Raw genomic sequence first — 57,671 nt, forward strand, 5'->3', positions numbered from 1 at the left:
ATGATTAAATCTGGGTCAACTGATTTTTGAGTACTTCGGCGTTGGGGGGTGCTTTGTTCACCAAATAATTGCGATTCGACAATGATGACAATTTGTCTGTCCGTTAATTCACAGCCATAAATCAATGGGCCAGTAGTTATGTTGATAGAGGACTCATCCTGAATGAAGTCTAACCAGGAGTTTTGTACTTTTGGAATAATATGACTTGATTTAAGGAGATCCAGTAATACTTCGCGACGCCCGGCGCTTTCAACGACAATAAGATAGCGGCGGGTTGGATCAGAACAGTATTCACTTAATTGATGCAATGGTTCAGTATTTTTTCTGTCAATGGGTAGTTGCGGAGCTTTGGAGATATTGAAATTTAAGGCGCCTTTTTTTTCTGAAGGTTTATGACACAGGCGTACTTGTTCATAATGGTTTGCTTTGGTTAATAACTCGGTCGGATTAATAAAGCAATGATCTGGAGGTAATATAGGACGGCTGACATCATAACGCCGTTGTTCATAGCGCTCATTTAATTCTCGCCAGAATTTCTCAGCATTCTCCTGGATTTCTTCAATTAAACAAATTTTGGCATTGGTTGGTAGATAATCAAAAAAGGTAACCGTTTTATCAAAAAATAAGGGCAGGTAATATTCTATGCCAGATGGAAATTGACTGTTACTAATTGCTTCGTATATTGGGCAATTACTCGGATTTCCAGGAAAAGACTCTCTGAAAGCTCGTCGGAAGTGTAATTGACTTTGTTCATTTAATGGGAATTCACGAGCGGGTAACAAATGGATTTGATTGATTTTTTCTATCGTGCGTTGTGTTTCCGGATCAAATTCTCTGAGGCTTTCAATTTCATCATCAAATAGCTCAATACGAAAGGGCAAGCCACTACCCATAGGATACACGTCAATAATGGAGCCGCGGAGAGCGTATTCACCATGTTCAAGTACTTTATTAACACAATGGTATCCAGCTTGTTGCAATTGATTCCTGAAAGAAATCAGATCGAGCTTTTGTCCTTCTTTAAGCATTAAAGCGTATTGATTTAAAAATTCTGGTGGAGAAAGCCTATGCATTAAAGTGCTGGCTGAAGAAATGATGACGCCATTGGTAATTTGTTGAACTCTGCTTAATGTATAGAGTCTTTCTGAAATAATATCCTGATGAGGAGAGAACTGATCGTAAGGCAAGGTTTCCCAGTCGGGGAAAAATAATAATTCCTGGGCACTTTGGTTTGGATTCAGAAAAAATTGTAACTCATCCTGCAACTGACTGGCACATAGATTGTCTTGCGTAATAAGTAATTTGATCCCGGGTGTATGTTGGCAATATTCGGCTAAAGCCAGTGCCAGACTGCTACCATAGAGTTGTCCCCAAATTTGTTTGTTTTTTGTGGGTTGGTAAAGTAGCGTTTTTGTGTTCATTGGAATTTTATAATTAAAACTGAAAACCGCTTAGTATATAGCTAAATCGGGGATTCTGCACCATAAAGATGTTATTTTAGATGGATTCAGACTCAACCAATTCCAATTGAGCAACTTCCGGTTCGTCCAATTCGATATCGACGGATTCAATCTTTTGAAATCTGGAAGTGATCTTTTTGGCTGAGGTATTGACCTCATTGACGTCCTGGTGTGCCAAGTCTATGTGTTTGGATAATTTATCCATTCTTTTTTCAAAGCGTTGAAAATCATTGGCCAAGGCTTGAAGATGCTTTTGAATGATATGAACTTGTTTGCGAGTGGCATCATCTTTAAGTACTGCCCTTGCTGTAGTCAGTACAGCCATTAATGTGCTTGGGGATACCAGCCAGACTTTTAGCTTTTGAGACATGGCAATTAAATCAGGATAGTTCGCATGAATTTCAGCAAATATGGATTCTGCAGGAATAAACATCATAGCGCCATCTGTTGTTTCATTGGGCACAATATATTTTTCAGCGATGTCCTTGATATGTTTTTGAATGTCTTGACGAAATTGTTGTTGTAATGACTTTCGATCAGTTGATAGGGCATCACTGTTGATTAATCGTTGATAAGTTTCCAGAGGGAACTTGGCATCTATAACAATATTTCCAGTGGGCTCGGGTAAGAACAAAATACAATCAGCCCGTTTTTGGTTACTGAGGGTATATTGCATTTGATAACTTGCGTTGGGAAGCATATTGCTAATGAGTGTGGATAATTGTACTTCCCCAAAGGCACCGCGAGCTTTTTTGTCCACCAATACGTCTTGAAGGCTGACCACATGACTGGAGAGTTCGGTGATTTTCTTTTGTGCCTCATCAATGATAGTTAATCGTTTGACCACGTCAATAAAAGTAGACGAAGTTTTCTCAAAACCTTCAGTCAATTTGTGGTTAACTTGCTGAGTTAGTGTGTTTAAATGATTACGAATTTCCTCAGTAAGTAACTGCAAGTGTGAAGTAAGGGAATTCGCATGGTGTTTGAAACTATGAGTCATTTGCTCTCTGACGTCAGTCATTTGTTTTTGTATGGCATCACTAATAAGTTGTTGAGTGGTCAGTTGTCCTTGAGCTATCTTTTCATTAATAAATTGCTGGCTTGTTTGATAAGATTGGTTTAAATCGATATGTAACTGGTGAAGCTGGGTGATGAGAGTTTGCTGTATTCTTTCACCAAATTGTTCGGTTAGTTTTTTTTGCTGCGATTGTTTCACTAAAACCCAGAGAAGCAATAAGAATTGAAGGGCGATAGCCAGCGCCATGCCCTCAAACAAAGTGACAGAAGAAAATACTGACATTCATTAATCCACTAATTGGCTAAGTTTGACAGGTTGGTTGTATTGATAAACAGTTTTTAATTGCCCATAGTCTATCAAGCGTAAATAACCCAAAAAGAGGTTATCCTCCGATAATTGATTATGATTGTCAAAGGTAAATTGCAAAACATGCTTACCTGGTTCAAGCCATTGTGCTCTTTGCGAGGTCTGAATAGGTCTGGTTTCTCCCTTGCCGTCTTTTTGGAACAATACACTTTGTAAAGCATAACGGCTTGCAGTTGCAACGTCTACTGTGACAACAAAAGTCAATGGTTTAGAAGACAGCTTTTTTACATTCATAAGACTGGCTGAGGGAATGGAATATGAAAAGGCTGTATGGCCAGAGCGTCTGATGATTTCTTGTCCGTATTCTGTTTGAACATCAGTTTCTAAATACCAGTTTTCTCCGCGATCATTTAACTCAGAATCCAATGTGGCGATTCCTTCAAAAACATTGGATTTTAACTTGGTCAGATTGAGCGGAATGATTTGACCTTTAGGGCCTACAAGACGAGCATCAACGTCATTGACATCATACTCGGTAATATCATTGTGAAGCGATATGGTCGCTTTTAACTTATCTCCATACTGATAATGGAGAGAATCAGTTTCAACCTCCAGGTAAGTAACAGAAAACTTATCAAGTATACTAATCATATAAGCATCAGCATTTTTGGTATTAATGTCTTTGCTTTTTAGTATGAATTTTCCATACCCCAGTTCAGGTTTTATTTGTAGCATAGCCTGGTGTTTGGTAATGGCTAAAGGATTATTGCCAACTTCGTCGTCTTGATTATAGAGAGAGGAGGCTTCTTTCAGGGGCAAGAGTTGGTTCTTTGGTGTTTTAATAAATAATTCTGGAATGGATTTATTTTGCAAAGGGGTAATGCGAACGACGGCGCCAGGAGCCAAGGTTGAAATAATAACTCCTCGCTGTAATTGCTCCAGAGAAATGCGTTCTTTGTAACCATAGCTTCTCCGAACGTTACTGATGTTGTTGTTTAATGATTCATTGGCAATATCCCATTTATCGTGAAGATTTTCATGTGATAATTGACTGCAATTCTCACATTCATAAGATTTGGTTGGTTGTCTTGGTAATGTATACGCATGAGCTTGGGCAATACAAAATGCGGATATCCATATAAGGTGAGCAGTTTTCATTTTACAACTCCTTCATTAACTAGGGCACTGATAAGTATTTGATCCAAACCAAAACAAGAATGTCGACTTTGATTATGGCTTAAAGGCAAATTGTAATCAGTTTTGTCTATATCATAGAACCATACTTCTCCTGCTTGAGCTTGTGACTCACAATCCAGAAAGCCATCAGCACACTGATTAAGATAGAGTTTGGCGATTTTTAGCCCGCTATTTAGCATGTATCCATTGCAATAGCTGGATGTTGAAAATGGTGAGGCATAGACATCAGTACCGACTATGACTTTAAACGGAATAGATAGAGAGGGTCGACCTTTGCTTCCCAATAGCAATTCTTCGTTATAGATAAGCATGTCGCCTACACGTTGTTGTTTGACTGCATCTGAAAGATAACCAAGTAACCAGGCCAAACTCGTTTCAAATATGCCTCCATTTAATACTTCATCAGCAAGAGGAGTTCCTCCGCTGGAAGGTGCAATGGCAATAACTTGAGTGATTTTGCGTTTGAGAGCCATATATCGACCATCATAAGTTGGATTTGAAAGAATCCAACGCATGATATTAGCGCCGTCAGAATGGGTGTAGACTGTAAGAGAACTCACATTTTTGTCATTGATAAATTCCAGAAGTTGATTGGCAACGCAATTGGCGGCATCTTCATGCCACATATATTGGCTAAAATCACAATGAACTACGTAGTGATTTTCAGGTTTTGTCAGGGTTTGGGAGATACTCTGAATAAAATCAATTTTCCAATACCCTCCATAGGCATCTTCTCTGTGATCTCGAGTACCATGTACAAAAGCAATGCCTTGATTAGAATTGGATTCGGAATGAGAATGGATAAGGGTTGAAAACAATAAAACAATAAGAGCGGATAAAATGCGTAGAAGTTCCATTTTCTAAATATCTCCTTCAATACAGAGACGTATCTATATCATGGTTCTGGCAAAAGATTCAAGAGATGGGATTGATATGCTTTGAGGTATCTAAAAAAGATTTTGTCTTGAATGATGAAACCACTCGTATTTTAAAGGGATAAAAAAATGATAAACTGTTGTTTTTATTTTGGGATTCTTCATTAATGAGTGATCAAGGGATTAAGGAAACGATAGAAGCGCTTAAAGAGCAAGTAAGAAAATACGATTATCACTATTATGTTTTAGATGAACCTTTGGTTCCTGACGCGGAATATGATCGATGTTTCAAGGCATTGCAACAGCTTGAAGCGCAATATCCCCAATTTTTATCACCAGATTCTCCGACACAGAGAGTCGGCGGTACTCCTTCAGATGCTTTTATGCCGGTAGCCCATAAGCAACCTATGTTGTCTTTGTCTAACGTATTTACTGCTGATGAATTAAAAGCATTCATTAAGCGAGCAATTGAGAAATTGGATGCACCAAACCAAAAATTGGTATTTGCTTGTGAGCCAAAGCTGGATGGGTTGGCAGTGAACATGACTTATCAAGATGGAGTCTTGACTCATGCCGCGACTCGTGGGGATGGTGCTGTAGGAGAAAACATCACGGCAAATATCAAGACTATTGCTTCAGTTCCATTACGATTAAGGGTGAATAATCCTCCAAAACTGATCGAAGTGCGGGGTGAAGTGTATATCCCTAAAGCCGATTTTGAGGCCTACAACGCAAGGGCTAGAGAGCTGGGTGAAAAAACTTTTGCCAATCCGAGAAATGCTGCTGCAGGCAGTTTAAGACAATTAAATCCTGAGATTTCAGCCAACCGCCCACTTGCTATTTATTGTTATGGTATAGGGGCTTGTCAGGGTTATAAGTTACCTAACAGCCATTTGGAACAATTGAATTTATTAAAGGAATTTGGATTCAGAGTATCTCTGGAAACGAGGAAAGAGATTGGAATAGAAGGTTGTTTAAATTATTACCATCATATGTTAGCGAAACGGAATCAGTTGCCTTTTGAAATTGATGGGGTTGTTTATAAGATTGATAGTATCCCCTTGCAACAGCAATTAGGCTATGTTTCTCGTGCACCAAGATTTGCGTGTGCCCATAAGTTTCCCGCCACAGAAGAAATGACTCGTCTAATAGCTGTGGATTTCCAGGTCGGCAGAACAGGTGCTGTGACGCCTGTTGCGCGTTTGGAGCCAGTCAGTGTTGGCGGCGTTACAGTGAGTAATGCGACTTTGCATAATTTTGATGAAATTACCCGAAAAGACATTCGTATTGGTGATACAGTTGTTATTCGTCGTGCCGGTGATGTGATCCCTGAAGTGGTTTCTGTAGTTTTGGAAAAACGTCCTGATAATGCCAGGAAAATTGAGCTTCCAAAAAATTGCCCTGTTTGTGGTTCTGAAGTCGTAAGGGAAGAAGATGAGGCAATTGCCCGTTGTGTTGGAGGTTTATATTGTAAAGCCCAATTAAAAAGGATGATGTGGCATTTTGCTTCTCGAAAAGCAATGTACATTGAGGGACTTGGCAGTGTTTTAATTGATCAGTTAGTTGATGAGGGTATTGTCCACCATTTGGCAGATCTTTATGAGCTCGATTTGCAAACCTTGGCTAACCTGCCCAGAATGGGAGAGAAATCAGCAAAAAATTTGTTATCCGCTTTGGAAAAAAGTAAAAAAACAACATTTAATCGCTTTCTTTATGCTTTGGGAATCAGAGAAATCGGTGAAGCAGGAGCAAGGGTTTTAGCAGAGCATTACCTTGATGTGGAGAGCTTGAAAGCGGCAACGATTGAGGAATTAATGACTCTGAATGACATAGGCCCAGTAGCGGCTTCTCATATAGTCCATTTCTTTGCCCAACCGCATAATCTTGAAGTGATTAACCGCCTTCTTGAGTTGGGTATTCATTGGCCTAAGCCTGAAAAGGCACAAGTTAATCCACAAAATCCATTTTATGGAAAAACAGTGGTATTAACTGGAACCCTGAGTAATATGGGGCGAGAAGAGGCAAAGGCAAAATTGTTGGCTTTAGGCGCAAAAGTAAGTGGAAGTGTGTCTTCCAAAACAGATTATGTGATAGCAGGGAGTGAAGCCGGTACAAAGCTAATTAAAGCGACAGAACTGGGAATAGCGATTATAGAGGAAGACGAGTTTTTAAAACGGGTCAATTCATGAGTAGCCAGATCTTCGTCATTTAGTTTATGATGGAACTAAATAAATCAGGTAAAGTGGTTATTTTGAACTTGTAACATTGGCTGGTTGGCACGAGGGAATTAAGTGCGGCGATATTTGTTAATTCAATTCATGTTATTTTTAATGCCCTGCTGTGTCAATTTGGCTTACAGTAGTTCTTGGGTATTCAATAATCCTTACCCTGAGAGCGAAGCCAATGAAAATATTTATTATTCTTCTTTTAATGAACAGCCAAAAACCCTGGATCCGGCACGCTCCTATTCTTCCAATGAATATCTTTTCATAGCCCAAATCTATGAGCCGCTGCTGGAGTATGATTACTATAAAAGACCCTATGAATTAATACCATTAACAGCTACCTGGTTACCCAGGATTCGATATTTGGATGCCCAGGGAAATCCTGTTCCGGCAGGGGATAATACGAAACCAGCTTACAGTGTCTATACTATTCAGATAAAAAAAGGGATTTTATATCAACCTCATCCTGCTTTGGCCCGGAAGAAAGATGGTTCTTATCGATATCATCACTTATCAGAAGATTATTTGGAAGAGCATGATATTAGCAAGTTGTCAGATTTTAAATACACTGGCACAAGGGAGCTGATCATTGATGATTACATTTATCAAATTAAAAGATTGGCTACCCCAGCTGTGAGCTCTCCTATATATGGATTGATGAGTCACTACATTCTTGGCTTCAAGGAGTATGGCGATAGTCTTCCTAAAGGAGCGACCAATAAAAATTCTTTTATAGATTTACGTAAGTATCCTTTGAAGGGGATTAAAAAATTAGATGATTACACCTTTGAAATTACATTGAAGGGGCAATATACACAATTTTTGTTTTGGTTAGCCATGCCTTTTTTTGCTCCAGTCCCTTGGGAAGCGGATTTATTTTATTCCCAAAAAGATATGGATGATAAAAACTTATCTTTTGGTTGGTATCCTTTAGGTACAGGGCCTTTTATGCTGACGGAAAATAATCCTAACAGAAGTATGGTCTTGGAGAAAAATCCCAATTTCAGAGAAGTATATTTCCCTGTCCATGGCTCAGATGCCGATAGACGGGCAGGTTATTTAACCAATCAGGGAAGGCGCTTACCATTAATTGATAAAGCTGTTTATACCCTTGAAAAGGAATCCATACCTCGATGGAATAAGTTTTTGCAAGGTTACTATGATATGTCAGGAATAAGTGCTGACAGTTTTGATCAGGCTATCCATATTAATCGCTTTGGAGAGCCTATTCTCAGTAAGGAAATGAAAGATAAAAAAATATATTTAAGACAAACCCTGGAACCATCTGTCTATTATCTTGGCTTTAATATGCTTGACACTGTCGTTGGAGGCAATAATAAAAGAGCACGAAAATTACGTCAGGCGATTTCTATCGCGGTGAATTTTGATGAAAATATTGCCATATTTTTTAATGGACGAGGTATACCGGCACAAGGTCCTATTCCACCCGGTATCTTTGGATATAAGGAAGGTAAAGAGGGTATTAACCCCTATGTTTATCAATGGGTAAACAATACCAGGAAACGAAGACCCTTAAGGGATGCGCAGAAATTAATGGTTGAGGCAGGGTACCCGGGAGGGATTGATCCGAAAACTGGTAAACATTTAATTCTTCATTATGATGTGATGACAACAGGAGGGCCTGATGATAAGGCAAGGCTTGACTGGATGCGAAAGCAATTTGCAAGTATAGGGATTGACCTGAATATTAGAGCAACCCTTTATAATCGTTTCCAGGAAAAGATGCGGATAGGGCATGCTCAAATATTTAGTTGGGGTTGGAATGCCGATTATCCTGATCCCGAAAATTTTTTATTTTTGCTTTATGGAAAAAATGGAAAAGTCAAATATGGTGGCGAAAATGCATCGAATTATGAAAATCCTGAATTTGATAGATTGTTTAATTTGATGAAGAATCGTCCAAATGACCAACAAAGACAAAAACTAATTGATAAGATGTTAGCAATTGTCCGGCATGATGCTCCATGGATATGGGGTATGCATTCTGAAGATTTTATTTTATCGCAAGATTGGGTATCTAATGTAAAATCCAATACGATTTCTCTCAATACTCTAAAATATGTTTCTGTTAATGTTCCTGAACGTAACCAGTTGCGACGAATCTGGAATAAACCAGTATTCTGGCCTTTAGGCGTGCTGTTTGGAGTATTACTTGCTTTGGTAATCCCCCTTTTCATCGCTTATTTAAAGAAAGAAAAACAACCGGCAGAAAGAGTTAAATTAAAATGATTAAATACATGCTGCGCAGAGTTTTATATGCGATTCCAATTTTGTTTGGTATTAATCTTATTACTTTTGCATTGTTTTTCATGGTGAATTCTCCAGATGATATGGCTCGTATGCATTTAGGTAATAAACATGTGGAGCAAAAAGCCATTGATGATTGGAAGGCTGTTCATGGCTACGATTTACCATTATTTTATAATGCAGATCAAACCGGATTGAATCAATTTAGACAGACTTTGTTTTATGAAAAATCGCTTACTTTGTTTACTTTTAATTTTGGTGTTTCAGATGCCGGAAGGGATATCAGTCATGATATATCCTACAGAATGTGGCCAAGTCTTGCCATTGCCTTACCCACGCTATTATTTGCGGTTTTGGTGAATATCATTTTTGCTATGGCTATGGCATTTTTTCGTTCGACTTATCTTGATTTATCGGGGGTGATTATTTGTATTATCCTGATGTCCATATCCAGTTTGTTTTACATCATTGGCGGGCAATATCTTTTTGGGAAAATATTAAAATGGTTCCCCATCTCAGGCTATGATGACGGCCTTGATGCTTTGAAATTTACAATTTTGCCAGTCCTGGTGGCTGTTTTGGGACAGTTAGGGGCTGGGGCACGCTGGTATCGAACCTTGGTTTTGGAAGAAATTAATAAAGATTATGTAAAAACTGCAAGAGCAAAGGGACTCTCTGAGCAAAGGATTTTATTTAAGCATGTATTAAAAAATGCCATGTTACCTATTTTAACCGGAATTGTAGTAATCATACCTACTTTGTTTATGGGAAGTTTGGTTTTAGAGTCATTTTTTGGTGTTCCGGGCTTGGGTAGTTATATTATTGATGCGATACAACAGCAAGATTTTGCTATTGTAAGGGCTATGGTTTTTTTGGGGTCGGTTCTTTATATCATAGGGTTGGTTCTGACTGATTTTTCATACATTCTCGTTGATCCTCGAGTGCGATTATCCTGATAACCAAGGAGCATGTGGCAAAAATGACATTTGAATTGCTTTGGACAGACAAATGTTTTCTTACTCTACTGATGGTGGTTTTATTAACTGTTTTGCTGAGTCTTAGAAAACAACACATCAAATTGTCATTTGCAATCATTTTACACAGGCCATTGGCAATCAGTGCTGGGATTGTGTTGCTGTTGTTTTTAACAATCGGAGTATTGGACTCTATTCATATCAAGTCTGGCAATGATAAAACAGAAAAAACTCAGTCTCTTTTGGATAAAGTTCTCGCACCCATAGGAAGTACCTATGAGAAAACCTATTCAGCGCCTTTGGCTTTAAATCAATTTATGAGTGAAACGAAGTTAATTAATGGTGTAACGACTCAGGTTTATCCTCGTTTGAAATATCCACCAGCCACTATCAAGAATGAAAAAGACAAATCGTTGATTATCAAGTCGGTAATAATCAAAGGCTTAACCTATAGCACTTTGATGATTTTAGGTGGGTGGTTATTACTGGTTTTAATAAAGTTTAGTTTTGGATACAAAAATATTTTTATTTTAAGTTCTACTCAAGTTAGTGTCATAGTAACAGTGGCCATACTTACTTTAGCCCTAACCATTGGTTATGGATTATCAAGGTATTTTCATGTGTTGGGTACCGGACAAATTGGTCAAGATATTTTTTATTTCAGTTTAAAAAGTATTCGAACCGGTCTAATCATTGGCTTTTTAACAACTCTATTCATGTTGCCACTGGCTTTGTTCCTGGGGATCGCGGCAGGGTATTTTGGTGGTCTTGTCGATGATATTATCCAGTATGTTTATACTACTTTAAGCTCTATTCCTGGCGTTTTATTAATCACTGCTTCGGTATTGTCTTTGCAAACCTATATAGCAAACCACCCCGAGCAATTTACTACTCTGGCCAAGAGTGCCGATGCTCGTTTATTGGCGCTTTGCCTGATTCTTGGAGTGACCAGTTGGACAAGTCTGTGTCGCCTTTTGAGAGCAGAAACTTTGAAATTGCGGGAAATTGATTATGTTTTGGCTGCGCGCGCTTTAGGCAGTAGTTGGTTTACAATCGTTCGCAAACATTTGGTGCCCAATGTGATGCATATCGTTATCATTACCTTGGTGTTGGATTTCAGTTTTTTAGTATTGGCAGAGGCTGTATTGACCTATGTGGGAGTAGGGGTTTCTCCCATGACTATCAGTTGGGGGAATATGATTAATGGGGCACGGCTTGAATTGGCGCGTGATCCTGTTGTATGGTGGCCTATGTTTGCGGCTTTTTTATTAATGTTTATATTGGTTTTGGCAATGAACTTGTTTGCAGATGCAGTGCGGGATGCCTTTGACCCGCATCAATCTCATTTATAGACAATGTCTGTTAGTTTCCTATTTCCGGGATTTAGGGTAAAGTTTCCCAATTATCGTGAATGGTTTAATCCTCTATGCGACAACGATTTGTTCATTTAAGAGTACATACAGAATTTTCATTAGTCGATGGTTTAGTGCAGATTAAACCTTTGATGAAGGCTTTACCTGCAAGGGGTATGAGCTCAGTTGCTGTAACAGATTTTTGTAATTTATTTGCCGCTGTCAAAGTATTTAAAAGTGCGACAGAGGCGGGAATCAAGCCCATTATCGGCAGTGATTTACCGTGCCATGATTTGGAAACCCCGGATACTATTTTTTCTTTGGTTTTATTATGTCAAGACACTAAAGGTTATAAAAATTTAACTTGTCTGGTTTCCAAAGCTTATCAAGAAGGGCAATACCATGGCCAACCCAGAGTGCAATTACAATGGATTCCAGAGTTTTCTCATGGTTTAATCGCTCTGTCTGGGGGAAAGTTCGGTGATATTGGCCAAGCATTACTGGCAAACGATGATGCTCTGGCAAGAAAACGTGCTTTGCATTGGATGAATTTATTTCCGAATCGTTTTTATCTGGAAATTCAGCGGACCGGAAGAGCTGATGAGCTGCATTATAATGAGAAGTTGGTCGCGTTAGCAGATGAATTGCAATTACCCCTTGTTGCAACCAACGATGTCAGGTTCATCAATGAGGATGATTTTGATGCTCATGAAGCTCGAGTATGTATACATGAAGGCTATACATTGGCTGATCCCAGGAGGGTTCAACAATACAGTTCCCAACAGTATCTGCGTTCAGCAGATGAAATGGAACTTTTATTTTCCGATCTTCCCAGCGCATTACAAAATACGGTAGAAATCAGTAAACGCTGTAATGTAAAACTCGAGCTGGGCCATAATTATCTCCCTAATTTCCCAATACCCGATGGCTCAACTGTTGAAGCGTATTTATCACATCTTTCTGAAATTGGTTTGGAAGAGCGTTTAAAACAATTATTCAAAGACAAGTCTGAGAAGGAGTTGCTTGTTGCCAGAGAAGCGTATGACAAACGTCTTAAAATTGAGCTGGATGTTATTAATAACATGGGTTTCGCTGGCTATTTTCTGATTGTTGCCGACTTTATTCAATGGGCTAAGCAAAATGGGGTACCAGTAGGACCAGGCCGAGGTTCCGGTGCTGGCTCTCTGGTCGCTTATGCCCTTAAGATTACCGATTTGGATCCTTTAGAGTACGAGCTGCTTTTTGAACGATTCTTAAATCCAGAACGTGTTTCCATGCCTGATTTTGATATTGATTTTTGCATGGAAGGCCGTGACCGGGTCATTGAATATGTGGCAGAAAAATATGGCAGGCAAAGCGTTTCCCAAATTATCACTTTTGGAACTATGGCCGCAAAAGCGGTAGTGAGAGATGTTGGGCGTGTTTTAGGCCATCCTTATGGTTTTGTTGATAAGCTGGCAAAATTGATTCCGTTTGAGTTAGGTATTACTTTAAGTAAAGCGATGGAGCAGGAAGAAGAGCTTCGCCGACGATATGAAGAAGAGGAAGAAGTAAAGGAGTTATTTGATCTTGCTCTGAAGCTGGAGGGAATTACTCGTAACGCAGGCAAGCATGCTGGAGGAGTAGTTATTGCACCTTCTCAGCTGACTGATTTCACGGCGATTTACTGTGAAGAAGGATCAACACAAATAGTCAGCCAATTTGATAAAGACGATGTCGAGGCGGTTGGACTAGTCAAGTTTGATTTTCTAGGACTAAGAACATTAACTATTATCGATTGGGCCCTGGATACAGTTAATAAACAATGCAAAAATGCCGGACTGTCACTAATTGATATTAGTCAAATCCCAACGAATGATGAGGCTACTTTTGAGTTATTAAAGGCATGTAAGACCACTGCTGTATTTCAGCTGGAATCTCGGGGTATGAAGGAGTTGATTAGCCGGCTTCAACCCGATTGTTTTGAGGACATTATTGCTTTGGTGGCTTTATTCAGACCAGGTCCGCTGCAGTCAGGGATGGTGGATGATTTTATCGACAGGAAGCATGGCAGGGCTCGAGTTGACTACCCACATCCAGACTTGGAACCCATTCTTAAGCCAACTTATGGGGTTATCCTTTATCAAGAACAAGTAATGCAAATCGCCCAGGTTCTGGCTAATTACACGCTTGGCTCTGCTGATTTGTTAAGACGAGCCATGGGGAAGAAAAAACCGGAAGAAATGGCAAAGCAAAGGGAAATTTTTACCCAGGGCGCTGTTGCAAGAGGAGTGGATGAGCAGGTAGCAACCCATATTTTTGATTTAATGGAGAAATTCGCAGGATATGGTTTTAATAAATCACATTCTGCAGCTTACGCTTTGGTAGCTTATCAAACCGCTTGGTTAAAAGCACATTACCCCGCAGCTTTTATGGCTGCGGTGATGTCTTCTGATATGGATAACACGGATAAGGTGGTTACTTTTATTGATGAATGCGCGCACATGAAATTACAAGTGTTGCCTCCTTCTATTAATAACTCCATGTATCATTTTACTGTATCAGATGACAAGACGATTATTTATGGTCTCGGAGCAATAAAGGGAGTTGGCGAGTCTGCGATTGAGTGTATTATTCAGGAGAGGAACCAGAATGGACCTTATTTGGATTTGTTTGGTTTTTGTCAAAGATTAGATTTACGCAAAGTCAACAGACGAGTGATTGAAGCGTTGATCAAAAGCGGAGCTTTCGATGTTTGGAAAGTGGAAAGGGCTGTATTAACTGCGTCATTGGAAAAAGCGTTAAAAGTTGCAGAAAAAGAACATCAAAACCAATCGAGTGGGCAATTTGATTTATTCTCCCTTTTAGAGGACAAAGCGGATGAACAAAATTATGTAGAGAGTAAATCCTGGTCGGAAGCTCAACGATTAGAAGGTGAAAGAGAAGTATTAGGTTTTTATCTTACCGGTCACCCTGCTGATCAATACAGGCGTGAATTGGGAGATTTTATTATTCCTGTTAGCCAATTAAATCCGTCCTTACATAAAAAAGCGATTATTTGTGCTCAGGTTGTAGCGATTAGAAAAATAATAACCAAACGTGGTAAGAAATTAGTGATTATCGGAATGGATGATGCAACTGCCAGGATTGATGCTGTAGTTTTTGGTGAGATTTTTGAACAATTTTCTGAACCATTAATGACGGGCAACATGCTGGTGATTGAGGGGGAAGTTGCAATTGATGATTACAATGGTGGGGTTAAAATGACAGCCAACCAACTTTTAAGTATTGCTTCAGCCCGAACAAAATTCGCTCGTTGCATGGAGTTGCGTTTAAATCAAAACAATGTTGCGGTACTGCCTTCCATCCAATCCTTACTAAAGACTTATTCTGGGCGTTGTGCAGTGCAACTGGCTTATTCCAATGATGTTGCCAAAGCTAATTTAAATCTTGGCCAACAATGGTGTGTGACCCCTAGCGATGAATTAATCGAGCTATTGAGCAATCTTTTAGGGGAAGAACAAGTGGTAATGCGTTATTAGATGTTCTTTTGATGGTGGTACTTGTGGAGTTGAGCATTTAGCTCAGCTCAACCCACACCGACACTTTGAAACTTTTTAATCATTAAAGTGTTGTAAGCAACGTGGAAGTTGAAGAATCTTCTTCAGTAACTTTTTTCTCTTGTAACTTCAATTGAGCCTTTAATTCATTAATTAACTCAAGAGGAAGTTGAACTCCACCGTCAGGAATAGTAACTTCTTTTCCATTGATAAGGAGTTTCCCTTCTTCGGTAATTTCAACTGTTTGTTGTCCTTCTTCAGTTTTTAAATCAGAGTTTGGAGTGTATTCAATCACTATGCCATTAATGATGGATTTGCCATCAGCAATACGAATACCTGTCATCTGAGAGGTATTAGGGTAGCTGCTGTAGTAATTTATGATAGTGGCACTGGCTTTCCATAGAAGTCTATAGGCATAGTCCAAAGGTAACCCGATACCCATACCTACGCCCTGTCCAAGAATACCCATGGTTGTTCCTAAAACATGAGCCAAACTGATACTGAAAAAAGCAGTAACTAATTTGCTTGCTATGACCTGAGAGAACAATGCGACACCCATAGGCCCGGTTGTACCAAGCATCAACAGGGTACTTCCTACCATGGTCGTAATTTGCAATTTGGTTGACATTGCTTTGGAGGATTGACTAATGACATCTCCCCCAAGATAACCAATTGTTGCTCCCGTGTAAGAAAAAGCAGCTCCAAACATCGGTTGGGTAATGGATGTGATGGGGTAGTCTTTGTAAGGATTGGTAGATACTTTTTTTATACTCACACTGGCAACAAATTTTGAAAACTCACTCCATTCCTGTTCAGTAAATGGGGGTAAATCTTTGACGTTGGCTTTACGTATAGCAGCATTAGCATCACTAAAAGCGGATAAAGAGGAATTAATCACTCGATTAGCGGCTAAAAAGCATATTTCCTTGTCTTCTTCATCTAAATAGTTAGTATCCGTAATGCCTAAATCTTTATTAATTAAATTATATAATTTTGAGTTGCTTTTGGGGGATGAAATTTGCGACTGTACGTATAAACAAGCTGCGATTACTACTCTTGAGGCAGTTAAATTTGCTTCCCATTGTTCGGGAGTAGTGATCTCTTCCTCTTTCGCCAGATTTGCTCGAAGAACGAGAATCATTTTTTTTATAAATTTGGTTTGTTTGTCTCTGGATATGACATCAGTGCCTCCAAAAAAAGTAGGCACTCCAATTAAAGAGGGGGGTTGATCCAAATCCACCTGTTTTTCTGTTTTATAGTCTTGGCGTAAAAAGTTAAGGCTGGTAAGAGCTCCTGCTGGCAGTATATAGCGCATAATAACCTCATATCCATTGAAAATTTATTTGTGTATTTTTTATCTTACCGATTCAATGGTTAAATGCAATCTGATTTGATTAATTTTTACTAAATTGTTGCAATCAGGTAATGCAACAGATTTTATTTATGATTTAACTCTTTGAAATGATCATTTTTTTGCGATTATACTATTTTTAGCCTTGAGTTAGATATGTTACTCTTATAGGGTGTTAGGGCAAAATCATACTTTGATTATATAATGCAAAATTTGAGTCATTCCGCACAGGCGGGACTGACAAAAACAGGCTCAAATTTATAAAGTATCACGGCACATAATCAACTTAAATTGGTATGATCTTGCCCTTATAGGGTATAAATTAATTTAAACTGAAAACAAATCCATGTCCTGTAGCCTGATTGAGGCAGTCATTAATACTTTGATTAGAAATGACAGAACTGTTTTAGCTGTTTTTGAGAGAAGGGTAGATTTGTATGATGGAATTGGCAAATAAAATCATCAGGGTAAGTTACATGGATAAGTTATACCAATATCTTTTACTTCTTCGTTTATCGCATTGGAGTAAAGCAATTTTTGTTATGCTTGGTTTCATTTATACTCCTGTTCCAGGGTATTTGTTCCCGGCAATAATGGCCTCATTTTCTTTCTGTCTTATTGCAAGCGCTGTTTATATTTATAATGATATTCAGGATAGAACTGAAGACAGTTTACATCCTTTTAAATGTAACAGGCCTATTGCCAGCGAGCAGGTTACTTTATTTGACGCGATCATTGTAATGCTATTATTGATGGTTATTGGACTTGCGCTGGGTTGGCTTATTTCAAAAATATTAGTGGTCATTTTAATTGTTTATTTGATAATCAATCTTGCCTATAACCATGTTTTAAAATTAATTCCAGTTTTTGATGTTGCTTGTATTGCTCTGGGATTTATGCTCAGAGTTTTGGCCGGGACAATAGGAATTGATTTGGCTATATCGGGCTGGTTAATTGTTGCGGCGACTTTGCTGAGTTTATTTATTGCGCTCAATAAAAGACAACTGGAAATGCAGTTGGGATTGAAAAATTCAACTCGCAAGGTTCTACGTCGATATAATCCGGTCTTACTGCAAAGACTTATCGTTATTACCGGAATAGCCTGCTTTATTACTTATCTGTTTTACACTATTTATGCCAGGGCAGAATCGTTTTTTTTCATTTTAACCTTACCTTTTGCTGCTATTGCACTATGGCGTTTTGGCTGGCTTGCCACTCAGGATGTAGAGAATGATGATCCAGTCAATGTTTTTTTAAGTGACCGATTATCTCGAATAAATCTTTGGTGCTTTGCTATCTTGACTTTCATGGCATTGAATTGATGAGTGTGAAGTGGCGCTGGTATGACAGCCTGTTTATCCTTTTGTTTGTTTATTTGCTGGTTTTACAAATCCAGGCCATTTGGCCGTTCACCATTGATGACATGTATATTTCTTTGCGGTATGCCAAAAACTGGGCTGCAGGAAATGGTTTATTATGGAATTTAAACGCTGAGCCGGTGGAGGGCTATTCCAATTTCAGCTTTGTTGTTTTGGGGGCGATATCCATTATTCTACACATTAATCCGGTTCTTACCCTAAAAATCGCCGGGTTTGCTGGATTACTTGTAACCTGTCTTTTTATCTTTCTTATCAGTCGATTTTGGTTTGCCAAACGCGAGTCTCTTATCCCTTGTATTTGGCTTTTACTATACAAGGGTCAAATTATTTGGTCAGTTAGCGGCTTCGAAATGACTGTTTATCAAGCGCTGATTAGTGGTTCAGTCTATTTTGCCTTTCGTGGGTTGGGATACCATTTTTATCCTGCTCCTCGAGGCGCATTTAAGACAAGTGGTTTTATCATGTCAGGGTTGTTCCTTTCATTCGCAGGAATGACAAGGCCTGAAACACCAGCTTTAATGCTTCTCTTTTTTCTGTTAATCAGTTGGGATAAGAATAAATTATCAGGTAATAGGCCATGGAGAGGGGTAGCATATTTTGTGGCTACTATCTTATTGGTCTTTGCGCCTTATTTTCTCTGGCGCTGGAACTATTACGGGTTATTGTTCCCTAACTCAGTGTATTGCAAAGGCTTTAATGGAATATCCTATTCATTGGATTTGAATTATCTCAAATTAATTTGGCCATTCGCTATCCTGGCTTCCCCAGCCTGTTTTTATGCTCAGGACAGAAGGCATTATTTTTTATGGTCTCCCAGTATTATCTATTTATTAATGCTTTCAAACGCAGATCCCATTGTTGCTTTTGACAATCGATTGTTCTTGCCAGCGTTTGCTCTTATGTTGCCTCTGACTTGGCAGGGTATAAGTCATCTTTTATTAAGATATTTCAAAAAACAAGATCATTACTTTAAAGCGGCATTGTATGTGAGCGCTTTTTTTCTGGGATTGCTATTTATACCTAAAATGTCTCTTGGTGATTATCGCTATTTTAGCCAGAATCCGGTACATGGGGAGCAATTACGAATAAGTGTTGTTCAATGGTTAAATACTCATGCCAGAAATCAAGATAAAGTAGTATTGGCAGATTCTGGTTTGATTCCATTTTTAAGTGAATTGACTTTTATTGATTCCTACTGTTTGAATAATAAAAAAATGGCTCAATTTCCTATTGTGAATAGATATGAATTATTTTGTCATCAGATTTTAGAAGACCCCCCCCCGATAATTATCTTGACTTCACTTATTGATAAAGGAGAAGTCATTTATACACCTGGTGATACTTGTTTAAAGTCATTTCTTGATGATAATAAAAAATACAAATTGAGTGGGGTTTTTTCTTTTGGTAACACTGATTCACAATACCGATATGAATTGTTTGCTAATTTTTGATGCGGGAAACTGTAACATAGTGTACCATCTTTCCTTTATAAAGGATTACAGACTGTGGTTTTTATAATGCAAAAAATAATCATATTGACAAAAAAAATCATTGCAAAACTACCAGTAATTTTGTTTGATGTGGCTGCAATACCGGTTGCCTGGTATGCTGCTTACTGGTTGCGCTATAATATGCAGCCATATCCTAGCAGTCTGACGTCCACCCATTCTTTTATTGCTTTGGCTTTATTATCAATTGTTCAGATTAGTTGTTACTATTATTTTAAGATTTACAGAGGATTATGGCGTTTTTCCTCTCTCAACGATGTCATCAGAATATTGAAGGCTACTATTACAGCGATGGTTTTGGTAATCCCTGTTTTTTACTTAACCTCAATTCTTCAGCACCTGCCCAGATCAGTATTACCTTTGTATTGTATTATCCTGGCTACCATTCTTTGCGGGGGAAGATTGGTGATCCGCCTACATTGGGATAAGCCTGGCAGAGGAAACAGAGAACTGGATACTAAAAGAGTTTTGGTGGTTGGTGCCGGGCAAGCAGGGGAAGGCTTGGTACGTGATTTGAAAAGAAGCAGTTATTATCAGCCAATAGGCTTTGTAGATGATAATAAAAGTAAGAAGGGATTAGAGGTTCATGGAGTGCGAGTGCTAGGAACGACTAATCAAATTACCGAGTTAGTCAATCAATATGAAGTGGATTTGATCTTCATTGCCATCCCCTCCGCTAAATCGGCAACCATGCGAAGAATTGTAACGCTTTGTGAGCAAAGTCATGTGCCTTTTAGTACTTTGCCCAGTATTTCAGCTTTGGCTTCAGGCCGAGTTGAAGTGAATGCATTGAGACCGGTGAACATTGAGGATTTGTTGGGCAGGGATCAAGTGACGCTCGAATGGGAAAAAATTGCTCGTTCAATCGCTGGAAGACGTGTATTGATTACAGGTGGTGGTGGGTCAATCGGTTCTGAGTTGTGCCGCCAGGTTATGGCTTTAGAGCCTGCAAGTATAGCAATCGTTGAGAATAGTGAGTTTAACCTTTATCAAATTGAACAGGAGTTATTAAAGAATTTTCCAGGTATCCCTATTGAATTAAGTTTGGTCAGTGTGACAGATGAAATTGCGATCAATCACTTATTTCGTCGTTTTCAACCTGAAATCGTATTTCATGCGGCTGCTTACAAGCATGTTCCCATGCTTCAGCATCAAGTACGGGTTGCTGTGTTTAATAATGTCATAGGTACTCAGGTTGTAGCCAAAGCCAGTGTGACATTCGGAACTGAGAAATTCATTTTAATTTCCACTGATAAAGCAGTGAACCCTACGAATATAATGGGAACTACCAAAAGAGTCGCTGAAATTTACTGTCAGAATTTAAATACACGAGTTAAAACCCAGTTTATTACAGTTCGTTTTGGAAATGTCCTGGGTTCAGCTGGTAGTGTGGTGCCTTTGTTCCAAAAACAGTTGCAGGAAGGTGGCCCACTGACTGTGACCCATCCCGATATGCAAAGGTATTTCATGACTATACCCGAAGCCTGCCAGTTAATTTTGCAAGCTATGGTGAATGGGGAGGGTGGTGAAATTTTTGTCCTGGATATGGGGGAACCTGTTAAAATCAGTTATCTTGCAGAACAAATGATTCGCTTGGCAGGCAAAGAGCCAGGAAGGGACATCATGATCGAATACACAGGGTTACGTCCTGGTGAAAAAATGTATGAAGAGTTGTTTCATGAGACTGAGCAGTTAACCTCAACAAAACATGAAAAATTATTCAAAGCAAGATTTCGTGAACTGGATTGGAATGATTTGACACAAACCATACGAATGTTACAGGTGGCCTGTATTGAGCACCAGGATGAGGAATTGCTTGTTCTGTTAAAAAGTTTAGTGCCTGAGTTTCAATTGGAACCTATGGTTGAAGCTTAAGCAATAGACCTAATGTAGTCAATCAAGATCATGTGTTATGGCAATTACTTATGATGATTTTGAAACTCCATTTTCTCCTAAACCTTCCTGTGTCCTAGTTTTAGAACCTGGGGCCGTGATTTGGTTCTTCCAGTTTCTCTGCATGTATTAAATTTGTGGCTGCATCACGAAATGCCAGCTTAGCTTGATTAAAAGCTTGTATGCAACGCTCAGACTCAGGCAGGCACTTAGCCACTTCTATAGTTTTATATTCTGCTCCCTCGTGGATCGTGTGTTGAAAATCTTCCCATGCCGAACCAGATTGTCCAGAAGTAAGAGAACCAAGTTCTTTATTTGCAGCAGCTACAATACTCTGCCTTGTGGGTTCCAATTTTTTTTCTAATACATCAAGCGCAAAATCAACGTAGTCATCTATTGTTAAACCCATTTCGTCCTCGAAGCGCTCATCGAATTCATCTTGTGTTTCGTTAGGCCGGATCTTTATCCCGCTTGATTTTATTATAGCTTGCTTCATATCTTCATCTATTGGAGTTTCACTCAGCAATGCTCTTGCTTTGTCGTGTACGTCCATCATTGCCATACAATACTCTCTCCTTGCAATAAGATATTCTTCCTCCAGTTGTTCACTATTTGATCTTGTCATGATACCTACCCACTCATATACTCATATTTAAAAGGTAGCATTTGATTTAAAATTATTCAAAATGCGATAAATAATAACATTTGGGTTGTGGTGTATACTAAGTCAACATCATTGAACATTTAATCTTGAACTGAGCACAGATTTTTAATTTCACCTCGAGGTGCTCTCTCCAGACCTAGGGGCTTTGGTAGTATGATGCTTTTCGCAGGAGATTGTTTGGGAGCGAGAGTAGAAAAATCTGTACTAATCTCACCTGACCCATTAAGTATATGATGCATAATCTAATCATAAAGAGCGCCCCGGACTAGAAGAAAGCTGTAATCCGGGGGAGCATATTTGATAATGGGTGTATTCCATGTTAAATATTTTTTTAATTTCGATTTAATCTTTCATTAAAGATTAAAGGCTTAGGCTTTCTTCCTGTCCTTTTTGCAAGCTTCCCAAGGTTTCTTCAAGTTTTACTTTAATTTTAGTGATTTCATCGGATACCTGATCAACACAAGTTCTGGTTGGAGCCAAAAACTGTGGCGGAGTGTTGAAACCTATTAAACTAATCGCCCAACGGGCAATGGCTGTCAAAATATCGGCTATTTTTGTCAATACTGGACGATTGTCAGCTAGCTTTTCAGCTGCTTTTGAACCGTATTGACTGCAGTGATTAAAAAATTTCTCTACATCCTGTGGAGCAATGTCTTCAATCAGTTTATTGCCCAACAATTCATTTTTTGCTTTTTTTATATTCGTGTAAAACTCCTGTGCTATAGCCAGAGTTTTATTATCCTGAGATTGGGATAGATCGGTCATAAGTGTCTCAACTCCCTTGAAGGTCGGAATTTCAAAGCCCATAAAAGTTAATAACTCAACTCGTTCAGGAATTTTGTCCAGGATTGATTTCGTTTTGATTCGAATATATCCATTGATTTGTTCCATACTCATCTTGGCAAAAAGATGGGTTTGTTTATCCATGGTTCTCCCAAGGAGCTGATACAATTCAGAGGCGGCTTGTAGTTGAATTTTCTCATTGGGATCAACTTGTTTAAAAACTTCTGTCTTGATGATTCGATAAATTAGTTCTTTGCTATGAATGATTTCAGCAATAGCATTGGCTTCTTTATTCGATATGGATTCAGCAATGTACTGTTCAGAATCAGGAAAAGCCATGCATAACAATCGCGCATCACATCTTTGAGCGGTATATTGCAAAGCATTTTGTGGTGATATTTCCAGTGCTTGAGAATAAATCTCTTCAATTTCCCTAATATCGAGGTCAAATTCACCTAATTTGACTGTGCTCAAAGCATTTAATTTTGCGTTTTCTTCAATAATCCTATCGATGCTGTCAAGTAATGTTTTTGTTAATAAACCCGGATTGGTCAGTGCGGATAATTTATCTTGTAAGGCTTTGTTTGAAAGCTTTGGGATGCAAATCTCTATTATAGTTTTGACTATATTTTTCTGCTCTTCAGAGGGTAAAATGCCTTCAAAAGGTGATTCTTCAGGCTGATCTTTTACATACCCTTTAAATAAGAGATATTGCTCATCTATCTTTTCGTTACCCATGGCGAGCAAGTGCAATCCCTGTTTAAACAACAGGTTGATGCGGTCATTATTTTCTGTAATTCCATGTTGGGCTATCTGCATTTGCAATGCAGAGGTCAGTGCTCTTAGAAAATGATTTTTAGGGGTAGACTCAGCATTTTTGATGTAGTCTATTAATCGAGTAAGCTCATTGAGTTTGCTATAACAGTCGCTTTTCCATAAATTCGTATGGCTTTTCATCTTTTCATATTCAGACTCAATCAGGTCCAATTTCATTTTAAAGGGACTAATTAATGAAACAAGCCGCTGCAATTCTTGCAATATCAAAGAGCGTCGACTTAATGCATCCAAATCATTAGGGCATTTTCCTGATTTACTGGCTTCCAATATTTCTTCAAAACGATAATTTTTCTCTGCCCATACCAACACATCCTGGTAATCTTCCTTTATTTTTTTCAGATTATTTTCAGGATCTATGTTTTGCATGCATCTGGCGATATATCCAATTTTGCCAACTACTTGACTGTGATATTGTTCGCTGGTTAATCCACCCATGTTTATATCTACCTTTCTGAAAGACAATAAATTGCCCAAATAGTATCAATAATGTGTAAAAAACTCAAGGTGTAGCCATTAAAAAGTTTCCATTTAGTAAATTATGTATGGATTTTGTTAAGACAACTGGATGTTTTTGAATATAACTTAACGGTTTCAATCACAATAAGCAGATTCATTTTAAAAGGATTTTTTAAGAAAACAGATTTGCAATTTACTAGAGCAGTTTTTGAAGATAATAAAATTAACTTCATGAATAAAGTTTTTATCAATTCAAGAATTAATTTCCATTAAGTAAACAGAAGTATCATGAATCCCTTAAATTTACCTTTAAGAAAAAAGTATACTCAAGTAATTCACAAAAAGTCTTGACTGAATAATTTCAATACCAAATAATGAATTGATTGAAGCATATTTTGATCAGTTTGCTATCTTTGATTTCTTTATGATTGCAGGGATTTCTTACAATAAGGAGGGGTATTATGGTAAGTCTGGAGCATATACAAAAACTTATTTCGGAATGTAGGAAGTTGGGTGAAGGTGGTCTTGATAATGGTATTAATGGGTTAATTCCTGAGTTGGAAATTGATGTTGTCCCTCCCAGTGAGTTTTTAGGAGTCGGTAATAATCCGGCAATTTTTGTAAATTCTAAAACATATAAGTTAATGCATACAACTCATGAAAAGTGGGTTGAAAATAGAACAATAGTTTTTAAAAGTTATTTACTATTGCAGCCGGCAATCAAAATTATCGGGGCTATTGTTCATGAAACTGGCCATGCTTTTAATGTCGCAGCCAAAATTCCTAATACTGAAGCCAATGCCTGTATTTTTGAAATCGAAGTCTTAATGAGATTGTTTCAAGTTAAAAGTCCCTTGTTGTTGGGGTGTACAGAACTGGATATGCAATCCTATTTTAAATCGCGATTAACTGATTACAACAAATGTGTGAAAGACTGCCAATGTCTAACTGATATGGTCAAATTGATTACTCATCAATTTAAGCTAGACGAGGTATCCATTTCAGAAAAAGAAAATCAACCACCACTTCTACCCATTTCAAATAAATGGCCAGGTTTATTTGCAAAGAAACCGATTGTTCCTGACAAGGGTAAGTTATTGACCTCTCCCGCAACTATCACACCAGAGGTTAAAATCATATTTTATCAATTGATCAAAGAGCGTTTTGATTCTCATGAAACTGCGATTAAGCTTGGTATATAGTAGGGTTATTGGTGCTGGTTACTGTGATTTAATGAATGGGGGCGTGCAAAATGAGTTTTGGCACGCCCGAGAATACTTCCAAAAGTAATGTTCAATTTACTGTGGTGGAAATAAATCCTGGAATTTGACCCGGCTTTTCACATGCAATGCTTTTTTCCTAACCTTGGATAAATCAAATACCTTATAGATGATAACAGGTATAATGAAGCTGACCACACCAATGATAAATGATAATTTATAAATGGGATCTTTATTTAGCAGTAAGAAAAATAAGGATCCAACCATTAAAATAACAGCAAGAATTCCAGTATAAGGTGAATAAGGTGTTACATAACGGAGATCTTTAATGGAGTAACCGGCTTTATACAAACGATTTCTAAAGCTGATTTGTGCAATACATAAAGAAAGCCAAGCCAAAGTACCAGTAAAGCCTGATACTAATAATAAAGCAATATAGAGTTTCGTTTGACCAAAAAAGTAACCCACGCCTAAAAGAATCCAAACCCCAATCAGTGTAGCAATCACAGCATTTTGAGGAACCGAATTCTGATTAAATTTGGCGAGGACATGTGGAGCCATACCATCACGCGCCAAAGCATTTAAAGAACGCACGGCACCATAGAATCCTGAGTTCGCGCAGGATAAGGTTGCAGAAAGAGTGACAAAACTGGTTACGGCTCCTGCCCATTTCAATCCGTAGAAATTAAGTGCATCAGCAAAGACAGAGTTGGATAGCCCTGCTTTTTGCCATGGAAAAATTAAAACCAGGCAAAATACTGGAATGATGTAGAGAAACAGAATTCTGAAAGTAACGTTGCGGATAGCATGAGGGATCATACGGGCAGGGTTTTCTGATTCTCCTGCTGCAAGCCCTATGATTTCAGATCCTTGATAATTAACCAGCAAAAGTACCATGGCTGTCAATAACGACATTGCCCCATTAGGTAATAACCCTCCATCACCTAGCAGATACTTGAATCCTATTATGCCGGGTGGTTCTGAGCCATGTATGAGGCCAAAGAAAATGAGTATTGCTAGGAAAACAAAGGCTAGTAATGAGATAATTTTAATTAAGGCAAGCCAGAATTCAATTTCACCAAACGTATCGACTTTGGCGAGGTTAATATAGGTAATGATTAATCCAAAACATATCACCCATATATAGCCACTTACCCCTGTAAACAATTCCATTATGATCCCCCCGGCAACACATTCAGCGGGGATATAGGCAACCCAGGTAATCCAATATGACCACCCGACGCCACAAGCGACAGTTGGGGATATAAAATCAGAAGTGTAAGTAACAAAAGAGCCGGAAATTGGTATAGCAACTGCTAATTCACCCATACATAACATGGTTAGGTAAATTATTAACCCACCAAGTAAATAGGCAATAAAAACAGAGGGACCAACAAGATTAATTACTTCACCGGTTCCCAAAAAATATCCTGAGCCGATAATTCCACCTAGTGCAATCAGTTGGACATGACGATCCTTTAAACCGCGTCTGTAACCACTGTCTTTAATGGGTTTTGATAGGGTTGGAATATTAGTCTTCACGGGCTGTTTTTTCTCACTATGTTAGTAAAAATAATAGAGCTAATGTTATATTTATCCATATAAATTTAAAACTGCTCCGGATTAAAAAATATTTTCATCTAATTGATAACTATCATTTTTGTTACATGGAAATAACAGAAATGTTGCTCCAAAATGAAAAATTTCGCGTTTATAGCATAAATTTTGAACTTTTAAAAGAAACAATTTCATTAATTTTTAATTTTTTATCTATCTTCATTTTGATCGAAAAACTGAGTATCACATTGATATGGATATCCAGGTGTTTCACTTTTATTTGAAAATTCAGTTCCCGTTTTGACCAAAAAAGCCAATTAATGTAGGATAAATGCGTTATTTGATGTGAATTAAGGAAAGACTATGTTTCGATGGATCGTGTTAATTTATATCTCTTTATTTCTGCCGTTATCTACTTACGCAGACAAATCCGATTGTATCAATCATCATTGCATTGCCGTAATTGATGCTGGAAGTTCCAGTTCAAGATTACATATTTACGCCTATGATTTGGATGAAACAAACACACCCATTGCAATTAGAGAGATTTGGAACCGAAAAGCTGTTCCTGGATTGTCTACAATCGAGCATGAGAACAAATCGGTGTCGGCTTATATGGAGAAGTTGTTTTCGGATGCTCCAGCTGTTTTAATGCCTGTTTATTTTTATTCCACGGCCGGCATGAGATTGTTGCCTAAAACTCACCACAGAAACATCAATCAATTGGTAGCCGATTGGTTTGACAGGCAATATTATTGGCGACTTGTGACTGCAAGAACCATTTCTGGTACAGAGGAAGGTATTCTTGCCTGGCTTGCAACCAATTATCAACTAAACCTGTTTCAACAAGAGTCGCAACCTTTGGCTGGCGTGATGGATATTGGCGGAGCTTCTGTTCAGATTGTTATTCCTGTTTTAAATCCATCTTTGGTGGATCATGAGCATACAACCACAATTCGTCTCTACGGCAGAGAGTATACGGTTTTCTCTCATAGTTTTCTTGGTCTTGGTCAGAATGAAATGGGTCACCAGTTTTTTGATTTAAAATTCTGTTTTCCAGAGGAATACGAATTACCCAGTGGGCGGCAAGCTCGAGGAGATGCCTATGCTTGCAAAGATGAGATTGCCATTTTGGTCAATAGCGTTCATTCTGTGAGCCGAAAGATTAAATCGGTTTTAGCCGCTAACCCTATTGAGAAATGGTATATTTTGGGCGGCATTACCTTTATGCTGAATGACAAACTGTTTTCTCTGGACAATCAATATTTTACCAATCGTGATCTTATTTCCTTTGCAGATCAAAGTATTTGCCATCAAAAATGGTCAACTCTTGAAGAGCTCTATCCTGATAACCTCATGGTGTTCAACTACTGCATGCTGCCTTCCTACCTTTATGCTTTGTTAGTTCACGGCTATGGACTTAAGAGTTACCAGAAAGTTAATTTCATGCCGAATAGCAAGTATATCGATTGGACCTTAGGAGTGGTATTGCAACATAAGCAATCTTAAGTATACTTTTCTTTATGCCGTTGTAGCTCAGTTGGTAGAGCAATTGATTCGTAATCAAGAGGTCGGAGGTTCGACTCCTCTCAGCGGCATGGTAAAATCAATGAGTTACAAATAGAAAGTTAAAAATTGAAAAAATTTGGTACCGTTTTTGGTACCAGTTTTGAAATGTAATTAATAGACATTAATTGATATCAAAATAACATTAGGTATTCTGGTTCTTTCCCAATTAGGAGCAGCTTTAATCATTCGCAGAACACCCTAACACGAACCCTATAATTTTCTAAAACCATAAGTTCGGTTTAAATGAGAACAAAATACAATATAAATGATCATTTTGTGAGTTTATATAGATCATAGTGTAAAAAAACACTCCTTAATATGATTGTCTTGATCAAATAATAAAATTATAATCCAATACTGTTATTCAAGGATATTAATTAGGAGATGTTATGAACGTATATTATTCTAATAGAATTGATACCGACGAAGATAAGGATGAATATATGCCTTGGTAAATAAAGGAGATATAAGTATCTCCTTTTATAGTTTTATATTGATATGAAATTAGTTTTTAACAATGATGTTCTAGCGGTCATTGATGATTTCCTGGAGCAACCATCTTTTGAAAAAATTTGGAATTTTATTCAAACTGAAAAATTCAAGTTTGTTCACTCTTCTAAATGGGTAAATGCTTTTAGTCTCGAGGATGGATCTCCTCTATGGAGCAGCGTTACTATTTCTCATCCTAGGCCGGAAGCTTGCACAACAGAGAAAGTTTACCCTACAAACTCAACCATTGATTTATTTATAAATGAATTAATTGCAAGATCCTCTGATTATTCTCATTTAATTGGTTTCAAGGATAGAGATTGGGATTTTTTCTATGCGAGACCTTATCTATATCCTAGAGGATCAGGACTTTCTTGGCATACTGATGGTAAGTATAAAATTTCAGGAGCCTATGTATATTACTGCCATCCAATTTGGGACATAAATTGGGGAGCTGAATTACTAATAAATCCTACTCCTCAACTTGATTTCGATTATCCTGAAGTGACGTTAATCAATGATAAGAAGAAAAAAGTAGGGTACCATCTAAATAGCGCTGAATTGAATAAATATGCTGATGATGGAGTTGGATATTATATTGTCCCAAAACCCAATAGGTTGGTTATTTTTAAAAATAATATTCTGCACTGCATAAAAAAAGTAGAAAAGGCAGCTGGTAATCATGTAAGAGCATCAATAACGGGTTTTTTTATGAGCAATGAGAAAATACATGAAACGAAAGAGGCGGAAAAAGAACATTCAATCTAACAATTATTTTAATTAGTTTAGCCCCACCAAATTATAGATAACTAATCTGAATATGCTTGGAATTATGAAATGAACTTAGTGCATCAAATCACACCTACACTAGCTCAGGAAAAAGTAAATTTTGTTATCTCAATACCCCATTCTGACGAGGCAGCTTTATCTAATTTTAAACTTAGAGTAGAGGATATTCCTTATAATGAACAACCAAGCCATTATCAATTTAAAAAATGGTCTTCTTGGTGTTCGGCTCATTTCTCTTCCTATTACTACTACATTAAGTATAAAAATGCTCTCTTAAGATGTAAGCAATTTTTGTATGACTTTGGACCTTTATCAACATTAGATCACGCTGCTCTTTACGATCATTGGGTTTGGGAAATGAAACCCCACGTATTGAATCAGGAAAATATTTGTTGGATTGGTTATGACTATTCAAAATCGAAAACATTAAGTTTTTTATCTCATGGAACTAATATTGAACTTCGTCTTCTTGAAGGAAATTTGAGCGATGAAGAGTTCTTGGAACTTTGTAAATTTTTTTCTCCTCTTTCATCATCAAGTGAAATCTTAGAAAAGAGTTTTTTTGAACTATCCTATTGGTCACGTTACCGCAACTGCATAGAAAATGCGTGCATTAATAGAAATGAATATAAACCTCCCTCAAGCATATGGAATTTAAGATGGCCAATGCATAATATCTTTAGAGGCAGCAAGCCGGATTGCTATATCAAGTACTCAAACCAACTTAACTTAGACTTTATTCCAGATAGCCAAATTATTTATGGTAACGAAAATCAAATAGAAGAAATTCAATTTGTCCTGTTTCCGAAGAATGGAAAGAAAAATCAAATGGCATGGTTTCGTGTTTTCAATAAAGCCTCTTTTCCAATAAAGAAGCCAGCCCTCTCTAGATTGCCTAGTATGAATTCATTTAGTGGCTATAGTAATTTTAATTTAACCGTCTTAAGTCCGAAGAGTAGTATGATTGCGAGCAATATATACATTGCAAGTCTTAATAATTGTTATGGACCACATGATGCCCTTTGGTGGGATAATGAAAATGCTTATCTACTGCAACTAAGCGCTAGCGCTAATAACTCTATAGCGTATTTGAAGGGAATTCTTTGTCAACTTATAGAAGACAAATGATCAATAGATTTATGCACTTTTAGTATGGATATATTAAGCTAGCGCCCAAAGCCACTAGGAAGGCTCCAATCCACTGATATTGGGAAATCTTTTCACCAATAAAATAAGCAAATATTTGTGCAAATACCACGGAGGTATTACGAAGAGTAAGGGCTAGTCCAGCTTCAGAATGACGCAATCCGATTAAAAATAGCAAGAAGGACAATGCACTTATAATTCCTCCTAGAGAAGTTATTTTCCAATTGGATTTAATTTGCTCTTTGAATACTTGTTTTTGTTCTTTGTTCATCAAAAGATAAACACAAGGTAAAGCAATCCATAAAGCTGCAGAAAAGAGTGCAGCTGGGTTTGCCCCATATGCTAAAGAACGACCGTAGCATAAATGATAACCAGCAATGCAGATGCCACATAAAACCGGAAATAATAATTGCCTTGATTGATCGGGGTTAAAAGTTTGGCTTGTAAGTATCAATCCAAAAAGAACTGATGATACACCTATGATATTAGATAAATTTATATTTTCACCAAGGAAACATGCCGAAATAAACCATACAATTATCATGGCGCTTCCTCGCATAATAATGTAGGCCTTCCCAAGTGAATACTGACTAAGACAAATAGCTAGTGTGATTATATAACCTCCTTCAAATAAACCAGAGGTTAGTGCCCATAAAAAGGAATCAGATGTTTTAAATAATGGACCTGAGAAAAAAGGAATAAATACAAGCGAGAATATAGTTGCAAAACTCATAATTCCCAATACTTCGTAATAGGGTGTTGAATTGCGTTTGGCAAATGTATTCCATGCTGCATGGAGGATTGCGGATAAAATTATAAATACACCAGAACCCATTTCAGTTCATTTCGAGATAAATAATCGATTATTGTAACATTGGACCAACAGCCTATAACATAAAATTTTTAAAACCTAATAGAAGTTGCAAAGTGATTTTAGAGTTTAAAGTATTAAAAAAGATGCCCCAAAGAGGGGCTTAATAGTTCGCAAAAATATATGCCTGTCCACCAAACTCTACCGAACAATAATCACTAATAAAAAGATCCCGAGCAAAAGCTTCAAAATCAAAATAGCAGATCAAATTATCCGGCATTTGATGGGCATAACAGTCATCAAATAACTGCCTAGAAAAATCAACCTCTGAATCATAACAACCTTGGTAATGATCCTCCAACATGGTTTGTGCATCATCTACCGAATAATCGCAGAGAAGAGCTAAGCCTAGCTCTCCGTGTTCTTTAATAAATGAAGCATACTCCACAATATTACTTATTGACTCATACTCATGGATTTTGATGCTGCCGAATCCTTCATAATCGTGTATGGCATATTCTTCAGCATTGGGTTCAGAGCTGTTATCCAGCATTTCCCAGATTTCTTCCATAATGTCATCTTCGCTTTGTGTGGCATCTATCCAAACACCATGCAGGATGGCACTGTTGTATGAGGCTAAACACGCGACGTAGATTGAAGGGGTGTCCATGGGATTATCTCCTTGTATAAAGGGAGCAATCCCACACGGGAGCTTGCTCCCGTGGTAGGGTATGATTAAAACGGAATTTCTTCTGAATCGGTTTGCAACATTTCACGCATTTGCACCATGTGGTGCTCTGCGGTCTTGTTGCTAGATTCATCAGCAGATTTGAAGTGACTAAGTAGCTGGATATGATTGACGACGACGCTTAAGGTTTGATGTGTCTTACCTTCATTGTCAGTCCATTGATTAGAACGCAGTTTACCTTCAAGGTATACTTGCGAACCTTTCTTTAAATATTCAGCTACTTTGGTAAGTTTTCCAAAAAGCACCAGTTGATGCCATTCCACTCTGGTTTGCCATTCATCATTCTTCTTGAATGATTCATTAGTTGCCAAAGTAGCGGTGACAAAAGATTGTCCGTCTTTCCCAGTGATGTTTTTGGGATCAGCACCAAGATTGCCAATTAATTGAACCTGGTTTAAAGATGCGGTCATTGTATTCTCCTGTTATTGTTAAATGTGAACGGCATAACAGAAAAACATCCGCATAGGCAGATGATTTTCTGTTATGCGGATAAGACTTAATTTGCTTCAATTAACAAGCAATCCGTTGAGTATCAAACTGTTTGACAAATGAAATCAGGGACTCCAGTTTGTGCAAACTTAACTCTGCTTGCTGAATGTCATAGGGATTAATTTGCAGTCGGTGACGACTTAAATCATTGACACAACAATTCAGTTCAAATAGCAAATGTTCAATTTCAAGTTGCGCTGGTTCCTGCTGTTGCATGGTATGCTCCTTAGGTCTAAAGAGGATTAGCCCCAAAGGGACTATGAATCCCAATTGGGTTATGCAAAAAAGATCACCGAAACTTCGGTTGATTTACCTGGTTATTAATGATGATGTGCTCGAAGCACTCCTCGGGCGTAAAGCCGTAAAGACAACTCCTGATAGGGCTTCCCTGCTAAACGCTTTGCCATGGAATTAGGGAACAAGATGGCATATCACAAGACCTGGTGGTTTCGTCAGAATTGCACTGACTCATCAGTTGTGTTGCTTTCAGATTATCAAGCCAGTATTAGAACGCAAGCGTTTTTTACTGTTGATATTAAATGAACGTATTTGAATCAGTCACCTAAATAGATAGGCATATGAATTTGTTCTATAATTGATCAATATAATTATTACCTGTTAGGTGAATTATGTCTGATCATAGAAAAACAAGGTTAGCGTTTTATTTTCTTTGTGAGAAAGAGGCTTGCTCAGAGAGCTTTTCCTTAGATGAGCTGGAGCAGGCTGCTGAGTGGAGTGCATCGACTGTAGATACATATCTGAGTAAGAAATGGAAGCATATAGTTAGCAGGTCTGCGGATGGTCTTTATACCTGTGCTGGTATATGTAAAATGTCTCTAAATGAGTTCGTAAATTTGCAAAAACAAACTGCTTAGCTTGGCATGAAAACAGTTTTTTTAGAGGGATTGAAGTTTTTTATGGCCACCATTTAAGGAAAGCAGTTCCTTCTTAACCGAGGTAACTTTTGGTTATAGATATTCTGGAGTGGCCGAGGTCTCTACTTATAATTTCACGAGCTTCTCTGTCTATGGCTTTTTCTGATTGAGATAAATATTTAGATGTTTTTCCACCTTCAATGGGACATTTGAATGGTTGTTTATCAGGCGATAACTGCCTGGTTAAATCGTGGTATCTTCTTTGAGCATAAGCATGACGCAGACCATGACAATTTTTCAACCCTAACTTTTCTGTCTCAGTTTGATATTGCCTCAGATACTGTTTATAAGTTTTATTTTTGGGGATCAATGAATGGCCAGGAGAGATTTGTTTTATTGTTTTTTCTAGCCATTCTTTTTGTTCCTTGCTTGTAATATCTATGGCTCTTCCAATTCCGCCTTTAGTCCAGCTTGATTTTAATATCAAACGTTCGCCAAACCAAGCTTCGCTTATAACCAATTTCATCGACTCTTCACGACGTAAACCAAAGAGGTATTGAGCCTCAAGAGATAAGCGTATCATTGGATTTTCGCATTTTGAGAAGTCTATATTAGTGATAGCTTTATTGTATGTGGGTACATAATTTCGGTTATCAATTTGATAATAGTCATTGCTAGGTTTGATTATCTCTGGTTTATTAAGCCAGATGGATAATTTCCTGAGTTTAGACATGTAATTTTTGATAGTGGCCGGATTTTTACCCTGTTTTTTCCAGTACTCTACTAACACATGGATGTGCTTTGATTTTAGTCCCTTGATATGAGCTACCATAAAACCTTGCTCATGCAGATCCTTGATGCAACGATTCAATATATGGCGTGTATCAGCTTTACTGGCATGGGAATATACACTTAGTTCTTTGATACATTCGTTGATAGAAAATAGTGCGCTTTTAAGTTTTGATTTACTCATGCAGGTATGTCCATAGTGTGTTGCGAGATTTTATTCCAAGTTCATCCTGTAATATCAAACAGGTTTGATAGTTACCTAATATTGGCAGTAAGTATTGATACATTTGTTTTGCATATAGATAACGCCAGGACTTTTTTACGGGTACGTCAAAAGCCATGAGGGTATGATTCCAGCTAAGTTTGACTTGTTTATAACCAAAAAATTGTACCAAACTTTGTCTATTAGTTAGTTTTTCTAAGTCAGATACGACGTTTTTTTGAATTTCATTTCTGAAAGGGATCGTTCTGTCCACCGAGTTAAAAGTGATTTCTCTCGTGAGCGAAAGTTTATGCTCTTTGATATGGATTCCAGGTTTAATCTGTATTGCTTCACTAAAGGTCAAACCAAACTCTGTTTGTAAGGCCATAATAATGCGTGATGTCATTTCAGAGAACGATTCCCAGAGATTGGGTTGCCATTTTAATCGTTGGGGTTTTAGTATTTTTCGATGCAATTGCAGAGACTTGTTGTCTATATTCTGTATTGGACAATTAATGCTTAGTAAATAATTTCTAATAATTGTCATATAACGCATAATTGTTGCATCTTTAACATGGTTTCTTTTCCAATATCCAACCAGTTTTTGAATATGCTCTGATTTCATGTTTTGCCATGAAGTAGGAACATCTCCAATACGGAATAGATCATCAATCATCTTTTGTATGACGTATGCGCGTTTTTTCTTTTCTTGGTAGCTGCCTCGGTTATCAAGTTGAAAGTACCGGTTTGCAGCTTGTCTTAAGGAATTTTTTCTCATCATCCAATCCGAAAATTCATTTGCCCTGTCTCTGGTTTAGTGTTGGTCGAGCGGCTCACTCAAAGATGAAACCTGGCAAAAGCCATAAAGCTCGAAGTGGGGGGCAAAACAATCGTTATAAGGCAAACGATCTCGCCGATTTACAACAGTTTTTCTGGTTATTTCCTCCTTGTGTTGTTGATTAATAAAAACGACAAAACGATGGGCTTTGTCACAAGTCCATGGTCAAATTGAAATAAATTGACTTAAACTCCCGAGGGAGTTGCCCTGTCGGATGACAGAGATTCCTAGATGATTTTCCCGACTGAACGTCCAGCCACAGAGTTAGGGAATAAAGTGGCTTTGCACAAGACGTTGGATTACGTTTCGCTGGAATCGCGCCAGCTCTTCAGTTGTGCTTCATTAAAAAATATCAAAGTGGTGCTTGCTGTGCAAGGGTTAAAAGAGAACAATTTTGTCCTGACGCCAGTCTGGCGTCAGGACAAAATACAGTAATGTGTTGATTTTACGAAGTAAAATCAAGGGTTGTGTTCTGCGTCACTGCACATAAATTGCAGTGACGCAGAAAAAATGCATTGTCACAGATGATGAATGGACATCCAATGTGCTATATTTTTATATAATTGTCGGGGCTAATGGAGTAGTGATGAAGAAATCGCAATTATCAAGAAACCATATCATCACAGACCCAATTCATGGTGTTATGTCTTTTAGCAAAGACGAGAAGGAATTAATTAAGCAATTTATTGATAAACCGATTTTTCAAAGATTAAAAAGGATTAAGCAACTGGGTTGTGCTGATATGGTTTTTCCCGGAGCAGTTCATACTAGGTTTAGCCATTCTCTTGGGGCTTGTTATATAGGTAAGTTGGTTTGTGACCAATTAGACATAAATAATGGTGATAGAAAAATTATAATGGGGGCTGCTTTACTGCATGATATTGGCCATGGGCCTTTTTCTCACGCTTTTGAGTCCATTTTTAAAGGGTTCGGTGAGGGAAAAATATCACATGATAAACAATGGACTCCTAAGTTTATTGATTCCTTTGAATGTGACTTAAAGGAAGATATTCTTAATGTTTTTATTGATCCTAATCATCATGAGTATTATGACCCATTGATTGCCTCACAGTTAGATGTAGATAGATTAGATTATTTGCTGCGAGACAGTCATTTTTGCGGAGTTCCATACGGCAATATTGACTTGCAATGGATTATATCCTGTATGAAACAACAAGAAATCAATGGTGACACAGTAATTTGTATTACTCCTAAAGGTATCGGAGCAATTGAGCATTATATTTTGTCAAGAAGATTGATGACAAAATACATATACTATCATGGGAAGAAAAACTCATCAGAATATTTAATTTCAACTTTTTTAAAGAATTTAGAAGGTCATTTAGATATAGCAGAATTAGCTCAATCGCCATTATTTTTGTTTATGAAGAATTACTTTGAATACAAGCGAATAATAAATAAAAATACTGACAACAATGAATCTAATAGAAATGATTTTGTTGATAATTCTTTTAATTATTATAAAGAAATCACCGATGATGATATTTGGATAGTTTTGAGAAGATTGTCAAACGAAGATTCAATTGCTGGACGAGTGGCGCACAAGATTTGTAACAGAGAGTTGCCAAACAGTTTTCTAATAAATCCTTCCCGAAGATTTGATGCAAAAAAAATAATTGAACGATATAAAGATCAAGAAGATGAAGATAATAAATGGCGTATATATTTTGATGAATTAAATTTTGAATCTTATGGCAGTAAAAAGATACCTATTTATGTTTCTGATCACAATACGGTTACAGATCTATATCACAGCTCAAATATGCTTAATCAGATTTCAGACAAGCCTGAGCCAACATATTATGTATATATAGATGCAAAACATCCAAAAGAAGAAGAGTTATTGTGCGAGCTCAGTTCCTATCATTGCCTTGTTTCCCCTTATTTTAAATCAGGCTAGAAAGTAATTTTAGAACCTACTCCAGTTTTGCATCTATTTTGTAATAATAGTTTTTTTATTTTCCTTGCTTGTTATATTTTGGTTGGAATTTCGATATTTGTTTGGCTTCACTTTTGCGAGCTTCTTGTATCGATGAAAATTGCTTTATTTTAACCTGAGCTCCAGGAATAGTGCCAATATGTTCGGCAATCCTGCCTGTTACCCTGCCTCTTTTAGCTGTGCCTATATAATTTTTATTGCCACCTGCTGTTTGAATTTCATATACGACAGGCTTGTTATTTGGTAATTGGTTGATTAAATTAGAGCTATATTTTGTTGTTTTCATGTTACACTCCGTTGCTAAATCATGAGATCTCATATTGACAAAAATGATCAAAAAATGCAACAAGTTATGTATAAAAAATTGATTAATAATGAGGGTAGGTTCATATGGCATTTGCTTGCAAAGAGATGGGGGATTTTGATGTTAAATACTGTGTATTATTGGGCAATGGAATTCTAATTTTAAACAGTTCGCCTCCATTAATTAGAATAAATGCCTGTCCTTTTGGCAAAGAAATAATATCATCTACCCCAATCATTGGTACAGAAGAAGTTTGAACCCGATCCTCATTAGTCGTATTAAAATAAACCCCATCGTCCCCATGAGGTGTATCGTTAACCATAGAAACCTGCGTATGTCCAACAACACCAACTTGAGGTAGCACTTTAACCAGTAAATTGGCTGTTTCTTCATTTTTAATACGAAGCATAATCAGGGTATTAAAATTTCCTTCGGATACTTCTGCTTTAGCCCTGGAGCCGAGTGCAACTTCCATATCCTGAATAGTCTGAGCATAAGCGGTGACTTGAAACCCAGCACCACCTGCTTTATTGAGAATCTTCACAAAAGAGTCCTGGATAATCTCTGACAACTCATCACAATGCAGATTTAAAGTATATCGTGCGTTGGGTTCTTTATAGATTTTACCAGCTGTAGACACCAGATCAGACAAAAAGGCTTTTCCTACTGCTTGGGCAATATTGGGATTGGTTAGGCTATCTAAGCCGATATAAAGAACTTTCTTATTTTTAATTACATCCATCAATTCAATTTCACCTGGTTGAGCTTTTGACGATAGGATTTTTGAGGCATTACTTTTATTGATTTCAGACAGTACAGGACCGACACTGGCGGTGATTTTGTCGTAATAGTGTTTATCCATAATGGCTGCATCGTAGAGGTCGATTAGTATTTGATCGTGCAGAGCTTCAGCATTGTTGTTTTTGATCGTTTTATTGATGTGGTCTTTGACATATTGAATGACTGCTTGGTGGCGTTCCATAGGGGATTTTGTCTTATTATTTTTGCCTATTTTACTATCATGCTCATCGATGATTTCATCTATCTCTTGATGGTAATTTGGGTAGTGGTTAGGAAGAATCTTATCAGCATAGGACATTAATAATTGTTCTAGTCGGCTGATATAGAAGGCTATTGTTTGGTAGGTAAGGGGTTGATTCATTTCTTCTAGGCATATAGCCACGATATTGACGTATTTCCAGGCGAAGGCTGCGAACTGTTTTCCTTCTCCCTCTGCGGAGATTGCATCGGTGATACGTGTTGCAACCTCACTGATTTGGTCGAAATTTTTTAAGGGGTTGTATTGTGCAGATTGTTCTGGAAAGCCTAAGTGTACGATTTTGAAGTCTTCTGTTCGGCCTGATACTTTACAGGCTGCCATCATGTCTCTAACCAGGTCTTGATCGCCTTTTGGATCTACAACGATAACCGCATCCCCATTTCGGATGTCTTGGTTAATTAGAATACTGGCCAACCGTGTTTTTCCTACTCTGGTTGTACCGACTACGAAGGTATGACCGACACGTACATCTTGAGGGATGTATACAGGTTTATCTTCTTCGCCTACACCATGCAAGAATGGACTACCGCCAACAGGTGGATCAGGTCGAAAAGGGTTTAGTTTAGAATTTGTATTTAACCATTTGGCTAGCTTTGTATGTTCATGATTTTGGCAGAATCTTCTGGCAAGTTGGTAGCAAGAGCTTCGTTGCATGAACTTTTCATTTTTGACCTGTTTAATTTGATGCAGCTTTTGAGTGTGGCTTGGTCGCCAGCGAAAGCCTTTGCCCAAGAACAACCAGTTTTTGGATAAAGGTATTTCTGTGGTGGATAGGGCATAAGTGGGCATGGCTAATAATCTTCGGTGATAGCGTTTTACTTTAATTGCTTGCCAGGCTCTATAAATTCCAGGGATTAACAATGCGAGCGCAGCGTATAATCCCATAGTTTGTGTTAGTAAAAACAAATGCGGTTGAGTATATGCCAGCAAGGCTAGAGACAAACAGGTAATGGCTGACCAGGCTTCTGTTGGTTCTCTTAATAGGTTATTAATGGGGTAATTGCTCATAGTTTGCCTCCAATCATCAAAATATCAATAAATACAAAAATACCCAGCAGATACCACCGAGTTTTTAAAGCGGTGTTCAGCTGCTCTGTGGTTATTTGGTGTTGATTCTGTAGGCGTAAAATTAGCCTTGGCCATAATAAGACAAGGGATAAATAGAGTACTCCATGCAGACCAAGAAATAATGGTTGAATGGTAGTGAAGGTGCTTTGCCAGCGAGTCAGTAGATTGCTATTAATGAACCAGGGCGCAATTGCTAATAAGGCAATGATTGGTAAAACGGTTTGAATTAATACTATAATGGATGAACGGATATAATGTTTAATCATAGGGATAGCTCCAAATGAGAAAGGTATTTCGGTTGTTGGCAGTTGTTCTTGATGCCATTGTTGGAGTGGCAGAGGATAAACCTGCCAAATGCTACATGTCTGTTTATGAGGCTCAAGATAAGCTTGATAATGGCTTGATCACTATTCGTGAATACAATGAAGCCTTTGAACGTAAAGATGTGCTTTAACATATTCATTGAATTCCTTTTGAAATAATTTTTACTCCTGTCTTGGCTACCTGCATACCGGATTGCGCCATGCTTTCGCTTTGCCTATCTGCACCATTGACCAAATCCATAAGACCCGCCCCAGCGTCACCGCCAAAATGACTTGATAATCTCAACAATAAAACAGGTGCAACAAAGTAAAACATCACAGCCATATTCTTCATGGCAGAAATCGCATCGTTTTCACCTAATGGATCAAGCACAGAGCGTTCTAGAAATCCTACTAAATGCCAGAGGTACTGAAGAAAAATAGCCATGATAAATAAGGCGCATAAACTGCCTAATGCTCTGGTGCTGTAGCAGCTTAAAGACAAAACCATTGGAGTGAGAATGATTAAAAAGAATATGAAAAACGCCTGCATGACGGGCAATGTTTGCATGATTGCTTCTCTTTTTAATGGGGTGGATGTCCATGATTTTGTCCATTGTCCGACATTGACCAGGCTATGGGTAATGGCAGATGCGACCTTTCCATTGTTATTATCCATGAGGTTTTGCACAGAACTGGTCTGCATGTCTTTGCTTTCTTGCAAGAGCATTTTCGCAATAAAATCTTCTGCGCTGATGTCTGCTTTCCAGGCTTTTGGGTGTTTCACTTTATATTGGCGAACCCTATCAAGCATGGCGTAGTAATTTAAGTGTTTATTAAAAACACTGGCCTGATTAGAGACTTCAACCAGGTCAGTTTTGATTTTGTTCCACCATTGCTGACAGCTGGGATAACCATCTTCTGGCAATCGTTCGGGTGGGATATCGCCACGATTAGCTGCCTTTTCAAGATTACGATTAGGGGCTTGATGAAAGGTAAATCCTGGCACGGGTTGGCGAGCATGAAGTTTGCTGTAATACATTTTTTGCAGGATTTTAGAACCCATCCAGTTTAAGTCATCTTCACCGCCATAGCGTTTGAGCATAGGGTCTAATTCACTGGCTTCATGCTTTTCACTATTGAATTGAGTTCTGGCTTCAATAAAACATTGTCTATGAAAATCCAATGCCTGCTTGCGAACGCTCTGGGGGAGATAGGTTGATACCAAATCTCCTTGAATGGATTGCAAACTATCTGTGCAACCCGTCACCTTCATAAGGCTATAGGTAAAGCTCGATATAAAATTCTGGATGATGGCAAAGCCTATAGGAATTTTGACCTGGTTAGTCAGTAGATCTGCAAAGGCTTCATCATAAGTTGTGCCGCTGTCGCCAATGACCGCAGTCGTTGGGTTTTTCAGTCCGCATAAGGGTTTAAATTGTAGGGCTTTGGTTTCCAACGGTACACAAGGATAGACAAATAAGCTGCATATCAGGAAAGTTATTGCCAATTCATAAAGAAAATTATTTAAAGCATGTTCAACCGCATAGAACGCGCCAGCTGGATTGAGCACATTTTTAAGAAAGCGATAACCAATGGCCAAAAAGCCAAGATACAACAGCCCTGTTTGCCACAGGGCGTTGAATAGAACCTCATACTGTTGCCAGCCTAGATAGGTGGTATAGAGAGATAAAGGATTAAAGACAATCATGATTAAGCTCCTTTATTTTCTTTAACGTAGATTGCGCCGTTTTTAACAGCAGGCTGTTCGTGATCCTGGCCTGGCATATTTTGGCTTTGGGCTTGATGGCGAATGTCCATGATGGTTCCCAAAGTCTCAGTCATCATTTTTTTGCGGACATCGTTTTCAAAGGACAAAGAATGAATGTCATCGTCTAGTTTTTTCAGGGCAAACAAGACCATATTCATAGCAGGTTTTAAATTCTGTACTTCTTGCACTTGTAATCCTGCTTGTAAGATGCGGCGCATCATTAAGGCTTTATCCAGCATATTTTGAACAGCGATTTCTTCTGCCAGTTTTGAGATAGTAAGCATTTGTTCTTCACGGGGCAGGTGCTGAATAGTAGTAATGACTTCATCAGTAATCAGTAAATTGGAGGCACTGACTTTACTCAGATTTTCTTCAGTAAGCGTCCAAGTACCATTGACTAAATTCCATAAGGCCTTGGCAATGTTCTGGCTACAGGTATTGGCGTTCGCGCAGCTTTGCAATAAAGCTGATAAACCAATCCCTGCTTTAGCATCATGGCTTTGTTTGTTTTCACTGCTGCTGACCTGGATATCGCCAAGAACCTTAACTGCCCAATTAGCAGCATCGGTAGGTGTTGGCCAGCTTTGTACCATAGGAATTTTGGTGCTTGGTTTTTCCAAAGAATCTAAAGGTTTTCTCTCTAAAAGAATGTTGTAGCCCGCAATGACTACATCATTAATTACCTTAATGGGGCGTTGAAACTTACCGCCCGCATTGCCTTTATTGCTGCCTATCCAGGGTAGACCATATTCATCTCGCTTTTGAGCGATGCTTTTTGATGTTTCGGTCACATCGACGTTTTCCTTTTTAGCTCGTTTGGCAGCATCAAGCCATCCTTGACTATCGGATACTGATAATATGCCTTCCATTGGAGATTGGTTTTGTTCCAGTGCTTGTTTGACTTCCTGACAATCTTTAACCTTGAGGGTAAATTCGTTTTGTGCACTGGATGCAGCGTTTTGTAGAACATTGTATAAAGCAGGCATGGACTGTTGCAGCTTATAAAGAGGGAATCCTGCGACTGAACCTTTTAAGTTATCAATGACACCACCAGGGATATTTAACGCTGATTTTTTTAAATCCTGAAAGGTATTGGTAATGGATACGACAGGATTAAAACCGCTACAAGAGAATCCCATACGGCCATCAATATCTGCACCAATAACCAGCGTTTGATCTTTATTAACAGGTGGTATAAATAAATTGGAGGTTCCTCCTAATTCATAATAGTAATCTGATTGGCTGGGCATAAAGTTTCCGGCATGGGTTAGGTGCGGAATAAGTAAGGTTAATAATAGATATTTATTCATGTTGATGTCCTATCGTTTTTGAGGTTGTCCAACTTTTGGGAAAGTGAGAAAGTTCACGAGTTTGCCTTTGTTCTGAATACAGCCGCGATATTTGCGCCAAAGGACAAACACGTAATTGCCATTTCCGGCTTTTTCGTCTTCAATGCCGAAATCCTGTGCATCGCCTGGGTGGATATTGCGATTTAAAGGATAGATTTCCTGCCAGATGACTTTATTGTTTTGTGGGTCGTAAATGGCATTAGCCACCACACAATTTTTACCGCAGGAATTATTGGTTGACTTGGTGACATGCAAAGGATTTTTATTGGTGACAATATCTACGGCGTGCATGGCTGCAACAACTGAAGCTCTGTAGTTATAAGGTTGTGTTACGCGCATCAACCTGGGAATTTCAGAACCCCAATGTTGTGTTAATGTGCCAATTTCATGATTAATTAACAGATGAGGATGCGTTCCCATATATAACAATTCAGCTGCTTCTGTTCTATCCATGACTGCATCAGCTTCGGCCAGATAATAAGGAACGCCAAAACCAGTTTCCGGCCTGTGTGATAGATAAGGGATACGGTAAAATGCAGCAGGGCTGCCGATCACATCAACAATGCGCGTCCGCTCATCATTGATGTGAAGATCTGTGGTTTGACCGCTGTCATTGCCAAATCCTAACGCTGAACCAGTCGCAGCTTTATAGGCTTGTTGGTACATCGTTCTTGCTGCTTTATTTTCATAAAGCGTTCGAGCTTCAAGCCAGGGATTTTCTTCTGGTTTATTGCTGACGGTAATCACTAAATCAGGTAAAAACTGTTCAACCGCAGGAGTGACTTCAAGTCTTGGCGGTAAACGTCCCACCGTCCAAGTGCAAGAACCAATGACTTTGTAATGACTGTTTTGAAACAGTTTTTGCAAAACCCGTGTAGCGATTGTGAAGGTATTCACAGGATGAGGTGGGCTTGTGCTTTCTAAAGCAAGGGCAGTGTTAGTCATAAAAATAAGCCCTGTTATGAGTAGTTGCCTTTGGTTGTTCGAGTTTCTTAGCCATGATTTCAGCGGCGACCAGGACATCATGTTCTTTCTCCAGGAGGTGGCGTTGTGCTTTTTCTGATTTCTCAGTCATTAATAAGGCAAGCAGGTAGCGAGGTGGAATGACGCGAAACAATCCCTGATAGCGTGAGCCTAATAAAACTGCTTCTGCATACAAACCTTTTTGCGAATCAATATCTCTGATTAAGGTTTCCTGTTGCGGTGTTAAGGATTTAAAGCGTTTCACATCAGTGATTTCTTTTTCATCCAGCCCCAACAAAATCCAGGTTTCAATTAGCGATAAAATCTTTGCAGCCTTTTCAGAATTCATGTCGGTGACGTTTTGGGTAATTGCAACCAGCCAAAGCCCGAGCTTTCTGGCTACTTTGGCCACTAATAGGCACACCGTTACCACAGAAGGAATTTGAAATTGCAGATGGGATTCATCAATAAAAAGAAAGGTTGGCCTATTGTCGTTTTGAGTAGCCTCTGCCATGGCCAGTATTCTTGGCAACAAAGAAACCATAACCAAAGCCAGTTTTCCGGTGTCATCTTTAATGGCAGAAATATCAATATGAAAGATATCAAAATCACCTAAAGGTTCTGTTGGCACATTAAAGAAGCGTGATTTTGCGCTGTTAATGACATAACTGTTTAATCGGTCGTGCATATCCAGAATTCGGTCTTTCTTGCGAGATACCGTTTCTTTATCCAATCGCCGTTGAAATGCACTCACAATATGCTCAGTCAGCATTTGTGGTATGCCATCGTTAAATGAAGTTAGAATGGCATCAATTAATACTTCGATTAGCAGCGTTTCATCAGCCAGGGTAAATTGTTCTTCTTCCATGGCATTGGCTTCCGTAATCATGGTACGCAAAGCCAAGGCAAGCTCTGCAAGATATGCACGAGAACCATCACCACAAGCTAAATCTTCTGAGTGAGCAGGATCTTTAAGATCCATGATTTTTTGAGCTATTAAAGCAGCTTGTTCTGCGCTTAAATTATCTGTTATTTCTGGAATTGCTTTATACGCTTCACAAAATGGATTTAATGGAACAGCTTCCTCTTTTTTATTGCTTAATAATAACTGCTTGGTTTTTTTACCATGAGCTTTGGCATGAACGAGCATCCGATCAAACGAGTTTCCCATTTCAAAAAGTACTACACGGGCGTTTTTCATGGCGAGTAGTGATTGAATCATCCAACCTGTTAAAACTGACTTACCACCACCAGAGTTGGCGAAAATCGCGCAATGCGAATTTTGACTAATAAAATCATGGTGTAGTAAGTCAAAGAAAACGGGTTCGCCTAAGCGGTTGAAAAAGGGAAAGCAGGGTAAATGCCTTGCACCTTGGTTTCGGCCATAGACTGGAAGCAAGGCAGCAAGTTCTGTAGCAAACATCAGACGATCAAAACATAAGTACTTACGGGCATAGTGAGGATCGAAATTAAACGGCAACGCATTGAGCCAGGAATTTAAAGGGTGAATATCATAGCTGGAATGAATTAATGGCATCTTGGCGTCGTTGAAAATGGTATGCAGGTTTTTTTCTATGACTTGTGCTTGTTGTTCATCCTCTGCTTGATAAAAAACAGCCTGATTAACCCAGAACAGACGATTGCCAGTGCTTAATTCATTTCGGGCAGTTTTTATATCATCTCTTACTTCCTGTGGTTTTAAGCTGGTTCCCACAATTCCCTTTTCTAATCGTGTGAGATGATAATCCAGATTTTCATCATGGCTAAAGACGACTTGAATGGTGTAGATACTTCCTTCTGGCAAGGTATCCAAAAGCGCATAGCGGTGTTTCGGATTGGCTTGTTGTCTTTCTCGGGAGACTAAACCAATAATGGGTGCTTCTTTTAAGCCATCAACATACAGGATTCTTTGTTTTCGGCCTTCAAAAATAAATCCTTGCTCATCGCTCTCAGGCGGGGAAAAGAATATATTTTGCGTCAGATTAAAACCTGCGGGCATGGGATTAGGGTAGGGATATTGTTCCAAGATCTCATCGGCTGATTTCGGATTAAACCAGCGTATCCACCACTGATAATAATCCTGACCTTTAAGGCGTTTGATTTCTAAACCTGGTGAGCGTAGTTTGGTTTCAATCTGGCTGATGACTTCTTGATGTTCGAGAAGAATTTGTTCTCTGGTTAAAGTGGTTTGATGTAGTTGCCTATAAAATAACACTCTGATTCGTCGTCTTCGTCCTCGATAGGGCGCATCTGTTTTAGGATCGAGAAATAAACCTTCTGGCCTGGTCATTTTATTGTAGAGATCGTGCAGGCGTTGTAAGTAATCTTGCGTTAATGGGCTGTCAATAAACTGTTGTGGAATTTGGGCTTTAATATGGTCGATAACTGGATCAAGGCAATATTCGTCTTGAACAAACATTTGCATAACCCAAGGGTCTATTGCATGGAGGGGAACCACCGTTGCAAAGGTATCGCGGATTTTATTAAAGACGGCTTGCAAGTATTCGGGGGAGGCAGCTTCGGCTTGGATATCTCCTAGCTCAAACCCTGATCCCAAACTTTTTCCATCGGCAAATAAAAACACCTGTTCTTGTTCGTTGAAATCAACAATAGCCAGTCTGTCAGCAAAAGAGGGCAACGGATTGGCATATTGCTTTTTAATCATTTGTTCTTTGATAGCCTGGGGATTCATTTCCCCAAGCAACCAGTTAGATAATCGTTTCATCACACCTCCTTAATACAACTCTGATGCCAGGGCATATTGATTTTGCTTATAAAGAAAAAAGCGTGTGGTATAGGCTGGTTTGATGATTTGTTCATCGCCAAGCTGAGCCACATGAGCAAAAATATGGATAGGCACTTCGGAATTCGGCAGCTGCTTAAATTCTTCGCCTGAATCCTCAAACCGTACCTGTTGAACAACAGCCTTTTGTATAGGCTGTTGCATGCTTTGTTGATAAAGCTGACTGACTGTTAATCCCTGCTCAGGAATGGCGCTTTGCGATATATTGGCGGTTGAACAAGCGCTCAAAGCCAGACTAGCGCAAAGCATTGTCAAAGTTCTTTTGTTGATGGTAACCATAATCTAATACCCTCCCTTGGTGTTCTTTATCAATTGCTATTGTTTGACTGAAATGAAGACTGAATTGGTTTGGTATAAAACCTGAGTGACTGCGGATGCTGGCAGGAACAAAAACCATATCGAAGCTGCCTTGTATTCTTTTCTCAAGCCAATCAGTAATTTTTTGGCTGCCCTCGTTAATAGCACCGCCAGCTGCAAAATGTGCTAAATCACCCGTAGGCGTGGCAATCGCAGAACCACCTTCGGCTTGATAACTCATTTGCCATTTGGATAAAGCATTGCCAGCCCCCTGAATACCGCCAGCAGCCATGAAAGCGGCTAAAACTCTGGGGGCATTAGTGATGTACTGTCCTTTGATGCAAGGATTGCCGAATTGAGTAGTCAGATAACCAATGCTGTCATTGTTCACCATCTCCGCAGAGCTTTTCATTTGCTCTTGGCCGATACTGACAAAATGCCCATCCTCAAAGACAAATAAAGCGGCAGTGACATACGCGCGAACGCAGCTGATGTTATCGAGAAAAGAACCTACGCCAATGGAGTAACCACTGATTTTCATACCGATAATTTCTTCCGGCAATTGCATCCCATTGGCTGTCATTAAGTCTCCACGGCTGACCATTGCGGTAAAGGGAAACAAGGGCTGCATCAGTTTGCCTTCAACAGGTACTTCACCCATCAAGGCAGATAACAGCGTGACTTTACTGAAATCACTGCCTGCTGGAATGGTATAGAAGGGCGTTTTGGTTGGGGCTTCTTCTTTGGTTGAGGTGTCTTGTTCTGCAAAGACTTTACCCTCAATAGGAGCTTTATCCAGTAATCCATCCAGATCTTTGATTTGGCAAGATACAGGAGCTTGATTGCCCTCCATGGGGTATGATTGAGTTTGATGATCAGTAAGGGCTGAGAGCTTTTCTTTCAGCGTTTGCAATTCATCTTGTAGCGTATGGCTCGCTTCTTGTAGCGGTTGCTTTAATTGCTTTTGCAGCGATTTATTCTCCTTATGCATTTGTTCCAGTTTCTTTTCTGTTTCCAGAAGTCTTGCGGACACATCACGGATGTTGTCGTTGAATTGGCTGGTAATGGCTTCATGAAAATTGTTGGGATTAGGCGTATCATCATGAGCAGACGTAGTATGACGGCTATTGATAAGAATCATGACGACTGCGAACACCACCGATCCAGCTAAGATTTTAATGCCTTTATTTTTGTTCATCGGCTGTACCTCGCATGTTGAGTAAGTGCTGTGGCAAAGGGTTGATCTGAAACCAAAAAGACGGTGGTGCTTTCATGTTGATTTCGTGGAGGCAATTCCCCTTTGGGATAGAAACTTGCGGTTTGCCAATGTCCCATGAGTTTTGAAAATTGCAGTTTCACGGGTTGATTCAACAGGTTTTTCAAATCGACCGCAGTGACATAGAGACTACCGCCACGCCATGAAGCCAGAGGGTGCGCTTCAATGCTTGCACCATAAAATAAGGGAATGGTTTTGTTGGTTTGCATGGGCGAGCGATAAATACCCTCTGGAATATTTCTGACGCGTTCAGGCGAATACAAGGCTTGAATAGCAAATCGGGTAAGCTGGATGGCGTTATATTCGTATTGGCTTGCACCTGACTGATGAGTGGTTTTGGGATCATCAATCAGGATTTCAATAGGCGTGGTATTGACGGCTTTCTCATTGGCTTTAAGGTTCAGTATGATCACTTCACCTTCGGGTAAGAGCTGGACAATCAAACGTGCATCGTTGAAAGTGTCTTTGGCCTTTAAATACAAACTGCCTTTAACTTTTAGAATATCGAGGTTGGTACTGAGCTGTTGATCAATGATTTTAATGGCCTGGGGAAATTGAACCAGCCTTTCTTTATTGATAGGTAATTCAATCGTTAAAGGGACTTTTTCCCAAACCAGATGTTCGCTTTGCAGGGCGTAGCTCACTTGCGTGAGCATAAAGCCAAGCATTAATAAAATGTGTTTAATGCGTTTCATGGGATTCCTCCGTGTCGACCAATAAATCTTGTAAACGTTCTTCAGGACGGGTATAGCCATCGAGAGCGAGTTGGAAAGGGTTGTGTAAACGAGACAAATTGAGTTTGACTACACGCAGGTGATAGGCTACTACTTTGTCAGCAATCACCATGCCGCTGTTGTCTTTCAGTCTTTGAGTAATGCGCAGGATTAATTTCACCTCCCAAGTATCAGGAGCAATTTTTCTAATATCTTGGGGTTCCATGAAACGATAAAGACTGGCTACTTGGCTACGGTCAAAGAGCTGCGCGTTTTTATAAGCACCCAGCGTGTCTCTAAGTAATTGTTCATGACGAGTGGTAAAATAATAGTGAAAGGCTTTGATGTTTTGGTTAAATTCTTCTTTGCCTTTATTAGACCAGGTATATAGCGTTGGCATTAATGAGGACACAAATCCTTGTACATATTCATTAGGGATATCGTTTGCTTTCATTAAGCCGCCATTGGCTGCCATATTAGGGCTTAGCCAAAACTCATAGCGTTTGGGCATGGTCATGAGGTTAATGATTAAGGCCAAAACGATGACTGATAACAGGCCGATAAAAGCCAGTAATAAACGGTTATGGTGTTGTAGGTTGTCGATTTTTTTCCAATATTCAAACATGAGGCTCTCCAACAGATTTATTCTTTTGCCACTGTCCTTGATAATGAATCCAGGGCGAGTGTTTGAGCCTTAATCGCACCATCCATAGAATGGTTTTCTTCATCACATAACCATAAGGTTTGCCTGCTTTGATACGGGCGACTCCTTTTGGCCACACGGTAATGGAGAGGATGAATCCAATCACAAAACCGATGCAGCCAGCGGCCAGTGGATACCCTGCCATTGTTCCTAAAAGGATAAAAAACAAGGTGGTTACTGGTGTTGTAGTGATGACAATCCAAAATAATTCACGCAGACTTAAGCCTTTCCAGGCTGGGAAGTCATGTGATAGATGGCGCGAAGAAGGCTGACTCATAATTTCACCTCCTATATTTTGAACTTGGTAATCATGGTATAACCCACATAACCAGAAGCGATGCTAATGGCTAAATAGGTGATTCCCATTACGGCAAAAGTACCGAAGGCCACCATGGAACCTTCGTTCTTTTTGGATTCTTCAATACCGTGTTGCACCGTGGTAATGAACTTGATAAAGGTCACGACTGCGGTAATGAACAGCAATAAGCCAAGACCCTGTTTGACGTAATTGCCTGTTACCGACATCATGCTTTTGGAACCGTCACCAATGTTGTCCGCATCAGAAATTTTAGGGAACCAGTTATCTGCCAATAACACAGGGGCGTAAAAAAGATTGACAGCTCCCAGGTAGAGCGTGCGAAGCGTTGTTTTCATGTTGTCTCCTTAACGAATAACACTAAAATGAAAATCATCAGGCCAATGACAAGCCTGACCATTCGAGAGCCGAAATTCAGCAAGTATCCTTGTTGCTGTTTTTCCTCGGTTCCCATCATGTGGTTGACGCACCACATCACCGCTAAAATCACCAGGCTTATGGCAATAAAACGGATACTGCTGGAAAAGACTTGGGCTGAGATGTTGTTGCTGGCTTGTTTGAATGTTGAAGCAAACATTCTCGCTATTTCGTCTTTACTCATTAGGGTTTCCTCACAAAATCCATTTCTAATGGTTTAATTTTTCGAGGGGCAATGATGGGCTGGTTGATGTAGTCAATCAGGCCGTTTCGAATGTTTAGCAAGTCTTCTCTCAATCCGGAGTGATGCTGGCCTTGGAGATCTTCAAATCCTTCGATTTGCAATTGGATACGGGCATTTGGTGTTATCTGTGTTTGCGCTTCATCAAGCAAAGGCATGATGGCGTTAATCTGATTAATGATACGTACCAGCGTTTCATTCAAATCAGGGTTATTCGCAGAGCATTGCAGGCTTATTATCATTAAGGTGAGGCATAGTATTCGTTTCATGGTTTCTCCCTATAAGTATTTCTTAAAGCGGCTGGCCGTCATGGCTACCATTAATCCCATCAACAAACTGACAGGCACAAAGACATAAGCAGGGGTGATGCTAACGGGCAGGGCAAGCCACAGTATGAGTAAAATCACCAGTCCTTTTTTCAAATAGTGATTAAGCCTGTGGAACACGTAAGAGGATTCACGACCTAAACAAGCAGTGCGTATCGCTCTTTGATTTAGACCGTCAACCAGACCTGCAATCATGGTCAAAGCAAATAAGGGCATGGCAGCGAATAGGATAATGAGTTTTATTAAAAGGCACTGGCTGCTTAATAAAAGGATCTGCACGAATTGCTGTGATTTTTCGATTAAATCCTTGGCAAGATCATTGATGGCCAATTTGTTGAAATAAGGAATGGTAAATACCCAATCTGGTTTGGCATTTAAAGGAAGTACTACCAGCAATGAGCCTTGATAAACAGGGGTGATGGCCTCTCTTTGTGTGTTTACAAGGATATTCACTTTTTCAAAAGCAAAGGAGTAGCCATGCAACAGCCATTGACTTAACGCCCAGATAATAATCGCCAACCAACCTAAAAATAGTACTATGGTTAACTGCATGGTCATTTGTCTTGAATATTGTTTTACTGCCATAAAGCCCCCTCAGCAATGATTAAGGGGTAATGTTGTTCGTGAAGGTATGCAAGCAAGGGATCAACATTAACGGGCAGTAACGGTAGTTTGAATTTTTCTTGCAAAGCGACAATGGTTTCAAAGTCATTGACGTTGGTAATGAATCCTGTGGCTTGCATGAATTTTAATTCTTCTTGATGCTGTTCCAACCATTGAATCGATGCTTTATCTGCACCTATGACAAACAAAGGCATGTTTAATAAAGTGGTATCCAATGTTTTGCGGCTGACTTTGCCTGCGGTAGCTTTGCTTTTGGCTGGTACGCCTATTGGGCTGGACAAATTTAATTTTAATGACGTATCACTTTGTGACAGGGTTAAAGGAATGACGTTCATGCTATGAACATTCAACGCGACCGACAGTAAAAGTAGAATCCTAATCATTAAAATCTTCCTAAATCGACAACTTGCGAGGTTTTACCATTGGCTATTAACAGTAATGGGGTTTGTTTCTTGGCAAGTGCTAAGCCTTCAAATTGTTGGTTGCCAGGGGTTAGCGTGATTTGCTGATTGGTCACTAATTGAATGGGGATTTGATGTCGATTCGCCCACAGTTGTATGGCGTTATTGTTCATATCCAGAAACAGCAGGTTAAGTTTTGTATTGGGAGTGCGGTTAATCGCGTCAATCAGTTGCAGTACAATGGTGGTAACCGCATCGTCAGGTTTTATAAATAAATAGAGTGTTTCACCCTCTTTTAATTGAATAGGTTGATGAGCATAGGGTGAGTAAGGGGAGGGATCAAAATCGCCAACCACGGGTACGTCTTTAAATAGTTCGTTATAGGCCTTATAAAAAGCATTGTTCCAAGCGATATTTTGCGCCACTTTTTGTGCTTCCTGGCGAGCAGCAAGGCTTGCAAAATGTTCACGTTCCGCATCATCTCTGGCGTTAAGTCCAAGAATATCAATCGGTGTCATGCGCAAGTCTTTATAATACACACCGCTTCTGCTTTGCATTAATTGCAGATAGCGTTTTTCTTCTTTTTCATTCAATCCCCAGATTTTAGCTTCTTGCTTTTGAACATCATTCAGTAGGAAATCCTTTTCTTCGATCACTTCATCATGAAACTCAGTAAGACCTGCTTTTGCTAGGGCATTGTCGGCTTGTTGCATGGGTGAGGTGGCAATGCCAGGGATATACAAACCTGCGATGGCTTGCTGGCCTAATAACAGGCATAGAGTGATGGTAGACAATTTATTCATTGCCCACCTCTTGTTGAGTCAAATGCATCAGAACATGGGCTTTATCTGCGTTCTCAAATTCGATAGTTTGCTTGGCAAAATTGATATCTAGGATTTTCCATCCGGCTAGGGAATCCCCTTTCTCTAGGGCTTGGGTTTTATAATCGTAAGCAACCGATGCGACTGAAATTTCCTGTACGCTGTCTATGCTTAAAACTCTAAAAGGAAGTTCGCTTGCTGGCAGCATTTTAATAGGCTGCTTTTGGCTATCTAAATGCTTCAGCAATTCTTTAATGCCATCGAGCTGGTTTTTAATAGCAGCTTGTTCGGTTGAAAAAAGATCACCTAATTGATGGTCGTCTTTGTTTTGCATTTGTTGGATGAAATCCCCAAGCTGTTTGATATTGTCAGTAATAGGGGAAAGATCGGGTTGTTGGTTAGGTTTATTTAATTGCGATTGAATAGTTATAAGTTTTTGTTCCAGACCATTCAGATTGTTATTATTGATGGATGAAGATTGGTGTTTTACACACACAAACACAATCACCAGAACATTTAAAACAACCAGGCCAAGCCATTTGGCATCCAGAAATTTCTTCATTGTGCTCTCCTTGCATTAAGACTGAAATTGATTTCTCTTAAGAGGTCATCCTGCTTGAGGCTAAACAGGGTTTTCCCAACCAATACCGTGAGCCCGTCGGCTATAGTTAAAGGACCAAGGTTTCTGGTGACTTGGGGTAGGGGTTGTTGGAAGATTTGTTTAAGGCTTTCGTTTTGCTTATCCTGGGGAGCAAGATGGTAACCTGAATAACGAAGCCAATACTCAACCGCTTCACCTATCGTTTGAACTGAGCTTGGGAAATGAATCTGCTGGACTGTTTTAAGCGGATTTATCTGTGCTGCCAGGGGTTGATTATTCACGGTAGCATAACGTCCAACCTGGGTGATATTAGCAGCTTGTATTTGCAGGCTGCTTAGGGCTAAAAGGCCAATAATGGTTGTTCTCAACATAACTATCCCTATCCTTGATTTGACTTGTTTTCTTGGTCTAATTTTTGAATGTATTTGCGGATAAAGACTTCTTTGCGATCGATATCGATTTCGCTGGGTGCTCTGACACCAATTCCTATCAGGCCATTTTTTTCATAAAGAACAGTGATTTTGATTTTGCCTTTATTGATATAGATTTCTTCACCAATTTTGCGGTCTAGGATCAGCATGATTTTTTCTCCTTAACTGAGGGACTGGTTAGCTTTTCCATCATCTCTTTGATGTGGGATTTAACGATTTGTGGGTCGGTTCTTTTATGGTTTTCGGGTTTAGCCCGCAGAGCTTCTTCTCTTGCCTTAATACTTTTTTGAATGCTGATGCAAAGTTCTACAAAGACAGGAATAACGGGAGGGCGTTGTTGCGTTCTTTTTATTTTTTCCACCGCAAAGGTTAAGACCTGGCTATCAAATTCTTTGATGCTGTCAGCCCATTCCAGCTTGGCAGCTTCAAGGGCTTTTTCATTGTTATAGGCAGAAAGCCATAAGGCACCATAAATGGCATTAAATCTTAAGAACAAAGTATCAACCCGTTTGTCATACGCTTCTTGTTGAATTGAAGTGGAGGACGTTGTTTCCTGTTTGGGGTTTATCTTCAAAGTTGATGCTGAAGCTGGATTCTTTGCAGGATTCAGCGAGAATATCTGCGGCTGATTTTTTTCTATAACTTGTTTGAATGTTTGCATGGCCTTGCTCCTGTTTTCTTATGGGTAAAAGTTCATCATTCCAGCATTGTTGGGCTAGCCAATTGGCTGGAAACTTCCATTTAGGAACCCACTCGCCACAGAGCTCCATGTCTAAACGGTTTTCAATTTGTTCTTGCAGAGCATCCATCATCTGTCTAAACAGCGTTTCATCGGGCTTGAGTTTATAAAACTCCTGGAATGCCCTGGTCTCATCTTGCTTCTGTGGATAAAGTTCCCAAAATTTTTGAAATTGGGCGCGCACATACACACACAAATTTTCTGAGTTATGAGGTGTGTCGGGTTTTGTGTTTTCAACTGTGTTGGATTTTTTAGAAAAATCATCGTAACTTGATGATTTGTAATTCTTTTTGATGTTCGGGTTTGTGTCGGGTTGCTGTGTCGGGTTTGTGTCGGGTTTATTTTGGACAGAAATATCCGTATCAGCTAAAAGGCATTTTACAATCAGGTTCATGCCTATGGACTCAATCTTGATTAAACCAGCTCTCTCCAGCGCATAGATGATTCTTCGCAATTGTTGACGACTAGGACTACCGGATTGTTGAAAGCCTTGATGAGGCTCAATATATAAAGCCTCAGCGAGTTGCTGATAACTGATTTTTCGTTTAACCCCAACCAGAAAGGTTTCCCTATCCATATAAGGTCGAATCCCCAGCAAGTAGGTCGATTGCTGGATATAAGGCAATCCCATCAGTGCGGATAATTCGTTAGTAGTAACAAACAAAAATCCCATTTTCTTATTCATCCATCTAAAAACACTGTTCCAAATTCAGTGTTTGCAATATCAAATAATTTCATTTAGTATCAATCAATAACACGAAACGTGTTGTTGATAACCCATTGTAAATAAGCACTTTTTAGTGTCAATGGGCTATTTCCGTTTGATATCAAATGAACCTAAATGAACATGAAAAAAATTATAGGTAGTAGGATTACGCAGGCTAGAAAAGCAAATGGGTTGACGATTAAGATATTGGCAGAGAGAACAGGATTTGGCGCTGCCAGGATTGGGAATTGGGAGCAGGGTACGAGAAGCCCAGGACCTGAAGAGGCTTTAGTTCTGTCCAAAGAGTTGGTTGTTGCTGCTTCTTGGTTGCTTGGTATTTCTAATGACCCACATGGAGAGTGGATGGATCATGTTATATTTGAATATTAAGATCGCTTTTAATGCAATCTGAGTTTGGCAAAGTTGAAGGCAATCAACGACGTCTTCTAGATATTGGCGATAGCCATTCGGGGCTCGTTGTGGTGTCTCAATCAAACCGTAGCGTTCATACAGACGAATGGCAAACAGGATAAATCATTATGCTAGGCCTAACCCCTGTGAATTCACAATCCATCAAAGATCTTTATGAATTTACTGTGACTCCAAACGGAACAAACAGTGTTTTCCCATCGATTTGCACTTGGGCGAACATTTTAATAAATCCTACTTTGTTAGGTTTTATATGAAATAGCAATTCAGGTCCTCCTCGTTCCGTATTATTTGTAGGTTCCTTGCCCATTGGATGAACATGAGTTACTGTTTTAAAGTCCTCATTAAAACCAACGATGTGGGCATAAGCACCCATAATGGGTTCTAGGGTATGAACTGGGTTTTCCTTTGCATCGGTGATGTCAATTTTGCCCATGACTGCTTGACCGACGTGCAATGGTGTTTTATCAAAAGACAATTTAAAATGGTAGCCATCAACACTACTTTCAAATAATGGTTGTCGATGAATAGGATTTTCCAATTTCTTTTTTGTCTTTGGGTAAGGTAAATCAGCAACTACATATTCTTGGGTTTTTGTATTAGTCGGTATAAGATCAGCCCATGCTCGATAGGAGGCACTCTTAAGCGTAGGCTGCCATTCAAATTGATAGATGCCTGGTATCGTTGTTTCGACTGGATGGACATGACTGTAGTCAAGAAGTGTATCATCGATAATCAACAAATGAATCTTTTGTGTATGTGCTTCAATAAGATCGTTTAAGGTGATTGGTTTATTGCTTTTGGTGTCAATTAATTTGATTAATACCAGTTTCTTGTCCTTTTTATCCATTATCTCTTGAATAGATAATTGCAAGGTATTTTTTGATTTCAAAGAATGTGTCGATTGATTGTTCATCATGCGTTGATTAGGTTTTTCGGAGAAAGCAGTAGGATAATATGAGTTAATGAATATCAAGCTCATTAGGGTGATGGCAAATTTCTTCACAATATTTTCGTCTCCAAGAAAACCAATAGGTTTTAAAATAGTTTCTTATAGTTATATTTTGTATGCTATTTATTTTAATCAGTAAATAGAATGATATCATGATTGTCTTTTTAAGACAGGCATTAAATATAAGTAGAGGTACCCTAAATGTTGGTTAGGATCGTCAGCGATGGTTCTTTGTTGGGATGACGAAATGGATGTGATACGTGTCAATTAATTAGTTTAATATTTCAAAAAACTAACTCAAATTTTGAATCGGTTTAGGATACGAAAAAAGTGAGCTAAAAACAATTCAACTATCATTCAATTAATTCAAAACAAAGGGACAAAGTTTTCTTTTGCACGTAAATTTTTTTAGGTTTTTTTGAGGACACATCAAGACATTTTAATTGAGCTTCTCAAAGGTTATTCCTAGCTAATTGTTCGTCAAAGCATAG

The 57,671-nt window shown here is 38.8% G+C and carries 54 protein-coding genes and 1 tRNA gene (1 of these 55 running past the window's edge); 17 read left to right on the top strand and 38 right to left on the bottom strand.

Translation table 11 applies throughout. The features are described 5' to 3' along the window. The 4 genes from mfd to EL201_RS05020 all read right to left on the bottom strand — a co-directional run. A protein-coding gene (gene mfd / locus EL201_RS05005) for a transcription-repair coupling factor (protein ID WP_027221291.1) crosses the window boundary here: on the bottom strand, positions 1 to 1,421 show its start. Its footprint begins 2,041 nt before the window's first position; the window shows 1,421 of its 3,462 coding nt (coding positions 1-1,421); its start codon is at positions 1,419 to 1,421; its stop codon lies beyond the left edge, outside the window. Positions 1,422 to 1,497: 76 nt separating this feature from the next. Then, positions 1,498 to 2,760 carry a DNA recombination protein RmuC gene (locus EL201_RS05010; protein WP_027221292.1) on the bottom strand — a complete coding sequence of 421 codons (1,263 nt, stop codon included), beginning with the start codon at positions 2,758 to 2,760 and terminating at the stop codon, positions 1,498 to 1,500. 3 nt (positions 2,761 to 2,763) lie between these two features. Further along, positions 2,764 to 3,942: a DUF4785 domain-containing protein gene (locus tag EL201_RS05015; protein ID WP_027221293.1), complete on the bottom strand. Its 1,179-nt coding sequence runs from the start codon at positions 3,940 to 3,942 to the stop codon at positions 2,764 to 2,766. Beyond that, positions 3,939 to 4,838 carry a hypothetical protein gene (locus EL201_RS05020; protein WP_027221294.1) on the bottom strand — a complete coding sequence of 300 codons (900 nt, stop codon included), beginning with the start codon at positions 4,836 to 4,838 and terminating at the stop codon, positions 3,939 to 3,941. Before EL201_RS05020 ends, EL201_RS05015 begins: the two co-directional genes overlap by 4 nt. 185 nt (positions 4,839 to 5,023) lie before the next feature. Between EL201_RS05020 and ligA the strand changes: the two genes are divergently transcribed. The 5 genes from ligA to dnaE all read left to right on the top strand — a co-directional run bounded on the left by ligA (position 5,024) and on the right by dnaE (position 15,196). Next, positions 5,024 to 7,045, top strand: coding sequence for an NAD-dependent DNA ligase LigA (ligA, locus tag EL201_RS05025; protein WP_027221295.1), 2,022 nt, complete (start codon positions 5,024 to 5,026; stop codon positions 7,043 to 7,045). A gap of 129 nt (positions 7,046 to 7,174) precedes the next feature. Further along, positions 7,175 to 9,331: an ABC transporter substrate-binding protein gene (locus tag EL201_RS05030; RefSeq protein WP_050598260.1), complete on the top strand. Its 2,157-nt coding sequence runs from the start codon at positions 7,175 to 7,177 to the stop codon at positions 9,329 to 9,331. Further along, a complete protein-coding gene (locus EL201_RS05035; RefSeq protein ID WP_027221297.1) occupies positions 9,328 to 10,305 on the top strand; it encodes an ABC transporter permease in 978 nt (325 codons plus the stop codon). The genes EL201_RS05030 and EL201_RS05035 overlap by 4 nt, the downstream gene beginning before the upstream one ends. A 23-nt stretch (positions 10,306 to 10,328) precedes the next feature. Further along, a complete protein-coding gene (locus EL201_RS05040; protein ID WP_027221298.1) occupies positions 10,329 to 11,675 on the top strand; it encodes an ABC transporter permease in 1,347 nt (448 codons plus the stop codon). Positions 11,676 to 11,749: 74 nt separating this feature from the next. Beyond that, on the top strand, positions 11,750 to 15,196 hold the full coding sequence (gene dnaE, locus EL201_RS05045) for a DNA polymerase III subunit alpha (protein WP_027221299.1): 3,447 nt from the start codon (positions 11,750 to 11,752) through the stop codon (positions 15,194 to 15,196). An 82-nt stretch (positions 15,197 to 15,278) separates the two neighbouring features. On the opposite strand, the gene EL201_RS05050 is transcribed toward dnaE, so the two are convergent. Next, the gene (locus EL201_RS05050) at positions 15,279 to 16,529 is read right to left on the bottom strand and encodes a hypothetical protein (protein ID WP_027221300.1); all 1,251 of its coding nucleotides are present in this window, start codon (positions 16,527 to 16,529) and stop codon (positions 15,279 to 15,281) included. Between the two features lie 473 nt (positions 16,530 to 17,002). Between EL201_RS05050 and EL201_RS05055 the strand changes: the two genes are divergently transcribed. The 3 genes from EL201_RS05055 (at position 17,003) to EL201_RS05065 (ending at position 21,327) form a co-directional block, all read left to right on the top strand. Then, positions 17,003 to 17,887, top strand: coding sequence for a decaprenyl-phosphate phosphoribosyltransferase (locus tag EL201_RS05055; protein WP_027221301.1), 885 nt, complete (start codon positions 17,003 to 17,005; stop codon positions 17,885 to 17,887). After that, on the top strand, positions 17,887 to 19,395 hold the full coding sequence (locus EL201_RS05060; RefSeq protein WP_032828805.1) for a DUF8728 domain-containing protein: 1,509 nt from the start codon (positions 17,887 to 17,889) through the stop codon (positions 19,393 to 19,395). The genes EL201_RS05055 and EL201_RS05060 overlap by 1 nt, the downstream gene beginning before the upstream one ends. Positions 19,396 to 19,461: 66 nt before the next feature. Further along, positions 19,462 to 21,327 (top strand): polysaccharide biosynthesis protein, encoded by a 1,866-nt coding sequence (locus tag EL201_RS05065; protein WP_162492801.1) that lies wholly within the window; start codon positions 19,462 to 19,464, stop codon positions 21,325 to 21,327. A gap of 100 nt (positions 21,328 to 21,427) precedes the next feature. Here EL201_RS05065 and EL201_RS05070 read toward each other — a convergent pair whose 3' ends face one another. After that, positions 21,428 to 21,970: a lpg0967 family Dot/Icm T4SS effector gene (locus EL201_RS05070; RefSeq protein WP_027221304.1), complete on the bottom strand. Its 543-nt coding sequence runs from the start codon at positions 21,968 to 21,970 to the stop codon at positions 21,428 to 21,430. A gap of 399 nt (positions 21,971 to 22,369) precedes the next feature. Further along, positions 22,370 to 24,064 carry a hypothetical protein gene (locus EL201_RS05075; RefSeq protein WP_027221305.1) on the bottom strand — a complete coding sequence of 565 codons (1,695 nt, stop codon included), beginning with the start codon at positions 24,062 to 24,064 and terminating at the stop codon, positions 22,370 to 22,372. 482 nt (positions 24,065 to 24,546) lie between these two features. Between EL201_RS05075 and EL201_RS05080 the strand changes: the two genes are divergently transcribed. Further along, the gene (locus EL201_RS05080; RefSeq protein ID WP_027221306.1) at positions 24,547 to 25,287 is read left to right on the top strand and encodes a hypothetical protein; all 741 of its coding nucleotides are present in this window, start codon (positions 24,547 to 24,549) and stop codon (positions 25,285 to 25,287) included. Between the two features lie 96 nt (positions 25,288 to 25,383). Here the strand turns inward: EL201_RS05080 and EL201_RS05085 are convergent, their stop codons facing one another. Beyond that, positions 25,384 to 26,847, bottom strand: coding sequence for an amino acid permease (locus EL201_RS05085; protein ID WP_027221307.1), 1,464 nt, complete (start codon positions 26,845 to 26,847; stop codon positions 25,384 to 25,386). A 378-nt stretch (positions 26,848 to 27,225) separates the two neighbouring features. On the opposite strand from EL201_RS05085, the gene EL201_RS05090 reads away from it, so the two are divergent. From EL201_RS05090 to EL201_RS05105, 4 genes are all read left to right on the top strand, one after another. Next, the gene (locus EL201_RS05090) at positions 27,226 to 28,371 is read left to right on the top strand and encodes a multidrug DMT transporter permease (RefSeq protein WP_027221308.1); all 1,146 of its coding nucleotides are present in this window, start codon (positions 27,226 to 27,228) and stop codon (positions 28,369 to 28,371) included. A gap of 16 nt (positions 28,372 to 28,387) precedes the next feature. Then, positions 28,388 to 28,460: transfer RNA gene (locus EL201_RS05095), tRNA-Thr, on the top strand. 469 nt (positions 28,461 to 28,929) lie between these two features. Beyond that, positions 28,930 to 29,688, top strand: a complete 759-nt coding sequence (locus EL201_RS05100) for a 2OG-Fe(II) oxygenase (protein ID WP_013101289.1) — start codon at positions 28,930 to 28,932, stop codon at positions 29,686 to 29,688. Between the two features lie 69 nt (positions 29,689 to 29,757). Continuing rightward, entirely contained in the window at positions 29,758 to 30,837 is a 1,080-nt protein-coding gene (locus tag EL201_RS05105; protein WP_016356810.1) for a hypothetical protein, read from the top strand. 19 nt (positions 30,838 to 30,856) lie between these two features. Here EL201_RS05105 and EL201_RS05110 read toward each other — a convergent pair whose 3' ends face one another. From EL201_RS05110 to EL201_RS05135, 6 genes are all read right to left on the bottom strand, one after another. Then, on the bottom strand, positions 30,857 to 31,690 hold the full coding sequence (locus tag EL201_RS05110; protein WP_016356811.1) for an EamA family transporter: 834 nt from the start codon (positions 31,688 to 31,690) through the stop codon (positions 30,857 to 30,859). 139 nt (positions 31,691 to 31,829) lie between these two features. Continuing rightward, positions 31,830 to 32,336, bottom strand: coding sequence for an antirestriction protein ArdA (locus tag EL201_RS05115; protein WP_016356812.1), 507 nt, complete (start codon positions 32,334 to 32,336; stop codon positions 31,830 to 31,832). 65 nt (positions 32,337 to 32,401) lie between these two features. Continuing rightward, positions 32,402 to 32,824, bottom strand: a complete 423-nt coding sequence (locus EL201_RS05120; RefSeq protein WP_016356813.1) for a single-stranded DNA-binding protein — start codon at positions 32,822 to 32,824, stop codon at positions 32,402 to 32,404. Between the two features lie 100 nt (positions 32,825 to 32,924). Continuing rightward, a complete protein-coding gene (locus EL201_RS05125; protein ID WP_011946067.1) occupies positions 32,925 to 33,119 on the bottom strand; it encodes a hypothetical protein in 195 nt (64 codons plus the stop codon). Positions 33,120 to 33,851: 732 nt separating this feature from the next. Continuing rightward, positions 33,852 to 34,751, bottom strand: coding sequence for a phage integrase N-terminal domain-containing protein (locus EL201_RS05130; protein ID WP_016356814.1), 900 nt, complete (start codon positions 34,749 to 34,751; stop codon positions 33,852 to 33,854). Beyond that, on the bottom strand, positions 34,744 to 35,547 hold the full coding sequence (locus tag EL201_RS05135) for a phage integrase N-terminal domain-containing protein (RefSeq protein ID WP_027219609.1): 804 nt from the start codon (positions 35,545 to 35,547) through the stop codon (positions 34,744 to 34,746). Before EL201_RS05135 ends, EL201_RS05130 begins: the two co-directional genes overlap by 8 nt. A gap of 291 nt (positions 35,548 to 35,838) precedes the next feature. On the opposite strand from EL201_RS05135, the gene EL201_RS05140 reads away from it, so the two are divergent. Continuing rightward, complete coding sequence (locus EL201_RS05140) at positions 35,839 to 36,042, top strand: hypothetical protein (RefSeq protein ID WP_027219608.1); 204 nt, start codon at positions 35,839 to 35,841, stop codon at positions 36,040 to 36,042. A gap of 151 nt (positions 36,043 to 36,193) precedes the next feature. Continuing rightward, on the top strand, positions 36,194 to 37,528 hold the full coding sequence (locus EL201_RS05145) for an HD domain-containing protein (protein ID WP_016356816.1): 1,335 nt from the start codon (positions 36,194 to 36,196) through the stop codon (positions 37,526 to 37,528). Between the two features lie 55 nt (positions 37,529 to 37,583). On the opposite strand, the gene EL201_RS05150 is transcribed toward EL201_RS05145, so the two are convergent. The 3 genes from EL201_RS05150 to EL201_RS05160 all read right to left on the bottom strand — a co-directional run bounded on the left by EL201_RS05150 (position 37,584) and on the right by EL201_RS05160 (position 40,265). After that, positions 37,584 to 37,853, bottom strand: a complete 270-nt coding sequence (locus tag EL201_RS05150; RefSeq protein ID WP_027219607.1) for a hypothetical protein — start codon at positions 37,851 to 37,853, stop codon at positions 37,584 to 37,586. Positions 37,854 to 37,953: 100 nt separating this feature from the next. After that, positions 37,954 to 39,939, bottom strand: a complete 1,986-nt coding sequence (gene traD, locus EL201_RS05155; protein ID WP_027219606.1) for a type IV conjugative transfer system coupling protein TraD — start codon at positions 39,937 to 39,939, stop codon at positions 37,954 to 37,956. Beyond that, positions 39,936 to 40,265 carry a hypothetical protein gene (locus EL201_RS05160; protein WP_027219605.1) on the bottom strand — a complete coding sequence of 110 codons (330 nt, stop codon included), beginning with the start codon at positions 40,263 to 40,265 and terminating at the stop codon, positions 39,936 to 39,938. Before EL201_RS05160 ends, traD begins: the two co-directional genes overlap by 4 nt. Before the next feature lie 14 nt (positions 40,266 to 40,279). Between EL201_RS05160 and EL201_RS05165 the strand changes: the two genes are divergently transcribed. Then, positions 40,280 to 40,453 (top strand): hypothetical protein, encoded by a 174-nt coding sequence (locus EL201_RS05165; protein ID WP_010946719.1) that lies wholly within the window; start codon positions 40,280 to 40,282, stop codon positions 40,451 to 40,453. A 5-nt stretch (positions 40,454 to 40,458) separates the two neighbouring features. On the opposite strand, the gene EL201_RS05170 is transcribed toward EL201_RS05165, so the two are convergent. From EL201_RS05170 to EL201_RS05265, 20 genes are read right to left on the bottom strand one after another with little or no spacing between them, the layout of a single operon-like run. After that, positions 40,459 to 42,012, bottom strand: a complete 1,554-nt coding sequence (locus EL201_RS05170) for a conjugal transfer protein TraG N-terminal domain-containing protein (RefSeq protein ID WP_027219604.1) — start codon at positions 42,010 to 42,012, stop codon at positions 40,459 to 40,461. 2 nt (positions 42,013 to 42,014) lie between these two features. After that, a complete protein-coding gene (locus tag EL201_RS05175) occupies positions 42,015 to 43,382 on the bottom strand; it encodes an integrating conjugative element protein (RefSeq protein WP_027219603.1) in 1,368 nt (455 codons plus the stop codon). Positions 43,383 to 43,391: 9 nt separating this feature from the next. Then, positions 43,392 to 44,366 (bottom strand): TIGR03756 family integrating conjugative element protein, encoded by a 975-nt coding sequence (locus EL201_RS05180; RefSeq protein WP_011946083.1) that lies wholly within the window; start codon positions 44,364 to 44,366, stop codon positions 43,392 to 43,394. Next, a complete protein-coding gene (locus EL201_RS05185) occupies positions 44,359 to 47,109 on the bottom strand; it encodes a conjugative transfer ATPase (protein WP_027219602.1) in 2,751 nt (916 codons plus the stop codon). The genes EL201_RS05180 and EL201_RS05185 overlap by 8 nt, the downstream gene beginning before the upstream one ends. 9 nt (positions 47,110 to 47,118) lie before the next feature. After that, positions 47,119 to 47,466, bottom strand: coding sequence for a TIGR03751 family conjugal transfer lipoprotein (locus tag EL201_RS05190; protein WP_027219601.1), 348 nt, complete (start codon positions 47,464 to 47,466; stop codon positions 47,119 to 47,121). Next, entirely contained in the window at positions 47,423 to 48,682 is a 1,260-nt protein-coding gene (locus tag EL201_RS05195; protein ID WP_027219600.1) for a TIGR03752 family integrating conjugative element protein, read from the bottom strand. The genes EL201_RS05190 and EL201_RS05195 overlap by 44 nt, the downstream gene beginning before the upstream one ends. Continuing rightward, on the bottom strand, positions 48,679 to 49,455 hold the full coding sequence (locus EL201_RS05200) for a TIGR03749 family integrating conjugative element protein (protein ID WP_027219599.1): 777 nt from the start codon (positions 49,453 to 49,455) through the stop codon (positions 48,679 to 48,681). The genes EL201_RS05195 and EL201_RS05200 overlap by 4 nt, the downstream gene beginning before the upstream one ends. After that, the gene (locus EL201_RS05205) at positions 49,442 to 50,098 is read right to left on the bottom strand and encodes a TIGR03746 family integrating conjugative element protein (protein ID WP_027219598.1); all 657 of its coding nucleotides are present in this window, start codon (positions 50,096 to 50,098) and stop codon (positions 49,442 to 49,444) included. The genes EL201_RS05200 and EL201_RS05205 overlap by 14 nt, the downstream gene beginning before the upstream one ends. Next, positions 50,091 to 50,453 (bottom strand): TIGR03750 family conjugal transfer protein, encoded by a 363-nt coding sequence (locus EL201_RS05210; protein WP_016356825.1) that lies wholly within the window; start codon positions 50,451 to 50,453, stop codon positions 50,091 to 50,093. The genes EL201_RS05205 and EL201_RS05210 overlap by 8 nt, the downstream gene beginning before the upstream one ends. Before the next feature lie 11 nt (positions 50,454 to 50,464). Next, positions 50,465 to 50,830 (bottom strand): hypothetical protein, encoded by a 366-nt coding sequence (locus EL201_RS05215; RefSeq protein ID WP_011213425.1) that lies wholly within the window; start codon positions 50,828 to 50,830, stop codon positions 50,465 to 50,467. Continuing rightward, positions 50,827 to 51,093 carry a hypothetical protein gene (locus EL201_RS05220; protein WP_011215143.1) on the bottom strand — a complete coding sequence of 89 codons (267 nt, stop codon included), beginning with the start codon at positions 51,091 to 51,093 and terminating at the stop codon, positions 50,827 to 50,829. The genes EL201_RS05215 and EL201_RS05220 overlap by 4 nt, the downstream gene beginning before the upstream one ends. Beyond that, positions 51,093 to 51,419, bottom strand: coding sequence for an RAQPRD family integrative conjugative element protein (locus EL201_RS05225; RefSeq protein ID WP_016356826.1), 327 nt, complete (start codon positions 51,417 to 51,419; stop codon positions 51,093 to 51,095). The genes EL201_RS05220 and EL201_RS05225 overlap by 1 nt, the downstream gene beginning before the upstream one ends. Positions 51,420 to 51,428: 9 nt before the next feature. Next, positions 51,429 to 52,061 (bottom strand): IncC plasmid conjugative DNA transfer DtrJ family protein, encoded by a 633-nt coding sequence (locus EL201_RS05230; RefSeq protein WP_027219597.1) that lies wholly within the window; start codon positions 52,059 to 52,061, stop codon positions 51,429 to 51,431. Continuing rightward, on the bottom strand, positions 52,052 to 52,483 hold the full coding sequence (locus EL201_RS05235; RefSeq protein ID WP_014843642.1) for an integrating conjugative element protein: 432 nt from the start codon (positions 52,481 to 52,483) through the stop codon (positions 52,052 to 52,054). Before EL201_RS05235 ends, EL201_RS05230 begins: the two co-directional genes overlap by 10 nt. Next, complete coding sequence (locus EL201_RS05240) at positions 52,483 to 53,304, bottom strand: TIGR03759 family integrating conjugative element protein (RefSeq protein ID WP_014843643.1); 822 nt, start codon at positions 53,302 to 53,304, stop codon at positions 52,483 to 52,485. The genes EL201_RS05235 and EL201_RS05240 overlap by 1 nt, the downstream gene beginning before the upstream one ends. Continuing rightward, a complete protein-coding gene (locus EL201_RS05245) occupies positions 53,297 to 53,884 on the bottom strand; it encodes a hypothetical protein (protein ID WP_010946736.1) in 588 nt (195 codons plus the stop codon). The genes EL201_RS05240 and EL201_RS05245 overlap by 8 nt, the downstream gene beginning before the upstream one ends. After that, positions 53,881 to 54,294 carry a PFGI-1 class ICE element type IV pilus protein PilL2 gene (gene pilL2 / locus EL201_RS05250; protein WP_010946737.1) on the bottom strand — a complete coding sequence of 138 codons (414 nt, stop codon included), beginning with the start codon at positions 54,292 to 54,294 and terminating at the stop codon, positions 53,881 to 53,883. The genes EL201_RS05245 and pilL2 overlap by 4 nt, the downstream gene beginning before the upstream one ends. A gap of 8 nt (positions 54,295 to 54,302) precedes the next feature. Further along, positions 54,303 to 54,503: a carbon storage regulator gene (locus EL201_RS05255; protein ID WP_010946738.1), complete on the bottom strand. Its 201-nt coding sequence runs from the start codon at positions 54,501 to 54,503 to the stop codon at positions 54,303 to 54,305. Further along, positions 54,497 to 54,928: a hypothetical protein gene (locus EL201_RS05260; protein WP_223381092.1), complete on the bottom strand. Its 432-nt coding sequence runs from the start codon at positions 54,926 to 54,928 to the stop codon at positions 54,497 to 54,499. Before EL201_RS05260 ends, EL201_RS05255 begins: the two co-directional genes overlap by 7 nt. Next, on the bottom strand, positions 54,867 to 55,766 hold the full coding sequence (locus tag EL201_RS05265) for an LvrA C-terminal domain-related protein (protein ID WP_014843644.1): 900 nt from the start codon (positions 55,764 to 55,766) through the stop codon (positions 54,867 to 54,869). The genes EL201_RS05260 and EL201_RS05265 overlap by 62 nt, the downstream gene beginning before the upstream one ends. Positions 55,767 to 55,934: 168 nt before the next feature. Here EL201_RS05265 and EL201_RS05270 point away from each other — a divergent pair, with 168 nt between their 5' ends. Next, positions 55,935 to 56,189, top strand: coding sequence for a helix-turn-helix domain-containing protein (locus tag EL201_RS05270; protein ID WP_011215153.1), 255 nt, complete (start codon positions 55,935 to 55,937; stop codon positions 56,187 to 56,189). Between the two features lie 193 nt (positions 56,190 to 56,382). Here EL201_RS05270 and EL201_RS05280 read toward each other — a convergent pair whose 3' ends face one another. After that, positions 56,383 to 57,234 (bottom strand): DUF8832 domain-containing protein, encoded by an 852-nt coding sequence (locus EL201_RS05280; RefSeq protein ID WP_014843645.1) that lies wholly within the window; start codon positions 57,232 to 57,234, stop codon positions 56,383 to 56,385. Between the last annotated feature and the right edge of the window lie 437 nt (positions 57,235 to 57,671).

Origin of the sequence: Legionella pneumophila subsp. pascullei, from assembly GCF_900637585.1 — a bacterium.
Lineage (GTDB): Bacteria > Pseudomonadota > Gammaproteobacteria > Legionellales > Legionellaceae > Legionella > Legionella pascullei.

Excerpts from the sequence above, each read along its gene's own strand:
- EL201_RS05010 (WP_027221292.1), bottom strand. The coding sequence starts at position 2,760 with ATGTCAGTATTTTCTTCTGTCACTTTGTTTGAGGGCATGGCGCTGGCT.
- EL201_RS05015 (WP_027221293.1), bottom strand. The coding sequence starts at position 3,942 with ATGAAAACTGCTCACCTTATATGGATATCCGCATTTTGTATTGCCCAA.
- EL201_RS05020 (WP_027221294.1), bottom strand. The coding sequence starts at position 4,838 with ATGGAACTTCTACGCATTTTATCCGCTCTTATTGTTTTATTGTTTTCA.
- ligA (WP_027221295.1), top strand. The coding sequence starts at position 5,024 with ATGAGTGATCAAGGGATTAAGGAAACGATAGAAGCGCTTAAAGAGCAA.
- EL201_RS05030 (WP_050598260.1), top strand. The coding sequence starts at position 7,175 with ATGTTATTTTTAATGCCCTGCTGTGTCAATTTGGCTTACAGTAGTTCT.
- EL201_RS05035 (WP_027221297.1), top strand. The coding sequence starts at position 9,328 with ATGATTAAATACATGCTGCGCAGAGTTTTATATGCGATTCCAATTTTG.
- EL201_RS05040 (WP_027221298.1), top strand. The coding sequence starts at position 10,329 with ATGACATTTGAATTGCTTTGGACAGACAAATGTTTTCTTACTCTACTG.
- dnaE (WP_027221299.1), top strand. The coding sequence starts at position 11,750 with ATGCGACAACGATTTGTTCATTTAAGAGTACATACAGAATTTTCATTA.
- EL201_RS05050 (WP_027221300.1), bottom strand. The coding sequence starts at position 16,529 with ATGCGCTATATACTGCCAGCAGGAGCTCTTACCAGCCTTAACTTTTTA.
- EL201_RS05055 (WP_027221301.1), top strand. The coding sequence starts at position 17,003 with ATGATGGAATTGGCAAATAAAATCATCAGGGTAAGTTACATGGATAAG.
- EL201_RS05060 (WP_032828805.1), top strand. The coding sequence starts at position 17,887 with ATGAGTGTGAAGTGGCGCTGGTATGACAGCCTGTTTATCCTTTTGTTT.
- EL201_RS05065 (WP_162492801.1), top strand. The coding sequence starts at position 19,462 with ATGCAAAAAATAATCATATTGACAAAAAAAATCATTGCAAAACTACCA.
- EL201_RS05070 (WP_027221304.1), bottom strand. The coding sequence starts at position 21,970 with ATGACAAGATCAAATAGTGAACAACTGGAGGAAGAATATCTTATTGCA.
- EL201_RS05075 (WP_027221305.1), bottom strand. The coding sequence starts at position 24,064 with ATGGGTGGATTAACCAGCGAACAATATCACAGTCAAGTAGTTGGCAAA.
- EL201_RS05080 (WP_027221306.1), top strand. The coding sequence starts at position 24,547 with ATGGTAAGTCTGGAGCATATACAAAAACTTATTTCGGAATGTAGGAAG.
- EL201_RS05090 (WP_027221308.1), top strand. The coding sequence starts at position 27,226 with ATGTTTCGATGGATCGTGTTAATTTATATCTCTTTATTTCTGCCGTTA.
- EL201_RS05100 (WP_013101289.1), top strand. The coding sequence starts at position 28,930 with ATGAAATTAGTTTTTAACAATGATGTTCTAGCGGTCATTGATGATTTC.
- EL201_RS05105 (WP_016356810.1), top strand. The coding sequence starts at position 29,758 with ATGAACTTAGTGCATCAAATCACACCTACACTAGCTCAGGAAAAAGTA.
- EL201_RS05110 (WP_016356811.1), bottom strand. The coding sequence starts at position 31,690 with ATGGGTTCTGGTGTATTTATAATTTTATCCGCAATCCTCCATGCAGCA.
- EL201_RS05115 (WP_016356812.1), bottom strand. The coding sequence starts at position 32,336 with ATGGACACCCCTTCAATCTACGTCGCGTGTTTAGCCTCATACAACAGT.
- EL201_RS05120 (WP_016356813.1), bottom strand. The coding sequence starts at position 32,824 with ATGACCGCATCTTTAAACCAGGTTCAATTAATTGGCAATCTTGGTGCT.
- EL201_RS05125 (WP_011946067.1), bottom strand. The coding sequence starts at position 33,119 with ATGCAACAGCAGGAACCAGCGCAACTTGAAATTGAACATTTGCTATTT.
- EL201_RS05130 (WP_016356814.1), bottom strand. The coding sequence starts at position 34,751 with ATGAGTAAATCAAAACTTAAAAGCGCACTATTTTCTATCAACGAATGT.
- EL201_RS05135 (WP_027219609.1), bottom strand. The coding sequence starts at position 35,547 with ATGAGAAAAAATTCCTTAAGACAAGCTGCAAACCGGTACTTTCAACTT.
- EL201_RS05140 (WP_027219608.1), top strand. The coding sequence starts at position 35,839 with ATGATTTTCCCGACTGAACGTCCAGCCACAGAGTTAGGGAATAAAGTG.
- EL201_RS05145 (WP_016356816.1), top strand. The coding sequence starts at position 36,194 with ATGAAGAAATCGCAATTATCAAGAAACCATATCATCACAGACCCAATT.
- EL201_RS05150 (WP_027219607.1), bottom strand. The coding sequence starts at position 37,853 with ATGAAAACAACAAAATATAGCTCTAATTTAATCAACCAATTACCAAAT.
- traD (WP_027219606.1), bottom strand. The coding sequence starts at position 39,939 with ATGAGCAATTACCCCATTAATAACCTATTAAGAGAACCAACAGAAGCC.
- EL201_RS05160 (WP_027219605.1), bottom strand. The coding sequence starts at position 40,265 with ATGATTAAACATTATATCCGTTCATCCATTATAGTATTAATTCAAACC.
- EL201_RS05165 (WP_010946719.1), top strand. The coding sequence starts at position 40,280 with ATGAGAAAGGTATTTCGGTTGTTGGCAGTTGTTCTTGATGCCATTGTT.
- EL201_RS05170 (WP_027219604.1), bottom strand. The coding sequence starts at position 42,012 with ATGATTGTCTTTAATCCTTTATCTCTCTATACCACCTATCTAGGCTGG.
- EL201_RS05175 (WP_027219603.1), bottom strand. The coding sequence starts at position 43,382 with ATGAATAAATATCTATTATTAACCTTACTTATTCCGCACCTAACCCAT.
- EL201_RS05180 (WP_011946083.1), bottom strand. The coding sequence starts at position 44,366 with ATGACTAACACTGCCCTTGCTTTAGAAAGCACAAGCCCACCTCATCCT.
- EL201_RS05185 (WP_027219602.1), bottom strand. The coding sequence starts at position 47,109 with ATGAAACGATTATCTAACTGGTTGCTTGGGGAAATGAATCCCCAGGCT.
- EL201_RS05190 (WP_027219601.1), bottom strand. The coding sequence starts at position 47,466 with ATGGTTACCATCAACAAAAGAACTTTGACAATGCTTTGCGCTAGTCTG.
- EL201_RS05195 (WP_027219600.1), bottom strand. The coding sequence starts at position 48,682 with ATGAACAAAAATAAAGGCATTAAAATCTTAGCTGGATCGGTGGTGTTC.
- EL201_RS05200 (WP_027219599.1), bottom strand. The coding sequence starts at position 49,455 with ATGAAACGCATTAAACACATTTTATTAATGCTTGGCTTTATGCTCACG.
- EL201_RS05205 (WP_027219598.1), bottom strand. The coding sequence starts at position 50,098 with ATGTTTGAATATTGGAAAAAAATCGACAACCTACAACACCATAACCGT.
- EL201_RS05210 (WP_016356825.1), bottom strand. The coding sequence starts at position 50,453 with ATGAGTCAGCCTTCTTCGCGCCATCTATCACATGACTTCCCAGCCTGG.
- EL201_RS05215 (WP_011213425.1), bottom strand. The coding sequence starts at position 50,830 with ATGAAAACAACGCTTCGCACGCTCTACCTGGGAGCTGTCAATCTTTTT.
- EL201_RS05220 (WP_011215143.1), bottom strand. The coding sequence starts at position 51,093 with ATGAGTAAAGACGAAATAGCGAGAATGTTTGCTTCAACATTCAAACAA.
- EL201_RS05225 (WP_016356826.1), bottom strand. The coding sequence starts at position 51,419 with ATGAAACGAATACTATGCCTCACCTTAATGATAATAAGCCTGCAATGC.
- EL201_RS05230 (WP_027219597.1), bottom strand. The coding sequence starts at position 52,061 with ATGGCAGTAAAACAATATTCAAGACAAATGACCATGCAGTTAACCATA.
- EL201_RS05235 (WP_014843642.1), bottom strand. The coding sequence starts at position 52,483 with ATGATTAGGATTCTACTTTTACTGTCGGTCGCGTTGAATGTTCATAGC.
- EL201_RS05240 (WP_014843643.1), bottom strand. The coding sequence starts at position 53,304 with ATGAATAAATTGTCTACCATCACTCTATGCCTGTTATTAGGCCAGCAA.
- EL201_RS05245 (WP_010946736.1), bottom strand. The coding sequence starts at position 53,884 with ATGAAGAAATTTCTGGATGCCAAATGGCTTGGCCTGGTTGTTTTAAAT.
- pilL2 (WP_010946737.1), bottom strand. The coding sequence starts at position 54,294 with ATGTTGAGAACAACCATTATTGGCCTTTTAGCCCTAAGCAGCCTGCAA.
- EL201_RS05255 (WP_010946738.1), bottom strand. The coding sequence starts at position 54,503 with ATGCTGATCCTAGACCGCAAAATTGGTGAAGAAATCTATATCAATAAA.
- EL201_RS05265 (WP_014843644.1), bottom strand. The coding sequence starts at position 55,766 with ATGGGATTTTTGTTTGTTACTACTAACGAATTATCCGCACTGATGGGA.
- EL201_RS05270 (WP_011215153.1), top strand. The coding sequence starts at position 55,935 with ATGAACATGAAAAAAATTATAGGTAGTAGGATTACGCAGGCTAGAAAA.